The organism is Pseudomonas sp. ES3-33, from assembly GCF_000952175.1.
GTDB lineage: Bacteria > Pseudomonadota > Gammaproteobacteria > Pseudomonadales > Pseudomonadaceae > Aquipseudomonas > Aquipseudomonas gregormendelii.
Genome location: NZ_JZRI01000157.1, coordinates 1 through 57,671 on the forward strand (window position 1 = coordinate 1; position 57,671 = coordinate 57,671).

The following is a 57,671-nucleotide window of genomic DNA, read 5'->3' on the forward strand; positions in this document are numbered from 1 at the left end:
CAATACTTTTTAGTTCTATGGTCTCGGTATTGTAATCTTGAAATTCTATTATGTTTGGCTCGACTGCGAAGACCTGTCCCGGATGCATTTGTGCGATTTTCAAGCTGATCTCAAGAGCTGGACTTTTTCGTAAGTCATCAATATTGGGTTTGAAAGCAAGGCCGAAGCATGCAATCGTTAAGTCCGCTGCAGTCTTATTTGGTCTTTTAAGCAATAACTCGGCTATCGCGATTTTCACAGATTCGATCACCCATTCTGGCTTGGAATCATTAACTTCGCGAGCAGTACGAATTAGTTTAGCCTGTTCAGGTGTTTTACTTACAATGAACCAAGGATCTACTGCAATACAGTGACCTCCGACACCTGGGCCAGGTTGTAATATATTGACTCTGGGGTGGCGATTTGCTAGTCGAATCAACTCCCAGACGTTTATCTCTAATTTACCGCAGATCATCGATAGTTCGTTAGCGAAGGCGATGTTCACATCGCGGAAGCTATTTTCAGTGAGCTTGCACATTTCCGCAGTGCGTGCGTTGGTGACGATGCACTCACCTTGAACGAAGACTTTGTACAGGCTTATGGCCAATTCGGAGCATTTAGAAGTCATCCCTCCGATTACCCTGTCATTTTGTACTAATTCGCGCAGAACATGTCCAGGCAGCACTCGCTCTGGACAATGAGCGATGCGAATGTCTGAGTCTTGCCCATGAGTTTGTGGAAAACTTAAATCCGGCCTTGCATCGGCGAGCCACGTAGCCATCTGCTCTGTAGCGCCTACAGGTGAAGTAGACTCCAAGATGACTAAGTCGCCTTTCTTCAGGACAGGGGCGATGCTTTTACTCGCAGACTCGATATAGCTTAAATCCGGTTCGTGGTCTCCCCTGAACGGAGTAGGTACTGCGATCAGAAACGCATCAGCAGGTTCAGGTTTTGTGGTTGCACGTAGGTAGCCTTCGGTAACGGCCGCGTGCACAACCATGTCCAAGTCTGGCTCAACGATATGAATCTGGCCGCGATTTATGATATCTACCGCGTTTTGGTTCACGTCGACTCCTATCACTTTTTTCTTGCGTGAGGCGAAGACGGCCGCTGTGGGCAAACCGATGTAGCCGAGACCGATGACAGATATGGTTGCGAAAGGCATGAAACGTCCTTGATTAATGTATTTTGAACTTGTTATAGCTGGCGCTTACTAGTGGGGTCAAACGACATCGTGATTGCTAAGCAGCGATTCAAGAATACGCTGGCACGCTTTTCCATCGCCATATGGGTTGTGAGCAAAACTCATCGTGCGGTAAGCTAATGGGTCGGTTAGTAAGCGGCTCAACTCCCGAACGATGTTGACCGTTTCCGTGCCCACAAGTTTTACGGTGCCTGCAGCTACTGCTTCTGGTCGTTCAGTTGTATCACGCATGACCAATACTGGCTTGCCTAATGATGGTGCTTCTTCCTGAATCCCGCCAGAGTCTGTCAGGATGATGTGTGCTCGACTCATCATGTAGACGAATGGCAGGTAGTCTAATGGGGCGATAAGGTGAATATTTTTTATCCCAGTCAATAGGCGGTTAACTGGCTCGCGTCCATTAGGATTGAGATGTACTGGGTAAACTATGTCTATCTCTGGATTTTGCTGGGCAACTTCCATTAACGCCTGACAAATTCGCTCAAACCCATCACCAAAACTTTCCCGTCGATGTCCAGTTACCAGTATTAATTTCCGACTTGGATCAAGGAATGCGCATGGTGCAGCTGCTTTCGAGTTTAGTTCTTGATCCTGATCTAGGCGTGCCACAACATCCAGCAAAGCATCAATTACTGTGTTACCTGTTACGATTATAGCTGTAGGATTAACACCTTCCCGTAAAAGGTTGGACTGCGATGTTTCTGTTGGAGCAAAGTGCAAGTTGGCGAGAGCTCCAGCCAGCTTGCGATTACCTTCCTCAGGCCATGGCGAGTAGAGGTTGCCAGTTCGCAAGCCTGCTTCCACATGTGCTACCGGAATCTGATGGTAATAGGCGGCTAGGCTGGCAGCAAAAGTGGTTGCGGTGTCTCCATGAACTAAAACGATATCTGGTTTGAACTGCTTGAAAGTGTGCTTCAGCCCTTGCAATATCGCCGTACTCACGTCTGTCAGATCCTGGCCGGGTTTCATAACGTTGAGATCAAACTCAGGTTTGATGCCGAAAAGGTCAAGTACTTGGTCTAGCATTTCGCGATGCTGCCCCGTGACGCAGACTTTTGACTCGAAGCGGTCATCAGAGGCCAGTGCTAGAACCAGTGGAGCCATCTTGATTGCTTCGGGGCGGGTGCCGAAGACGCAAAGAGTTTTCATTGAGCGCAAACCATAATATTAGTAACCATTGATTTCGTAGTCGCGTTGAATACTGCGCGCTTCCAAAATTGCGACAAGTGCTAGTAGATGTTTTCAGACAGCAGGGTAAACGGCGTCTTAATAAGTATTTTTATGTCCAACCACAACGACCAATTATTTATATAAGCTAAGTCAAGCTCCACGCGCTTTTCCATCTTCTCGATAGTTGCTGTCTCTCCACGAAAACCGCTGATCTGTGCTAGTCCGGTTATTCCTGGTTTGATCCGGTGGCGTGCCATGTACGCATCAATTTTCCCGGTATAGTAGTCGTTGTGCGCAACCGCGTGAGGGCGTGGGCCTACTAGCGACATTCGGCCTTGGAGGGCGTTGAATAGCTGCGGTAGCTCATCAATAGAAGTGCGGCGGATGAATTGACCAACACGGGTGATTCTTGGGTCACCGCGACTGGCTTGCTTTACTTCCTGATCATCGTGAACTCTCATGGAGCGAAATTTCCATACCTTAATTATTTTGCCATTCCAGCCGTGGCGCTTCTGCTTGAACAACACAGGTCCGGGTGATGACCATTTAACCGCAATTGCAGTGGCTAAAAGTATCGGACTGAGTAAGATGATCGCTATCAACGCTACACTGCGATCCAGCACAGCCTTAGACAGTGCTGCTGTAGGATATGAAGTCAGTGGGCTTTCATTAAGGTGAATGGCTGGTAGGCCTTCGATCTCCGATACCGAGTGGTTCAACAATATCAAACTTTGCAGGTCGGGTATCCAAATCACGTCCACGCTCGAATCGAGCAAGTCAATGTAAAGGCTTTCGATTTGTTCGGCTTCGCTCAATGGTAGCGCTATGTAAAGACGGCGGATCCGATGTGTTGAGATCAGGTCCCTAAGATGGGCGAGGTTGCCCAGAATTGGATAAAGGCCTTGGGCAGATAACGGATGATCGTGCGCAGCTACGAGCCCAATCAAGGGTTCGTTTTTTTGCCTAGCAAGTTTATCTGCGAGGTCGAGGGCCAACTCGCCAGTTCCGACAATCAGAGACGTGCGAGCTGCTTGAAGTTTTTGTTGGTAGCGCTTGGCGAGATTGTGCAATGGCACATATAGGACTGCTTGCAGAGCGAAACCGCTTAGCGCGAGGGTGATTATCACTTCACGTGAAAAAAGTTCGCTAGTCTTTGTGATAAAAGCCATCACCATCAGACCCGAAAGAAGGGTCATCCAACCCGCCAGCAGGCGACCAAGCCCGACGAGATAACCATGCTGTTTGTGATAGACCTGCATCATGGAGTATGCGGGGACTGATCCGAGCAGCATGAGCACGCTAAGGATTCGATACTGAGTGTCGACTTCCCCGGTTTTCATCATCGCCAATGCACAGAGCAGAAGGATGAGAACCGAAATGGCAGCCACCCATTGGGCCCAGAAGGTGAGGCCGCGGCCAGCTGGAAGTGAGCTGTTGCGCTTGCGAATCAAAATAATGTCCCTTGCGTTGAAATGGACATAGCCATCCGGGCAATGTCCGCTGTATGAAGGAAGTGCCTCCATTCAGCTGCAGTTACTATTTGGTCTTAGGCTCAAACCGGTCTTTGTCGTGGCCTTCCCGTATCCGTAGCAGGAAATGCGCTTCGTCTTGGCCAATATCAAGGTTTTTGGCACGCTACCGCCCCAGGATTCACCGTTGATTTCCTGAGAACGTGCGCCGTGGGTGCGACGTGAGCCGTAGGCATAAGCGCTGGCAATTTTTGGGGATGAGGATCAATCAGGCAGGCCGAGTCTTGGCTCGGTTAATGGCAAGCAGAGGAGATGAGTCCGTCCTTGACTGCAGCACAACGCGAGGTCTGTGCAATGGCATCCTGCCGGAGTGAGTGGTTGCCCTCAGCCGACGGCGCATTCTACTGATTTGGCGGGAAAGGTAAAACAGTATTGTCAGAAAGATCCTACATACGGAGCTGTGTGTTTTGAGTGATGGATCACAGCGGTGGTATCTGGAGTAACCAGCGAGTCTTAGGATTAGGACGGTATCGTTTTGGGTACAGTGGATGCGGGGAGGGGGCATTGAAGCGAGGTTGGGTGGCGAATGTGGAGAATGTGGAGAATGTGGAGAATTGTATTACGGCTCACGTGAGTGGTGTTGCGAAGGGGTTTAGATCAAAAGATCGCAGCCTTCGGCAGCTCCTAAAGGGGACGGCAGTGGCTGGAAGGTGATGGATTGTTTTTGTTTTATAGGTGAACCGGTGTCAGGTTTTTTCTATTGCTGTGATCGGGACACTCAGGGTGTGTTCGCGGTGTAGCAGTTGCAGAAGGATTACGATGCGTTCAGCGCCGTCGCGGGAGAGGAAGATGGCCTCTAGTTCTCGGTAGCTGCCGCTGGTGATGCGCACTTGGTCACCGGGTAGAAGGGCTATGGAGTCCTCGGGATAGTTGGAGAGTTGATTTTGAGTTCGTTGTTGGAGTTGTTCGACGAGTTCATCAGCTACGGCGATCGGCTGTTTTCCGAATGTGACCAGTTGGTTGACTCCGCGGGTTGAGCGGATGGGGTGCCAGTTGTCGTTAAGCTGGTCGAGTTGGATGAAGAGGTATCCAGGGAATAATGATTCCTCCGAAGTGGTGCGGCGGCCGCGTTGGATGCGTTCTACGTGTTGGGTGGGGCGGTAGCACTTAAAAGCTTGGCGCGTCAGATTCTCTTCGGCGCGCGAGTCCTGTCGTGGCTTGCACTGGATCAGGTACCAGCGGGGTGGCGGGTGCTGAGGAGGCATGCGATGGGCTCTCATGGGCTCTCATGTGTAGATCAGGGCAGCGGCGCCGCCCTGATATCCGGCGCTACTTTTTGTCTGAAGCGTATTCGTACTGGTAGTAGCTGTAGTTGCCGTAGCCATAGGCTGAAGCTTTTCGCTCTACTGCGTTGAAAATTGCGCCTTTGACGACGATGCCGTTTTGCTCGAATCTGCGCTTCGTCACCTGAATTTCCTTGGCAGCATTAACACCAAAACGAGTCACGATCAGGCTAGTGCCGGCTTGCCGTCCAACCAAGGCTGCGTCGGTCACTGCCAGAATTGGTGGAGTGTCGATAATGACTAAGTCGTATTCGCTGCTTACCTTTTCAAGGAACTGAGTGAAATTGCTATGCATTAACAACTCTGAAGGATTAGGTGGGATCTGTCCGCGAGTGATGATGTACAGATTATCTACTTCGGTTGGATGCGTAGCGGTATTTAGATCAATTTTACCAGCTAGGAGGTCTGAAAGTCCGTTGCATACATCCATACGGAACAGCTTATTTAGATAACCTTTACGCATATCGGCGTCGACCAGCAAAACTTTTTGTCCTGTTTGGGCAACAATCGCTGCCAAATTGCATGAAACGAAGGATTTGCCTACGGCCGGACTGGGACCGGAGATCATCAGAATGTTGTTCTTCGCTTCCAGAGTGGCAAAATGCAAGCTGGTACGCAGGCTCCGCAATGACTCTACTGCAAGGTCCGCAGGATTGTTAACTGCCAGGAGAAGCGATCCAGTGGATTGGCGCGCACCAGCTTTCAGGCTAGCCTCAATCAGGGATTGCCCTTTGCTGAGTGGGATGGAAGCGTATACCGGAATACCAAGTTGTTCGATGATCTCTGGGTCTTCAACACCGCGATTCATGGCTTTGCGAATGAGTACGTAAGCAACGGCAAGCAGGCCACCCAGCAGAGTTGCAATTAAAACAATCAACGCCTTCTTGGGTTTGACTGGCTTCTCGATATTCGCGTCAGCCGAGTCGATGATACGGACGTTGCCGACCGTCCCTGCGCGGATAATATCCAATTCCTGCGTCTTGTTCAGAAGTTGGGTATATATCTCGGTGGTCACCTGCATGTCACGAGCCAAGCGTAGAAGTTCTTGCTGAGTTTCAGGGAGATTTTTTACTTTCTTTTCGAGCCCACGTTTTTGTTGATCGAGCTGACCCATTTGTGTCATCAAGGCTTGGTAAGCCGGGTGTTCGCGGGTGAAACGGTGCTCCATTTCCGCTTGCTTCAGCTTAAGTTCTGAAATGAGCGTCTCCAAGGCCACAATCTGATCGAGTACCGCTTTTGTCTCAATAGTGATATCCACTGAGCGTGCGCTTGTCTGATAAGCGTTAAGGTGACCTTCAGCTTTTTCCAGCTGCTTCCGTACATCAGGTAGCTGTGTGCGCAGGAATTCTAGGCTTTGCGCTGCCTCTGCAGAGTTGCGCTGAACGTTCTGTAAAACGTAGAGCCGGCTGATTTCATCCAAGACTCTATTTGCCATCGCTGGGTCTTCGTTTTCGAGCGACAGCGAGATTATCCCGGATTCTTTGCCACGCTCACCCGCTGCTACATCTTCTTGGTACTGCAGGATGGAGTTAAGACGGCGCTGCTTGGTTACACCAAATACGGCCCCTGCATTAGCCTCAATAGTAGAGACCTGCAGCTTGAAGCCATTTTGCTCAAGCTTCTCGCCAGCTTGGCCATTTAGAAGCACTTCGTCATCATCGTTGAGCAAGGTAAGTGCATTATTGCCTTCAGCGCGCAGCGTAAGCCCTTTGCCTAGGTATGAATCCGGTACTTCCAATTGGAAAATATCGAGTTTTTCGCCTCCCCATGTGTAGCTGTTCAAGCCAAACAATGGTGAAGCTAACTCGCTTTTGCTCTCTGGTTTGAAGTGTCGGCTCAGAAAATGGCCGATCAGTGGAAAGTAGTTTGGCTCAACAAGAATGTCGAGCTTAAGATTTTCCACAGCCTTACCCAATACAGCACGGGATTTAAGCAGCTCGATTTCTGTCACAGCCGGAGAGGTGCCACCGAACATTTCACTCATTTCACCCATGCCGCCAAGAGCAGCCATCCCGCCTTTTTTCTCTTCAACCTGTACAAGCGCATTAGCTTGGTAGATAGGAGTAGAAAGCAGGGCGTAAGCAACACCCACTGCGCAGAAAAATGCGGTAATGCCGATAATGATCCACTTGCTATCGATCAGAGTGCCGAATAGCGCGAGCAGGTCGATGTCATCATCGTCGTCGCTGTGATCCTGAATAGGTAGGCTGTTTTGGCTTGGCATGCGGGGTACTTTTACAAGAGGTGATTATAATTTTTGCGACCAGCTGTCGACGCCTTGCGTCATCAACTGGTAGACGTGTTCGAATGCGACTTTCTGCTGGCGGTACGGGTCGGGAATTTCCTGGTTGTTCTGCCACTTGCCTAGCAGGAACGTCTTTCCGCGTACTTCCGGGGCCATTCGCGCGATGCTGTCCACGTGGCGCTGTTCCATGGTCAGTATGACATCGGCCTGTTGCAGCATTTCTCGAGTCAATTGCCGACCTTTATGGTCTGGCAGGTCGGCGCCGTGCTCGCGCAGGACTTCCAGCGCGGTGGCGTCCATGGATTTGTCCACGAGTGCGCCGAGGCCGGCTGAGCTTACGTCGATGCCGCGATGGGCCAGCTTGCTTTTAAGCAGGGCTTCTACGGTGGGGCTGCGGCAGATGTTGCCGATGCATACAACCAGGATTTTATTGAACATAGGGCTGCGCAGGTTACGGAAACGAGTGTGGTGACCGCACGGGCAGCAGGAGGAGGGGGATGGAATTCCTTTCCAGCGCAACAGTACGGCCTTCTCCGGTGCATTAATGCTGCCGGGGCCATTTTAAAAGCGTGCACTCTAGTGGCGTAGGGGGGGAGGGTCAAGGCTCTGTAGGAACTTTCTGTCATACGGGTGTTCGGTTGACCGCCCTGCCTATCCCGCCAGCATTGGGTAGGTGAATAACCCAAAATGCAGAAGGTTTAAGCCGAAATGCGTGGCGATGGCGGCGGCCAGTCCGCCGAAGCGGTAGGCCAGGCCGTAGCCGATGCCGGCGAGGGTTGCCAGCAGCATCCACTGCCACCCGGCGCCCCAGTGCGCGAGCCCAAAAACTGTTGCAGCAAGTAACACGGCGAGGTTTTCGCCGTACGGGAGGTGTTTGAGTCGTTGGCTCAGGCCGCCCTGTATATAGCCGCGGAACAGGGCTTCTTCTACCAGGGTGACTAATAGCAGGTTGTTGAGGAGCCAGATGCGCGCGACGTCGGGCCATTTGGGGGCCCATTGGATGATGCCCAGCAGCCAGGCGCAGGTGAAGGTGGCGAGTGCGGTGAGGGTCAGGGCGATGGCGCCGGTTTTCAGGGTGGGGCTGAAGGCGCGGCGGGCGATGATCCAGGGGCAGGCGAGCAGGAGCCAGAAGCCGAGCAGGGGTTTGTCGAGGTTGAGGTACATCGAGAAGGGTACGGCGTTGTCGCTGAAGCGTTGCGGCTCGATGACCTGGGCGTTGTGGAAGCCGGGCAGGTAGTGGAGGGCCAGGGCGATTGCGATGAGCACGAACAGGCTGTGGCCTAGGTAGCGGGCGTAGCGGTGGTTTTGGGGTTGGACGGCGAAGCCGGTTAGCAGGAGCAGGGTGATGGGGATGCTGGCCTGGAGGGACAGTTGACCGTAGGTGAGCGCCAGGACGTAGCCGGCGGTGAGGAGTGTCAGGTATGGCCAGGGCATTACGAGCATGAACATTTCCTTGTTTCAGGTTAGCTCGCTTTAGTGTGGGGCATTTAGGCAGATAGGGTCGTGGATCCTGCATTTCAAAATTGAAGACGACACCGAGTACTAGCTGCGGTTTGACCCAAGCACCGGTGCTTTTAATAGCGCGAATACTGAGCACAGGGATATATCGTTAACCTCCATCGCGAGCAAGCTTGCACCTACAGTGGATTGGGTTTGGTCGTGGGAGATTGGTTGGCTGTGAGGGCGCCATCGCCAGCAGGCTGGCTCCCACAGTGGTTCGAGTGCATTCAAGTCATTGGTTGAAAGGGCTCCAGGCGCCGTTACCGAAGAAACAGGGCCTGAAGCACCAACATCGTCCGCAGTTACGAAGCAATCAACTGGCGCAGCACGTAATGCAAAATCCCTCCCGATTTAAAGTACTCAACCTCATTTAGCGTATCAATCCGGCACAGCACATCGACCTTCTCGCGGCTGCCGTTTTCCCGGGTGATGACCAGGGTCAGGTTCATGCGCGGTGTGAGTTCGACGCCGGTCAGGCCGAGGATGTCGAGGGTTTCCTTGCCGGTGAGGTTGAGGCTTTTGCGGTTCTGGTCGAGTTTGAATTGCAGGGGCAGTACGCCCATGCCGACCAGGTTGGAACGGTGTATGCGTTCGAAGCTTTCGGCGATGACGGCTTTGACGCCCAGCAGGTTGGTGCCTTTGGCGGCCCAGTCGCGGCTGGAGCCGGTGCCGTATTCCTGGCCGGCGATGACGACTAGCGGGGTGCCGGCGGCCTGGTAGCGCATGGCGGCGTCGTAGATCGCGACTTTTTCGCCGGTGGGGATGTAGATCGTGTTGCCGCCTTCTTCGCCGCCGAGCATTTCGTTGCGGATGCGAATGTTGGCGAAGGTGCCGCGCATCATCACTTCGTGGTTGCCGCGGCGCGAGCCGTAGGAGTTGAAGTCCCGGGGATCCACGCCTTTGCTGCGCAGGTATTGGCCGGCGGGGCTGTCGACCTTGATGTTGCCGGCGGGGGAGATGTGGTCGGTGGTGACGGAGTCGCCGAGCATGGCGAGGACCCGGGCGCCGGCGACATCCTTGACCACCGGCGGCGGGCCGCCGATGTCGTCGAAGAACGGTGGGTGCTGGATGTAGGTGGAGTCGTCCTGCCAGACGTAGGTGGCGGCTTGCGGCACTTCGATGGCTTGCCATTGTTCGTCGCCGGCGAACACTTCGGCGTATTCCTTGTGGAACATGGCGGTGTTGACCTGGCTCACGGCGTCGGCGATTTCCTGGGTGCTGGGCCAGATGTCGCGCAGGTAGACCGGGTTGCCGTCGTGGTCGTTGCCCAGGGGTTCGCTGCTGATGTCGGTGCGCACGGTGCCGGCCAGGGCGTAGGCGACCACCAGTGGCGGGGAGGCGAGCCAGTTGGTTTTCACCAGCGGGTGCACGCGGCCTTCGAAGTTGCGGTTGCCGGACAGCACGGAGGCGACGGTGAGGTCGGCTTTCTGGATGGCTTTTTCGATCGGTTCCGGCAGTGGGCCGGAGTTGCCGATGCAGGTGGTGCAGCCATAGCCGACCAGGGCGAAGCCGAGTTGATCGAGGTATTGGGTCAGGCCTGCGGCCTTGTAGTAGTCGGTGACGACTTTCGAGCCGGGGGCCAGGGAGGTTTTGACCCAGGGTTTGCGGGTCAGGCCTTTTTCCACGGCTTTTTTCGCCACCAGGCCGGCGGCCATCATCACGCTGGGGTTGGAGGTGTTGGTGCAGGAGGTGATGGCGGCGATGACCACGGCGCCGTTTTTCAGGCGATAGGTGTGGCCGTCGTATTCGTAATCGGTTTCGCCGACCAGGTCGGCGTTGCCCACGGCCACGCCACCGCCGCCTTCACTTTCCAGGCGACCTTCTTCCTTGCTGGTGGGTTTGAACTGCAGGTCGATGAAGTCGCTGAAGGCCTGGGCGACGTTGGGCAGCGAGACGCGGTCTTGCGGGCGTTTTGGCCCGGCGAGGCTGGCTTCGACGCTGGACATGTCCAGGGCCAGGCTGTCGGTGAACGCCGGTTCCTTGCCCGGCAGGCGCCACAGGCCCTGGGTTTTGCAGTAGGCCTCGACCAGCTTGACGGTTTCTGGCGGGCGGCCCGAGAGGCGCAGGTAGTCGAGGGTGACGTCGTCCACCGGGAAGAAGCCGCAGGTGGCGCCGTATTCCGGGGCCATGTTGGCGATGGTCGCGCGGTCGGCCAGGGGCAGTTCGGCGAGGCCGTCGCCGTAGAATTCGACGAATTTGCCGACCACGCCTTTCTTGCGCAGCATCTGGGTGACGGTGAGCACCAGGTCGGTGGCGGTGATGCCTTCCTTGAGCTTGCCGGTGAGTTTGAAGCCGATGACTTCCGGAATCAGCATGGATACCGGTTGGCCGAGCATCGCCGCTTCCGCTTCGATGCCGCCGACGCCCCAGCCGAGTACGCCGAGGCCGTTGATCATGGTGGTGTGGGAGTCGGTGCCGACCAGGGTGTCGGGGAAGGCGTAGATGCGGCCGTCTTCATCTTTGGTCCAGACGGTGCGCCCCAGGTACTCGAGGTTGACCTGGTGGCAGATGCCGGTGCCCGGTGGCACGACGCTGAAGTTGTCGAAGGCGCTCTGGCCCCAACGGAGGAAGGCGTAGCGTTCGCCGTTGCGCTGCATTTCGATGTCGACGTTCTGCTCGAAGGCGCCGGCGGTGCCGAATTTGTCGACCATCACCGAGTGGTCGATGACCAGGTCCACGGGGGACAGCGGGTTGATGCGTTGCGGGTCGCCGCCAGCCTTGGCCATGGCTGCGCGCATGGCGGCCAGGTCGACCACGGCGGGGACGCCGGTAAAGTCCTGCATCAGGACGCGGGCGGGGCGGTACTGGATTTCCCGATCGGAGCGGCGCTCTTTGAGCCAGGCGGCAATGGCCTTGAGGTCGGCGCCGGTGACGGTCTTTTCATCTTCCCAGCGCAGCAGGTTTTCCAGCAGTACTTTTAACGACATGGGCAGTTTGTCGAGGTCACCGAGGCTCTTGGCGGCGTCGGGCAGACTGAAATAATGGTAGGTCTTGTCGTCGACTTGCAGGGTTTTGAGGGTTTTCAGGCTATCGAGGGACGGCATTACGATCACTCCTTTTGATCCGCACGGCTACGGACTGAGGGGACGAACTGAGGTCTTAACCTAGTCCTGTTTGCGGCTTAACGCTAATAACTGGACTCTATGGACAGGTCCAAGGTTCCGAACTCGGCTATCATGCGCCGGTTTTCGTGACAGGCTTTGCTTCAACGCAAGCCTGGGCATCGCGCAGTGGCTGAATTCCTCGCCATCTGCCCAGGAGTAATAATGAACACCCTCTTTATGCATTGCCGGCCGGGCTTCGAAGGCGAAGTCTGCTCCGAGATTTCCGAGCATGCGGCCCGTTTGAACGTGGCCGGTTATGCCAAGGCCAAGACTGCCAGCGCCTTTGCCGAATTTATCTGCACCGAGGAAGACGGCGCCGAGCGCCTGATGCGCGGGCAGCGTTTTGCCGATTTGATTTTCCCGCGCCAGTGGGCTCGCGGGATGTTTATCGAGCTGCCGGAAACGGATCGCATCAGTGTGATCCTGGCGCACATGGCTGACTTTCCGCTGTGTGGCAGTTTGTGGCTGGAGATGGTCGATACCAACGATGGCAAGGAGCTGTCGAATTTCTGCAAAAAGTTCGAAGTGCATTTGCGCAAGGCGCTGATGGCGGCGGGCAAGCTGGTGGAAGACCCGCTCAAGCCGCGGTTGCTGCTGACGTTCAAGAGTGGGCGCGAAGTGTTCATGGGGCTGGCGGAGTCGAACAATTCGGCGATGTGGCCGATGGGTATTCCACGGTTGAAGTTTCCCCGCGAGGCGCCGAGTCGTTCGACGTTGAAGCTGGAGGAGGCGTGGCACCACTTTATCCCGCGTGATCAGTGGGATGAGCGGTTGCACAGTGACATGACCGGTGTGGACCTGGGTGCGGCGCCGGGCGGCTGGACCTGGCAGTTGGTGAACCGCGGCATGCTGGTGACGGCGATCGATAACGGGCCGATGGCGGAAAGCCTGATGGAAACCGGGTTGGTGCAGCATTTGATGGCGGATGGTTTCACCTTCAAGCCCAAGCAGCCGGTGGACTGGATGGTGTGCGACATCGTCGAGAAGCCGGCGCGCAATGCGGCGATGCTGGAGGAGTGGATCGGCGAGGGGCATTGCCGTGAGGCGGTGGTGAACCTGAAGTTGCCGATGAAGCAGCGCTATGCCGAGGTAAAGCGCTTGCTGGAGCGGATTGCCGAGGGCTTCAAGGCGCGGGGCATTCGGGTGGAGATTGGCTGCAAGCAGCTGTATCACGACCGGGAAGAGGTGACCTGTCATTTGCGCAGGATTGATGTAAAGAAGCCCAAGTCCCGCTAACCCCACCCCCCCGTAGGAGCTGCCGAAGGCTGCGATCTTTTGATCTTGATGCTCAGCAACCTTGAAAGCTCAAGATCACGATCAAAAGATCGCAGCCTTCGGCAGCTCCTACGGGGGAGCGTGTTATGCCACAGATGACCGAACACCCGACATTGCGCGACAATGTCGGCCAGTTTCAGGAGTGAATCATGAGTGAAATGCTTGATACGCCGGTCGACGGCACCCTCGACGCCACCGGCCTCAACTGCCCGGAACCGGTGATGATGTTGCACCAGCACATCCGTGACCTGGTGCCTGGCGGTCTGCTGAAGGTGATTGCCACCGACCCGTCGACCCGCCGTGACATTCCCAAGTTTTGTGTGTTCCTCGACCATGAACTGGTTGGGCAGCATGAAGAGGCAGGGACCTACCTCTACTGGATTCGCAAGAAACTCGCTTAAGCAGCTCGCTTGAGCATGGATGAGCACCTTGTGGGAGCTGGCTTGCCAGCGATAGCGATGGTGAATGTGACACCGTCATCGCTGGCTAGCCAGGCTCCTACAGGGTGATGCGGATGCGGCGGCGGGCGCTGCGGGTCAGGCGGATGGAGAGCATCAGTGCCGCGCAGCTCAGGCCGACGATCAGGCCTTGCCATAGCCCGCTCGGGCCGCTTGGTTCGCCGAACCAGTCGGTGAGGCCTAGCGCGTAGCCCACGGGCAAACCAATGCCCCAGTAGGCGAACAGGGTCAGGATCATCGTTACCCGGGTGTCCTGATAACCGCGCAGGGCGCCGGCTGCGGTGACCTGGATTGCGTCGGAGAACTGGAACAGCGCCGAATACACGATCAGCATCGCCGCGACATGAATCACCGTCGGATCCGAGGTGTAGATGGTCGCGATCTGTTCGCGCAGTAACAGCATCATGCTCGCCGAAATGCACGCATACGCCAGCGCGGTGCCCATGCCGACGCCGGCGGCGAACCTTGCTTCCCGCGGTTGCTCGCGCCCGAGGGCCTGGCCGACGCGTACGGTGACGGCCATGCCCAGGGAGTAGGGGATCATGAACACCAGGGAGCTGAAGTTGAGGGCGATCTGGTGCCCGGCCACTACGGTCGCGCCGAGGCTGCCGATCAGCAGGGCGATCACGGCGAAGATGCTCGACTCGGCAAACACCGCAATGCCGATTGGCAGGCCGATGGAGAGCAGGCGCTTGATCACCGACCACTGCGGCCAGTCGAAGCGGCTGAACAACTGGCTCGACTGATAGGCCGGCGCCCAGCGTTCCCAGCCGGCCATGCCCAGGGCCATCACCCACATCACGATCGCCGTGGCCCAGCCGCAGCCAACGCCGCCCATGGCCGGTACGCCGAAGTGGCCATAGATGAAGATGTAGTTGAGCGGGATGTTCAGCGCCAGGCCGCACAAGCCCAGGACCATGGCCGGGCGGGTGCGGCCAAGGCCGTCGCTGAAGCAGCGCAGCACGTGGTAGAGCGCCACCGCAGGCAGGCCGCTGGCAATGCCGTGCAGGTATTGCATGCAGGGGGCGATGAGTTCGGGGTCGACGTTCATCAGGTGCAGGATCGGCTCGGCGCTGAGCAGCATGCCGGTGGCCATCAAACCTACGACCAGTGCGAGCCACAGCGCCTGGCGCACGATCGGGCCGATTTCGCTGTGGGTGCCGGCGCCAAAGCGCTGGGCGACTTTCGGGGTGGTGGCGAGCAGGGTGCCGGTCATCAGCAGGAACACCGGGACCCAGATCGAGTTACCCAGGGCCACCGCCGCCAGATCCCGCGGCCCGACCCGGCCGGCCATCACGGCGTCGACGAAACCCATGGCAGTGGTGGCCAGCTGCGCGATCATGATCGGCAGGGCCAGGCCCAGCAGGTTTTTCAGCTCCAGACGCACCCGGGCCGGGCGGGTGAGGGGGGTGGTAGAGGCGTGGTCAGTGGCGGAATTCAAGGCGTAACGTCCAAAGGTATTGATGCGCGAGGCGGGGCATTCTACGCGTTGACGCAGTGGTCAGGAAAATAGCTATGTTGGGGATTTGTAATTGCACAAAAACCATTCCCTCATCCCGCCACAGTCCCCGTAGGAGCTGCCGAAGGCTGCGATCTTTTGATCTTGGCTTTGACGGGTTCGAATGCCCCGAAGATCAAGGTCAAAAGATCGCAGCCTTCGGCAGCTCCTACGGGGGTGGTTGGTTAGTTTGAATGTCCTGGGATCAACGTCAAAAGATCGCAGCCTTCGGCAGCTCCTGCGGGTGGTGAGGGATCGGTGCTAGGCGGTGGGTGGCATCTGCGCCTACACTGCCGATCCCCCAAAGGAGCCCACCATGCTGATCGTTGCCGACGAAAATATCCCGCTACTCGATGCCTTTTTCGAATCCTTCGGTGAGATCCGCCGGGTACCGGGGCGGTCGATTGATCGCGCCACCGTTGAGCAGGCCGACGTGTTGCTGGTGCGTTCCGTGACCAACGTCAACCGCGCTTTGCTTGAAGGCAGCAAGGTGCGGTTTGTCGGGACCTGCACCATCGGCACCGATCACCTTGACCTGGACTACTTCCAGCAAGCCGGCATCAGCTGGTCGAGCGCTCCGGGCTGCAACGCCCGGGGCGTGGTCGACTATGTGCTGGGCAGCCTGTTGACCCTGGCCGAGATCGAGGGCGCGGACCTCAAGCAGCGCACTTATGGCGTGGTGGGTGCCGGTGAAGTGGGCGGTCGCCTGGTTGAAGTGCTGAAGGGCCTGGGCTGGAACGTGCTGGTCTGCGACCCGCCGCGCCAGAGCGCTGAGGGCGGTGATTTTGTCAGCCTGGAGCAGGTCATCGAGCGCTGCGATGTCATCAGCCTGCACACCCCCCTGAAAAAACACGGCGCGCAGTCCACCTGGCACCTGTTCGACCGCGATCGCCTGAGCCAGCTCAAACCCGGCACCTGGCTGATCAACGCCAGCCGCGGCCCGGTGGTCGACAACGCCGCCTTGCGCAACGTGCTGCTGCAGCGCGAAGACCTGCAGGCGGTGCTGGATGTCTGGGAAGGTGAGCCTGAGGTGGATGTGGCGCTGGCGGACCTGTGCGTGTTGGCCACGCCGCACATTGCCGGTTACAGCCTCGATGGCAAGCAGCGCGGCACGGCGCAGATCTATCAGGCGTTTTGCGATTTCCTTGGGCAGCCGGCGACGGTCAGCCTGAGTGAGCTGCTGCCGGCGCCCTGGTTGGCGCAGGTCACCCTCAACGCCCAGACCGACCCGGCCTGGGCGCTGGCGATGTTGTGCCGCGGGGTGTACGACCCACGCCGTGATGATGCGGATTTCCGTCGCAGCCTTGTTGGAAGTGTGAGCGAGCAGCGTGCGGCGTTTGATGCACTGCGCAAGCATTACCCGTTGCGCCGGGAGATTGATGGGCTGCAGGTGCGGGTTGAGGGGGAGTCTGTGGAGTTGCAAAAGATCGTGGCGGCATTAGGGGCCACCTCAATCCCGGCGTAGCGCCTACCTTCCCGTAGGAGCTGCCGAAGGCTGCGATCTTTTGATCTGGTTCTTGATTGTAAAAAACCAGAAGCAAGATCAAAAGATCGCAGCCTGCGGCAGCTCCTACAGGGGTATGCCATAAACCGCCCATAAAAACCCGGCCATCAAGGCGGGGTTAAGAAACCGCCCATAAAAAACCCGGCCATAAGGGCCGGGTCAAGAAGACGGGCTATATCAATCTTGTTTGGCAGGCTCGACCAATCGCTTCTCCAGGTCGCGGCAAGCGTCCTGGATCATGTCTTCAGTGATTGGCACTTCGCGCCCTTGCTCGTCGATAATCGAGCAACCCAGAGACTGGCCGGGCTGTGTACGAATCACTTCAATCTTGTCTTCGCTGCTGTGTTGCAAGGACATGGCCTGTCTCCTCATCAGGTTGTGTGCTTACTATAAAACCGCCTGGTGACCGGGCTGTGACAGTCCCTGCGGTCTTTCCTGAACGGCATCGACAGTCCACCAGAAATAACGCAGGGTTGCCACCCGGACTTTAGACCAATAGCGTCTAGCGCCTAGGCCTTGCGGTCATAATTAACCTGACTCATTGTGATTTACACAAGTTCCCTTCAAACCACCGCGCCGTGGCGCACCTGGATGATTTTGATGCTTTCTGCCCGTCACCGCCGTGCCATTCGCCTGACCAGTCGTTTTCTCGCACCGTACCGCTGGCCAGCGCTCGGCGCGTTGTTGGCGTTGATTGCCACGGCGGGCATCACCCTGTCCATGGGGCAGGGCATTCGACTGCTGGTGGATCAGGGGTTCATGACCCAGTCACCGCATCTGCTCAACCAATCCATCGGCCTGTTCATGTTGCTGGTGGGGGGCTTGGCGGTCGGCACCTTTGCGCGTTTTTACCTGGTGTCGTGGATCGGCGAGCGGGTGGTCGCGGACATTCGCCGGCAGGTGTTCAACCACCTCGTCTACCTGCATCCCGGTTTTTATGAGGACAACCGCAGCTCCGAGATCCAGTCGCGCCTGACGGCCGACACCACTTTGCTGCAATCGGTGATCGGCTCTTCGCTGTCGTTGTTCCTGCGTAATTTGTTGATGGTGATCGGCGGGGTGATCCTGCTGTTCATCACCAACCCCAAGCTCACCAGCATCGTGGTGGTCGCCTTGCCGCTGGTGATTGCGCCGATCCTGATCTTCGGTCGCCGGGTGCGCAGCCTGTCGCGCCTGAGCCAGGACCGTATCGCCGACATCGGCAGCTACGTGTCCGAAACCCTGGGCCAGATCAAGACCGTGCAGGCCTATGACCATCAAGTGCAGGACGAGCAGCGGTTTGCCGTGACCGTGGAGCAGGCGTTCGAGACCGCGCGCAAGCGGATCTTCCAGCGCGCCTGGCTGATTACCCTGGTGATTGTGCTGGTGCTGGGGGCGGTGGGCGTGATGTTGTGGGTGGGCGGCATGGACGTGATTGCCGGGCGGATTTCCGCGGGCGAGCTGGCGGCTTTCGTTTTTTACAGCCTGATCGTCGGCAGCGCGTTCGGCACCTTGAGCGAAGTGATTGGTGAACTGCAACGTGCCGCTGGCGCCGCCGAGCGCATTGCCGAGTTACTGCGCTCGGAAAACATCATCCAGCCGCCGACCTCGGGGCTGGTGACCTTGCCCGAGCGGGTCGCCGGCGATCTGGTGCTGGAGGATGTACGTTTTTCCTACCCCTCGCGGCCGGACAGCTACGCGGTGGATGGCCTGAGCCTGACCATCCATGCCGGCGAAACCCTGGCCCTGGTCGGGCCTTCGGGGGCTGGCAAGTCGACGGTGTATGACCTGCTGCTGCGCTTCTACGACCCCATCGCCGGGCGCATCCTGCTCGATGGCGTGCCACTGACCCAGCTCGACCCCTTGGACCTGCGCCGCTGTTTCGCGCTGGTCTCGCAGAACCCGGCGCTGTTTTTCGGCAGCGTTGAAGAGAACATCCGCTATGGCCGACCGGACGCCACCCTGGCCCAGGTGCAGGAAGCGGCGAAAATCGCCTATGCCCACGACTTCATCGAACAGATGCCCGACGGCTACCAGACCCACCTCGGCGACGGCGGCCTGGGCTTGTCCGGCGGCCAGCGCCAACGCCTGGCCATCGCCCGTGCGCTGCTGGTGGACGCCCCCATCCTGCTGCTCGACGAAGCCACCAGCGCCCTCGATGCCCAGAGCGAACACCTTATCCAGCAAGCGCTGCCCAGCCTGATGAAAAACCGTACCACCCTGGTCATCGCCCACCGCCTGGCCACGGTGAAAAACGCCGACCGTATCGCGGTGATGGATCAGGGCAAATTGGTCGCCGTGGGGACGCATCAGGAACTGATCGCAGGGAATGCGCTGTATGCGCGGTTGGCGGCGTTGCAGTTCAGTGATGGGCATGAAGGGGCGTGAATGAGTGGCACTGGCTGTCCCAATACCGACCCAGTACCGACTAAGTAACCGACTAAGTAACCGACTAAGTAACCGACCAAGTAACCGACCAGGGATCGGCACTCGGAAATATGCAGAAATCGCGCAAATCAGCGGCTTTAAATCGCTGGGCTAACCTTGAGTAATCTGCATGTTTCAGGGAGGGCAACGGAATGCCCATCGCCGCAAACGGATGTCGCCTGCGTACGTCCAGATTTTCTGAGCAGGGTCGTATTTATCTGCTGACAGCAGTCACTCATCAGCGCCAGCCGGTGTTTGCTGACTGGCGCTTGGGCCGCCTGTTGGTGGATCAATTGCGCTGCGCCGATGAGGGGGCGGCGATCAGTTCCATGGCATGGGTTGTGATGCCGGATCATCTGCATTGGCTGATTGAGCTTAAGCACGGGACGCTCGCGGAATTGATGTGTCGCATCAAGTCCAGGAGCAGCCGTTCGATCAATCTGCTGCGTGGAGATCAGGGGCGAGTGTGGCAGAGGGGGTATTACGACCGCGCGTTGCGCCGCGATGAAGATATCAAGGGGGGGTGGCGAGGTACATCGTCATGAATCCGTTGCGGGCGGGGTTGGTTCGGCGGGTTGGTGATTATCCTTTGTGGGATGCGATTTGGGTTTGAAGATCAGAAGCAAAAGTCAAAAGATCGCAGCCTTCGGCAGCTCCTACGGGGGCACCGCTGCGATCTTTTGATCTTGCTTCACCGTATCTTACTGATCATCAAAATACCGCTCATGCCAATCCACCAGCGGCTGCGGCGAATTCAGCTTCTGCCCGTAGATCACCGAATACGACAACACGTTCTGCACGTACTGCCGGGTTTCATCGAACGGAATGCTCTCCACCCACACGTCGAAACTCAGGTGATCGGCACCGCGCAGCCACTGGCGTACGCGGCCCGGGCCGGCGTTGTAGGCGGCGGAGGCGAGGACGCGGTTGCCGTTGAACTGGGCGTGGACCTGGCTCAGGTAGGCGGCGCCGAGTTGGATGTTCGTGTCCGGGTTGAGCACTTGCTGAGGCGAAGCCAGGGGAATGCTGAACTTGCGTGCAGTTTCCTTGGCGGTGGCTGGCATCAGCTGCATCAGGCCGCTGGCGCCGACGCCGGAGCGGGCGTCGTCCATGAAGGCGCTTTCCTGGCGGGTAATGGCGAAGACCCAGCTCGAATGCAGGCCGCGGACCTTGGCTTCACGCACCAGGGTTTCGCGGTGGGCCATCGGGAAGCGGATATCGAGGTCGTCCCAGTACTGCGCCTGGCTGATGGTGCGGATCGCCGGGAAATACCATTTCAGGTCATAGGCCAGTTTGGCCTGGGCGACCATTTCATCGCGGTTGAAGTGGCGGCTGACGTGATACCACTCGCGGCGACCGTCGACGATCTGCCCGCGAGCATGAAACTCCAGCGCGCGGCGAATGCCCGGTGTATTGCGCACCTTGTTGATCAGCGCCTGGCTCAACACCAGCGGCTTGTTGTTCAGCGAGTAGGGCGATTGCGAACGATCGGCGGCCAGGAAGCCATAGAAGTCACGCTCGCGGGCCAGGCCCTTGTACAGCGTCTGCGCTTCCGGGTTCTGCGGTTGGGCCAGTTCCAGGCTGCGGGCCTGCCAGTAGCGCCAGCGGTTGGTGGTCGCCAGGTCCTGGGGCAGGCGGCGAGTCAGCTGATAGGCATCATCCCAACGCGCCAGGCGCAGCAACAGGCGCAGGCGCCATTCGGAAACGGTGTTGTCGCGCAGCTCAGGGTCGTACTTGGTCATCACCTCCAGCGCCCGGGCGTCGAACCGGCGGGCGAGGGTCAGGCCGATTTCCCGGGCAATGGCGACTTTTTCATCGCGGGAAAAATGCATGCTGCTGGCATAGCCGTCGAGCAGGGCCATGGCCTTGTCCGGGTCCTGGCGCGCCAGGCGGCGCAGGCCAAGGCTGACGACGTCGGACATCGGCTCATCGGCCGGGGTGAAACGTGACGGCTGGTTGAGCAGCTCGGGCTTCTGCGCTACATCCACCAGCAAGCGGCCGCGGGGGGCGAGGGTGGTGAGGCCGTTGACCAGGCTGTTGGCCAGCGGATAGTTGCGCGCCTGGGCCGCGAGCTTGGTGCGCTCCCAGCGTTTCTGTTCAGTCAGTTGACCATCGGCGGCCCACACCCCGAACAAGCCGTCGCAGGCGGCCGGCAGGGATTTACCGGTGAGCCACAGCTTGTTGGCGTTGGCGTAGCCTTCGGATTTCTGGTTGTGACCGATCTGGTATTGCGCGTTCAGGCAATCCAGCTCGGTGAAGTTGAGCTTGGGGTCGTAATACTTGACGAAGGGTGCCCAGTCGCCGCGTTCGGCCAGCCAGCGCAACCAGCGCAGTTTCATCCAGTTGGCCTGGGGCAGGTCACCGTGCTCGGCGAGGAATTTCTCGATTTCGGCATTGCTGGCGGTTTTCAGGCGCGCGGTCAGCTCGTCATACGCCAGGTAAGGTTCCAGCGGATAATCGGCCAGGGCCTGGCTGTAGCGCATATAAGGGCCGGTATCGCCCTTCGCCAGCGCGCGCTTGGCTTCGTCGTAGTATTGGCGCTGGGTGGACAGGTCCACCGCCTGGGCTGATTGGATGGCAGAGGCAGAAAGAAGCAAACATGAAAAAAGACTGAAAAGGCGACTGCGCATGAGACATCCGGGCAGAGAAATCATGACAAGTGCGGGCAGGACCCACACTGAATAATCTGTAGCTTAGCCTTTTGCCGGCGACCGGCGAAAGCTTTGCCGGCCTCTTGGCATCAGTTCGCAACATTTGTCATGCAGAGTGCCCCGACATTGAAATTGCCGGCCTTTTGCAGCCTCAAGTCAGGTAGAATGCGCGCCCGGTTTTTGGAGAAGCTCATGACCCTGCTCAAATTCAGCGATGTGTCCCTTGCTTTCGGCTCTACGCCGTTGTTGGACAAGGTGTCCTGGCAGATCGCCCGTGGAGAGCGGGTGTGCATCATCGGCCGCAACGGCACTGGCAAGTCCAGCATGATGAAGCTCGTCAAGGGCGACCAGAAGCCGGATGACGGCTCCGTTTGGCGTGCCCCCGGCCTCAAGATTGGCGAATTGCCGCAAGAATTGCCGGTAGCCGACGAGCGGACCGTGTTCGACGTGGTGGCTGAAGGCCTGGACGGCGTTGGTGAGCTGCTCGCGCAGTATCACCACCTGAGCCAGAACATCGTCACCGACGCCGACCTGGACAAGCTGATGCACGTCCAGCAAGACCTCGAAGCTCGTGACGGCTGGCGCTTGCAGCAATTGGTAGACAGCACCCTGAGCCGCCTGCAACTGCCGGCCGACAAGACCCTGTCCCAGTTGTCCGGTGGCTGGCGTCGTCGCGTGCTGCTGGCCCAGGCCCTGGTTTCCGAGCCGGACCTGCTGCTGCTCGACGAACCGACCAACCACCTGGACATCGGTGCCATCGCCTGGCTTGAAGAAGCGCTGAAGGATTTCCAGGGCGCCGTGCTGTTCATCACGCACGACCGTTCTTTCCTGCAGAACCTGGCGACCCGTATCCTGGAACTGGATCGCGGCGGCCTGATCGACTGGAACGGCGACTACGCCAGCTTCCTGGTGCACAAGGAAGCGTCGCTGGCCGCTGAAGAAACCGCCAACGCGCTGTTCGACAAGAAGCTGGCCCAGGAAGAAGTGTGGATCCGCCAGGGCATCAAGGCCCGTCGTACCCGTAACGAAGGCCGTGTTCGCGCATTGAAAGCATTGCGCGTCGAGCGTAGCGAGCGTCGTGAGCGCACCGGCAAGGCCAACATCCAGCTGGACACTGCCGACAAGTCCGGCAAGCAGGTGATGGTCCTCGAGAACGTGAGCTTCGCGCATCCGGGCGGCCCGTTCCTGATCAAGGATTTTTCGATGGTCCTGGCGCGCGGCGACCGTATCGGCCTGCTTGGCGCCAACGGTACCGGCAAGACCACGCTGCTCAAACTGATGCTCAACGGCCTGCAGCCTACCAGCGGCACCGTGGAGGAGGGCACGCGCATCGACGTGGCCTACTTCGATCAGTTGCGTCATCAGCTGGACCTGGAAAAGACCGTGATCGACAACGTGGCCGAAGGCCGCGACTTTATCGACATCGACGGCCAGAGCCGCCACGTGCTGAGCTACCTGGGCGACTTCCTGTTCAGCCCGCAGCGTGCCCGCACGCCGGTCAAGGCGCTGTCGGGTGGTGAGCGTGCGCGTCTGTTGCTGGCCAAATTGTTCAGCAAACCGGCCAACCTGCTGGTGCTCGACGAACCGACCAACGACCTCGACGTGGAAACCCTCGAGTTGCTGGAAGAGGTCCTGCTGACCTTCAACGGCACCGTGCTGATGGTCAGTCACGACCGGGCATTCCTCGACAACGTGGTGACCAGCACCCTGGTCTTCGAAGGTGAAGGCAAGGTTCGCGAATACGTCGGTGGTTATCAGGACTGGCTGCGCCAGGGTGGCTCGCCGCGCCTGCTGGGCGTGACCGAGAGCAAATCGGGTAAAGCCGACCTGACGTCGGCGGTGGTGACTGCCGAGGCGGCGCCTGTGGCTGCTGCGGTTGAAGCGCCAGTGGCGAAGAAGAAACTCAGCTACAAGCTGCAGCGCGAGCTGGAAGCCTTGCCGGGCCAGATCGAAGCCATGGAGCAGCAGATCGCCGCGGTTGAAGCACAAATGGCCGACAGCGCGTTCTACCAGCGTCCTGCGGCGGAAACCGCAGCGGTGATTGCTCAGCTGGAACAACTGCAGGCGGAACTGGAAGTGATGGTGGAGCGTTGGGCCGAGCTGGACGCCTGATTAACCCCGCAATAAAAAAGCCCGGCGTCCAGTGATGAGCGCCGGGCTTTTCGTATGTACCGCGATCCCGTAGGAGCTGCCGAAGGCTCGGGCCGCGTTCGGACGATCTTTTGATCTTGCTTTAAAAAACCAGGCCCAGAATCGCAACCCCGTAGGAGCTGCCGAAGGCTCGGGCCGCGTTCGGACGATCTTTTGATCTTGCTTTAAAAAACCAAGCCCAGGATCGCAGCTCCAACAGGGGATGGTGTTGTCAGTTCTTGTTGGCCAGGCGCACCGCCAGCACGTCACAGGGCGCGCCGTGCAGCACGTCATTGGCCGTCGAACCCAGCAGCAATGCCAGGCCATGGCGGCCATGACTGCCCACCACGATCATGTCGCAGCCTTGCTCCTTGGCCAGGTGATGGATTTCCTGGCGCGGTTGGCCGTAGGTCAGGTGGCTGAATTCCTTGGACAGCTCCGGGTACTTGATGATCAATCGGTCAAGTCGCTCGCGGGCCTGGTCAAACTGCTGCTGTTGCAGTTGCGACAGGTCCATGGGCACGTCGCCGCCAAAGGCCATGGCCATCGGTTCGACGATGTGCACCAGGGACAGCTTGGCACCGTTGCTCACCGACAGTTCGCGAGCACGGTGGATTACAGGGTCGCACTCTTCGGTTAGATCTACAGCGACCAGAATATGGTGGTAGGGCATGAGGTGCTCCTCCTGAGAATGGCAATAGTGATAAGTATGGCTGGTTTCAAGCGCAGCGGTTCCAAAGTGACCCGGACGCGCTCATTTAAAAAAACGATGCCTGTAAAAACGGAGTACTGATATGACGGTCTGGATAGTGGTGTCAATCCTGTTGGTGGTTTTGAGTCCGCTGGCATGGTTGCGGCCGTCCCGTGGCCAGAGCGGTCGCATGGCCCTGCGCATGGAGGCGCGACGCATCGGCCTGGCCATGCAACTGGCGCCCGTGGAGTGGCCGCACTGGCTCAGCCAGGAGCCGCCAAGCCCGTGCGCGCAGTACCATCGGCCACGACGCGGCAAGCAGCCGGCCTGCTGGAGTTACTGGCAAAAAGCCCCTGGGGTCTGGGTGAATCAGTGGCAGGAAGTCTGCGAGGATCAGGCGCTGCTGAATCATTTCGAAAAATTGCCAGACAACGTCTACAAGGTCGAGGCGGATCAGCAAATGATCACCTTGTATTGGGGTGAGAAGGGCGAGGCGAGTGTGTTGCAACAAATCGACGCCACCCTCAAAGCCCTGGCCTGAAACCGATCTGCCTGGCCTGCGGTGTTGCATCCACATTTCCCGAGACAATAAAAAGCCCGACATCAACATCGGGCCGGGTTGGCCAGGCAGGCCGGAAAACGGTGTGGGCTGATCTTACGCTTGGCATTCGTGCAAGCGTTGATAAATTTTCCTCCAGGTCCCCGCCAGCGTAGCCTCTTAAACGGAAGCTGCCGCGAATTAGGGCGACTTTTCTAACTATTGATTCTATGAATGGCCACACATGCACCCGCGTGTTGAAGATCTTCGCGTAACGGAAATGACCGCAAAGTCGCATTTGCGCCCCTATTTTGGGCGATTGACAATTGTCTGAAATTCCGTGAAGGTGACGTACCCAAATCAAACGGGCGTATGAATTGAGCGTTTGCATTGCGCATCGCTCCTACGAATCCCGACTATCGCGTTGGCGGGTGTGCCGGGTGGATTGGCGTAGCATCGACGAATAACGTCCTGCCAAGCCATTCGCCTGCGTCCGACGTGTACTGTTCAGCTTCCATATCGTGGAGATCAGTTGATGATTTACGAAGGTAAAGCCATCACGGTTACGGCTCTTGAAAGTGGCATCGTCGAATTGAAATTCGACCTCAAGGGTGAGTCCGTCAACAAGTTCAACCGTCTAACCCTGAACGAACTGCGTCAGGCCGTAGACACCATCAAGGCAGATGCTTCGATCAAGGGTGTGATCGTCAGCAGCGGCAAGGACGTTTTCATCGTCGGCGCCGACATCACCGAATTCGTCGAGAACTTCAAGCTGCCCGATGCAGAGCTTGTTGCAGGCAACCTCGAAGCCAACAAGATATTCAGCGATTTCGAAGACCTCAACGTCCCGACTGTCGCCGCGATCAACGGTATCGCCTTGGGTGGCGGTCTGGAAATGTGCCTGGCGGCGGACTACCGCGTCATGTCCACCTCGGCCAAGATCGGCCTGCCGGAAGTCAAGCTGGGCATCTACCCTGGCTTCGGCGGCACCGTGCGCCTGCCGCGCCTGATCGGTGCCGACAACGCCATCGAATGGATTGCCGCCGGCAAGGAAAACCGTGCTGAAGACGCGCTGAAAGTTGGCGCTGTAGACGCAGTGGTGGCTCCTGAGAAACTGCAGGAAGCGGCCCTTGAACTGATCAAGCGCGCCATTTCCGGTGAGTTTGACTATAAGGCCAAGCGCCAGCCGAAGCTGGAAAAGCTCAAGCTGAACGCGATCGAACAAATGATGGCTTTCGAAACCGCCAAAGGTTTCGTGGCCGGTCAGGCTGGCCCGAACTACCCGGCGCCGGTTGAAGCGATCAAGACCATCCAGAAAGCCGCGAACTTCGGTCGCGACAAGGCTCTGGAAGTCGAAGCGGCAGGTTTTGTGAAACTGGCCAAGACCTCTGCTGCGCAGAGCTTGATCGGTCTGTTCCTGAACGATCAGGAATTGAAGAAAAAGGCCAAGGCCTACGACGAAATCGCTCGCGACGTGAAGCAGGCTGCCGTATTGGGCGCTGGCATCATGGGCGGCGGCATCGCCTATCAGTCGGCTTCCAAAGGTACGCCGATCCTGATGAAGGACATCAACGAGCACGGTATCGAGCAGGGCCTGGCTGAAGCCGCCAAGCTGCTGGTCGGCCGCGTTGATAAAGGCCGCATGACGGCGGCGAAAATGGCCGAAGTGCTCAACGGCATTCGTCCAACCCTGTCCTACGGCGACTTCGGTCACGTGGACCTGGTGGTCGAAGCCGTGGTCGAGAACCCGAAAGTCAAGCAGGCCGTACTGGCCGAAGTGGAAGACAAGGTCAAAGAGGACACTATCCTCGCGTCCAACACCTCGACCATTTCCATCACCTTGCTGGCCAAGGCCCTCAAGCGTCCGGAAAACTTCGTCGGCATGCACTTCTTCAACCCGGTGCACATGATGCCGCTGGTTGAAGTGATCCGTGGCGAGAAGTCCAGCGAGCTGGCTGTTGCCACCACCGTTGCCTACGCCAAGAAAATGGGCAAGAACCCGATCGTGGTCAACGACTGCCCGGGCTTCCTGGTCAACCGCGTGCTGTTCCCGTACTTCGGCGGTTTCGCCAAGTTGGTCAGCGCTGGTGTGGACTTCGTGCGCATCGACAAGGTCATGGAAAAATTCGGCTGGCCGATGGGCCCGGCTTACCTGATGGACGTGGTCGGCATCGACACCGGTCACCACGGTCGTGACGTGATGGCTGAAGGCTTCCCGGATCGCATGAAAGACGACCGCCGTTCGGCGATCGACGTGCTCTACGAAGCCAAGCGCCTGGGCCAGAAAAACGGCAAGGGCTTCTACGCCTACGAGACCGACAAGAAGGGCAAGCAGAAGAAAGTGGCCGACCCGTCGGTGCTGGAAGTGCTCAAGCCGATCGTTTACGAGCAGCGCGAAGTCACTGACGAAGACATCATCAACTGGATGATGATCCCGCTGTGCCTGGAAACCGTGCGTTGCCTGGAAGACGGCATTGTCGAAACCGCCGCCGAAGCCGACATGGGTCTGGTCTACGGTATTGGTTTCCCTCCATTCCGTGGCGGCGCGCTGCGCTACATCGATTCGATCGGTGTTGCCGAGTTCGTTGCCCTGGCTGACCAGTACGCTGATTTGGGCGCGCTGTACCACCCGACCGCAAAACTGCGTGAAATGGCCAAGACTGGCCAGCGGTTCTTCGGTTAAGCGTCCCAACACTTGAGCGAGAGTGAAATTTTATGAGCTTGAATCCAAGAGACGTCGTGATTGTCGACTTCGGTCGTACGCCGATGGGCCGCTCCAAGGGCGGCATGCACCGCAACACCCGTGCCGAAGACATGTCGGCGCACCTGATCAGCAAACTGCTGGAACGCAACGTCAAGGTTGATCCTAACGAAGTCGAAGACGTGATCTGGGGCTGCGTCAACCAGACCCTGGAACAGGGCTGGAACATCGCCCGTATGGCGTCCCTGATGACGCAGATCCCGCACACCGCTGCCGGCCAGACCGTCAGCCGCCTGTGTGGCTCCTCGATGAGCGCGCTGCACACTGCTGCGCAAGCGATCATGACCGGCAACGGTGACGTATTCGTGGTTGGCGGCGTCGAGCATATGGGTCACGTGAGCATGATGCACGGTGTCGATCCGAACCCGCACATGTCGCTGTACGCGGCAAAAGCCTCGGGCATGATGGGCCTGACCGCGGAAATGCTCGGCAAGATGCACGGCATTACTCGCGAACAGCAGGACGCCTTTGGCGTGCGCTCCCACCAGCTCGCTCACAAGGCGACGGTGGAAGGCAAGTTCAAGGACGAGATCATCCCGATGCAGGGCTACGACGAGAACGGTTTCCTGAAACTGTTCGACTACGACGAAACCATTCGTCCGGAAACCACCCTGGAAAGCCTGGCGGCGTTGAAGCCAGCGTTTAACCCCAAGGGCGGCACCGTGACAGCCGGTACTTCGTCGCAGATCACCGATGGTGCCTCGTGCATGATCGTGATGTCGGCGCAACGTGCACAGGACCTGGGCATCCAGCCGCTGGCGGTGATCCGCTCGATGGCAGTGGCAGGTGTGGACCCGGCGATCATGGGCTATGGTCCAGTACCGGCCACCCAGAAAGCACTTAAACGTGCGGGCCTTGGTATCAACGATATCGACTTCTTCGAGCTCAACGAAGCTTTCGCCGCACAGGCCCTGCCAGTGCTGAAAGATCTGAAAGTGCTCGACAAGATGAACGAGAAGGTTAACCTGCACGGCGGCGCGATCGCCTTGGGTCACCCGTTCGGTTGCTCCGGAGCGCGTATCTCCGGCACTCTGCTGAACGTGATGAAGCAAAATGGCGGCAGCCTCGGGGTTGCCACCATGTGCATTGGTCTCGGCCAAGGCATCTCCACCGTCTTCGAACGCGTTTAAGCGTTACGTTGATGGAAGCCGGGGCCAAGTGCCCCGGTTTTTGTTTTTCTGAAATTTTTTTTATTTTTATTTTGAAAAGATTTGTGCGAGGGCCAAACCATGCTTTTACAACCTGGGCTCTACCAACATTACAAAGGTCCGCAGTACCGCGTATTCAGCATTGCGCGACATTCGGAAACAGAAGAAGAAGTGGTCTTCTACCAAGCCCTGTATGGTGATTACGGCTTTTGGGTGCGTCCCTTGAGCATGTTCCTCGAGTCGGTCGAGGTTGACGGCGAACAGGTGCCACGCTTTGCTTTGGTGCAGGCCGAACCGAGTGTTTTTTCGAAGGTATAAGCTGAGTGCGCGCCGAACCCTGCGCTTGACCTCATCTTGTAGCCACTATATATAGCGGTGCCGCGTCAGGCGCCAACCGCCTTTCACTTCTAGAATTCAGGAATTTTCTGATCCATGGGCAAATCGCTGGTCATTGTGGAATCCCCGGCTAAGGCCAAGACCATCAACAAGTATCTGGGTAACCAATACGTGGTGAAGTCGAGTATCGGCCATATCCGAGACCTGCCCACCAGCGGTTCGGCTAGCGCCAGCAAAGAGCCTGCCGCCAAGCGCGGCAAGGCCGCTGCGGGCGAAGGCCCGGTGCTCACGCCGAAAGAGAAGTCGCGCAAGCAACTGGTCTCCCGCATGGGCGTCGATCCCGATAACGGCTGGAAAGCCAAGTACGAGATCCTCCCGGGCAAGGAAAAGGTCATCGAAGAGCTGCGCCGGCTCGCCAAGGATGCTGACACCATCTATCTCGCAACCGACTTGGATAGAGAGGGGGAAGCCATTGCCTGGCACCTGCGCGAAGCCATCGGTGGCGACGACAGCCGCTACAAGCGCGTGGTGTTCAACGAAATCACCAAGAAGGCGATTCAGGAAGCCTTCTCCAAGCCCGGCGAGCTGGACATCGACCGCGTCAATGCCCAGCAGGCGCGTCGATTCCTCGACCGCGTGGTGGGTTACATGGTGTCGCCGCTGCTGTGGGCCAAGATCGCCCGTGGCCTGTCTGCCGGTCGCGTGCAATCGGTTGCCGTGAAGCTGGTGGTGGATCGCGAGCGCGAAATTCGTGCGTTCAACCCTGAAGAATACTGGGAAATCCACGCCGACCTCGGCACCGCCAAGGGCTCCACCGTGCGCTTTGACGTCGCTCGCGAGAAAGGCGAGGCCTTCAAGCCGCTTAACGAAACCCAGGCCATGGCCGCGCTGGAGAAGCTCAAGGCTTCCAGCTACAGCATCGTCAAGCGTGAAGACAAGCCGACCAGCAGCAAGCCGTCTGCGCCCTTCATCACGTCCACCCTGCAGCAGGCCGCGAGTAACCGCCTGGGCTTCGGCGTGAAGAAAACCATGATGATGGCCCAGCGTCTGTATGAAGCCGGCTACATCACGTATATGCGTACCGACTCCACCAACCTCTCGGCTGATGCCGTGGCCATGGCGCGCAGCTACATCGAGACCGAGTTCGGCAAGAAGTACCTGCCGGAAAACCCGAACGTCTACAGCAGCAAGGAAGGCGCACAGGAGGCTCACGAAGCGATTCGTCCTTCTGACGCCAATACCGAGCCAAGCAAGCTGGCGGGCATGGAGCGTGATGCAGAGCGCCTCTATGAGCTGATCTGGCGCCAGTTCCTGGCATGCCAGATGCTGCCGGCGCAATACCTGTCGACCACCGTTACCGTGGGCGCGGGTGATTTCGAGTTGCGCGCCAAGGGCCGTATCCTCAAGTTCGACGGTTACACCCGCGTCATGCCGCAGATCGCCAAGCCTGGCGATGACGATGTACTGCCGGACATGGCCCAGGGCGACTCGATGAAGCTGATCAAGCTTGATCCGACCCAGCACTTCACCAAGCCGCCTGCGCGTTACTCGGAAGCGAGCCTGGTCAAGGAAATGGAAAAACGCGGCATCGGTCGTCCTTCGACTTACGCCGCGATCATTTCGACCATCCAGGACCGCGGCTACGTTGCACTGCACAACCGCCGGTTCTATTCGGAAAAAATGGGCGACATCGTCACCGAGCGCCTGTCCGAGAGCTTCCCGAACCTGATGGATTACGGCTTCACTGCCGGCATGGAAGAGAACCTCGATGACGTGGCCAAGAGCGAGCGCGACTGGAAAAGCGTGCTGGACGAGTTCTACGGCGACTTCAAGAAGAAACTCGAAGTAGCTGAAAGCGCCGAAGGTGGCATGCGCGCCAACCAGCCGGTGATGACCAACATCCCGTGCGTGGTGTGCGGTCGTCCGATGCAGATTCGTACGGCATCGACCGGCGTGTTCCTCGGTTGCTCCGGCTACAGCCTGCCACCGAAAGAACGCTGCAAGGCCACCGTCAACCTGGTGCCGGGCGATGAAATTGCCGCAGACGACGAGGGCGAGTCCGAATCCCTGGTGCTGCGCGGCAAGCATCGCTGCCCGATCTGCAGCACGGCGATGGACGCCTACCTGCTGGACGAGAAGCGCAAGTTGCACATCTGCGGCAACAACCCGGACTGCGACGGCTACGAGATCGAAGAAGGCAGTTATCGCATCAAGGGCTACGAAGGTCCGAGCCTGGAATGCGACAAGTGCGGCAGCGAGATGCAACTCAAGACCGGCCGTTTCGGCAAGTTCTTCGGCTGCACCAACGCTACCTGCAAGAACACCCGCAAGTTGCTGAAAAGCGGTGATGCGGCGCCGCCGAAGATGGACCCGGTGAAGATGCCTGAGCTCAAATGCGAGAAGGTCAACGACACCTACATCCTGCGCGACGGTGCTTCCGGGTTGTTCCTGGCCGCCAGCCAGTTCCCGAAAAACCGCGAGACTCGTGCGCCCCTGGTGATGGAGATCATTCCGCACAAGGACGAGATCGATCCGAAGTATCACTTCCTGTGCGAAGCACCGAAGAAGGACCCGGATGGCTTGCCGGCAGTGATTCGTTACAGCCGCAAGACCAAGGAGCAGTACGTGCAGACAGAAGTCGACGGCAAGCCGACTGGCTGGAAGGCTTACTACGACGGCGGCAAGTGGACGGTTGAAGACAAGCGCCCGGCGAAAGCCAAGGCTTGATTCGGCGCTGATATAAAAAACCGCATGTGAACCCTCGGGTTTTCATGCGGTTTTTTTTGCAGGAAAGATCAAAAGATCGTCCGAACGCGGTCCGAGCCTTCGGACGATCTTTTGATCTTGATTTACTTGCCGCAGGCCAGGTGTATCCACGACACTGTCCGACCTGCATGAAGCAATTATTTCGTTGTGGAGGCTGCCGTCATGGCCCACGAACTCTATACCCGCACCAATCAGAAGATCTATTTCGCCGGCCTGTCGCTCGAAGCGCTGGGCAAAGCCGAAGAGGGGCGGGCGATGAACTCCCTCGCGTTGATCCAGGCGGGGCGTGAATCGGCGCTGTTTCATCTGTACGGCGCGCTGCTGGGCCTGTGCCATGAGATCGCCGGCTTCTACCGTCTGCCGCAGGCCAACGCCCCGCGCGCAGAGATGCTGCTGACGCGCGAAGTGCTCGAAGCCATCGCTATTCCGGAAATGGCCGAGATGGTCGAGCTGGCGCAAAACCCGGAAACATGGCTGGCCAGGTTGCTGGCCGCGTACTCGGCGCTGTTCCAGCCACCGCGTGCCCCGCACAAGCCCAAGGGTGACGTGACCCAGCCGCTGATCCAGGCGATCAACCTGGATGAAGAACAGGCGCCTCAGGAGCTCAGCCGCGAAGAGCTGGAGAGCTGGCGGCAGCACCTCAAAGGCCTGGCCATTCGTTTTCGTGAAGGCTTGAACGAGTGCTGATGGCTGGGGATTCAGCGGTGCTGTCAATGGCACTGCTGGTCAAGATCCCGAGCGAAGCATGGCCGATGCCTATATAATCCCCGCCTTTCGTGGAGAACAGACTTATATGCCAACGTCGTTTCTGGAAATTGTCGAGTTGCCTGACGGCCGTATCGAGCTGCGCAGGGCTGAGGACGAGGGTTCTCTGGTGACTTTGGATTTTTCCGAAGATGCCAAAGCGTTCCTGCAAGGCCAGCACGTGGAAGTCGCCAAGGCGATGTTGAGCGTCGGCGTGCAGATGGCCGGTCGCATGGTTGAAGGCGAATTAGAGCAGGAAGAGGGGTCGCGGGTTCTTCATTGATCCCCGCCCGTCGGTTTCTGCAGACACCGCTTCGGTTCGGCTTCTCTGTCCTTTGAGAAGCCCCGCGCATGATCCTTGCGCGCAGCAGGTTCGCTTATCCCAGTCGAATATTCAGACTTTGCGCGTCCCCGATCCGGGCTGCGCTGATCAACTGTTGCCGTTGGGTTGAACCCAGCGGATTGAGCCAGCTCACAACCGTGTGGCTGCGGCCCAGTCGAAGTGCTTCGCACGTCAGCTGCTGAGCGCTCTGGGTGCCCCGTGGTTGCAGCAGCAGGATGCGCTCGCGGTTAAGGCCGGCGTCCCGCAACCAGGCCTGTGTCAGGCTGGCAGGCGGGGCGATCAGGGTGAGCCAGCGGGCGTCCTGGTCCTGGCTCAGTTCCCTGAGAATCGGGGCGAGAAGGTTGAGGCAATTCCCGGCTGCACCACGCAGTGACAGTTCGCTGAAGACTTCCGGTTCGGCGCTCCACGGCGATTCGACCACGTCTTTGAGGATGGGCGCCAACGGCTGCACCATGAACGCCTCGAACAACGGCAGTTGGGCTTGCTGTGATGTGTGCGGGAATTGCATAAAGCCTCCTTTAGCGGCGAATGACGCCGACACTCAAGCCTTCGATCACCAGTTCCTGATCTTTCAGGTTGACTTCGATAGGGGCGAACTCGGGGTTTTCAGCCAGCAACCAGACTTTGCTGCCATCGCGCTTGAAGCGTTTGACGGTCACTTCATCGCCGATCCGCGCGACTACGATCTGGCCATTACGGGCTTCGCGAGTGGTATGAACCGCCAGCAGGTCGCCGTCGAAAATGCCGACGTCCTTCATGCTCATGCCGTGGACGCGCAGCAGGTAGTCGGCGCGTGGATGAAAGAAGGCCGGGTTGATGTTGCAGGATTCCTCGATGTGCTGCTGGGCCAGGATCGGCGCACCGGCAGCCACCCGGCCAATGATCGGCAGGGTGGAATCGTCGGCGGCCTTGGCTTCAAAGCCCGGAATGCGAATGCCACGGGACGCGCCCGGGGTCATTTCGATTGCACCCTTGCGGGCCAGGGCCTTGAGGTGTTCTTCCGCCGCATTAGGCGATTTGAAGCCCAGTTCCTGGGCGATTTCCGCACGGGTCGGCGGGTAGCCGTTGTCTTCGAGGCAGCGTTTGATGAAGGCCAGAATCTCTGCTTGGCGTGGCGTCAGCTTTAGCATATTGATCGCTCTGTCTTTTTATACAGTGACTGGGATTATATACAGTGGAACGGTCTTGGCAATGCCCGTTTTTTTACCCGCCGCTGGACGGTCGATCCGACCCCTGATTGAAGCTTTGCAGTTGTATGGTTAAATAGCTGACCGACCATTCCCAAAACGAACCGCCAGGCTTGACAAAACAGGGTCTGAAACGTATGTTTCAAACAAGTGTTTGTCAGGCGGAGTAGCCATGGCCCAGTCGGAAACCGTTGAACGCATTCTCGATGCTGCCGAGCAATTGTTCGCGGAAAAAGGTTTCGCCGAAACCTCGTTGCGCCTGATCACCAGCAAGGCCGGGGTCAACCTGGCGGCGGTGAACTATCACTTCGGCTCGAAGAAAGCCCTGATCCAGGCGGTGTTCTCGCGCTTCCTCGGGCCGTTCTGCCTGAGCCTCGATAAAGAGCTGGAACGTCGCCAGGCCAAGCCCGAAAACAAGCCGACGCTGGAAGAGCTGCTGGAGATCCTGGTCGAACAGGCCCTGGTCGTGCAGCCGCGCAGCGGTAATGACCTGTCCATTTTCATGCGCCTGCTGGGCTTGGCGTTCAGCCAGAGCCAGGGCCATTTGCGTCGTTATCTGGAAGACATGTACGGCAAGGTGTTTCGCCGCTACATGATGCTGGTCAACGAGGCTGCCCCGCGTATTCCGCCGATCGAGTTGTTCTGGCGCGTGCACTTCATGCTCGGTGCCGCTGCGTTCAGCATGTCGGGGATCAAGGCGCTGCGGGCGATTGCCGAGACCGATTTCGGCGTCAACACGTCGATCGAGCAGGTCATGCGCCTGATGGTGCCGTTCCTGGCCGCCGGCATGCGCGCCGAAACCGGCGTGACAGACTCCGCCATGGCCACCGCGCAGTTGCGTCCACGCAGCAAATCGACACAGGTTGCCGCCAAGGTTTAACCGCGTACGGGTGGGCGCGGCAGCTGACATCCGCTAAGCTAGCCGCCCATGCCGACTCTCGTTCTGAACCCGCTCCCCATTGCACTCGTCGACCTGCCTGGCCTCGCCCAGGTTGGCGATTTTGCACGCGCCGGGTTTTTCGTTATCAAGGAATCTCTATGACTGCTGGCCTGCAAGGCTCGTTGATGGTGGACGTCGCCGGTACCTGGCTGACGGCTGAAGATCGCCAGTTGCTGCGTCAACCGGAAGTGGGCGGGCTGATCATTTTCGCCCGCAACATCGAACATCCGCGCCAGGTGCGTGAATTGAGCGCGGCGATTCGCGCGGTGCGTCCCGACCTGTTGCTGGCAGTCGACCAGGAAGGCGGGCGGGTGCAACGGCTGCGCCAGGGCTTCGTGCGCCTGCCGGCCATGCGCGCCATTGCCGATAACCCGAATGCCGAATACCTGGCGGAACAATGTGGCTGGATCATGGCCACTGAAGTGCTGGCTGTGGGTCTGGACCTGAGTTTCGCCCCGGTGCTGGACCTCGATTACCAGCGCAGCGCCGTCGTCGGCACCCGTTCGTTCGAAGGTGATCCGCAACGCGCCGCCTTGCTGGCCGGCGCGTTCATTCGCGGCATGAACAGCGCCGGCATGGCCGCCACCGGCAAGCATTTCCCCGGGCATGGCTGGGCCGAAGCAGATTCCCATGTGGCCATCCCCAACGATGAGCGCAGCCTTGACGAGATCCGCGCCAACGACCTGGTGCCGTTTGCCCGTTTGAGCAAGCAGCTGGCGGCAGTGATGCCGGCCCACGTCATTTACCCGCAAGTCGACTCCCAACCGGCCGGCTTCTCCCGCCGCTGGTTGCAGGACATCTTGCGCGGCGAGCTGCAATTTGACGGTGTGATCTTCAGTGATGACCTGTCCATGGCCGGCGCCCATGTGGTCGGCGATGCGGCCAGCCGGATCGAGGCGGCGCTGACCGCCGGTTGCGACATGGGCCTGGTGTGCAACGACCGCGCAGCGGCAGAGCTTGCCCTGTCGGCGGCGCAGCGCCTGAAAGTCACCCCTTCGCAGCGCATTGCGCGGATGCGTGGGCAAGCATTCGTCGGTACCGAATACCGTCAGCAGCCACGCTGGCTGGCTGCCATCGGCGCGCTCAAAGAAGCTCAACTGATTGAATAAGGATTCAACGTTATGACGGTTTACGCGATCATCGGTGGCACCGGCCTGACCCAGCTCGAAGGCCTGAACATTCGTCAGTCCCTGGCTGTGGACACGCCTTACGGCGCGCCGTCGGCCGAGGTGCAGATTGGCGAATACGCCGGCAAGGAAGTGCTGTTCCTCGCCCGTCACGGCCATCCGCACCGGTTCCCGCCGCATCAGGTGAATTACCGCGCCAACCTCTGGGCCCTGAAGCAGGCTGGCGCCGAAGCGATCCTGGCGGTCAATGCCGTCGGCGGGATCCACAGCGCGATGGGCACCGGGCATTTCTGCGTGCCGCACCAGCTGATCGACTACACCAGCGGGCGTCAGCACACGTTCTTTGCCGATGACCTGGAGCAGGTGACCCACATTGATTTCAGCTACCCCTACAGCGAGCCGTTGCGCCAGCAATTGATCGCAGCGCTGGCGGCAGAGGGTGTCGATTACAGCAGCCAGGGCGTGTATGCCTGCACCCAGGGACCGCGCCTGGAAACGGTTGCCGAAATTACCCGGCTGGAGCGTGATGGCTGCGACATCGTCGGTATGACCGGCATGCCTGAAGCGGCCCTGGCGCGGGAACTGGAACTGGATTACGCCTGCCTGGCGCTGGTGGTAAACCCGGCGGCGGGCAAGTCGACGGCGATCATCACCATGGCCGAGATCGAGCAGGCTTTGCATGACGGGATGGGGAAGGTGAAATCGACTCTGGCGCGGGTGCTCAAGGGCTAATCACTTTTGGGACCAGGGTGAGCCCATCGCGGGCAAGCCCGCTCCCACAGGAAATGTGTGCAAGCCCCGCATTGCCGGGCCAACAACAATCTCTGTGGGAGCGGGCTTGCCCGCGATGACGGCCTGACAGGCGCCGACACTCTCAACGCTTCTCCAGCTTATCCGGCAACGGCGCAAACAGCGCCTCGATATCATCACTCTGCAACTTCCAGTCCCCGGCACTGCGTCCATCCAGCACGCCCGCCGCCAGGTCGGATTTTTCCTTTTGCAGGTGCTGGATTTTCTCCTCCACCGTGCCCCGGGCAATCATCTTGTAGACGAACACCGGTTTCTCCTGGCCGATGCGGTAGGCCCTGTCAGTCGCCTGGTTTTCCGTGGCCGGGTTCCACCACGGGTCATAGTGAATCACCGTGTCCGCTTCGGTCAGGTTCAGGCCCACGCCGCCGGCCTTCAAGCTGATCAGAAAGATCTGCCGCTTGCCGCTCTGGAAGTCTTTCACCGGCGCCCGGCGGTCGCGGGTCTGGCCCGTCAGCAAGGCATATTCCACGCCGCGCTTCTTCAGCTCGACCTCGATCAACGCCAGCATTGAAGTGAACTGCGAGAACAACAGGATCCGCCGGCCCTCCTCGAACAGTTCTTCCAGCATTTCCATCAGGCTGTCGAGTTTGCCCGAGGTGCTGCCGCGAGTCGGCGGGGGGGCATCGCTGACCAGGCGCAAGTCGCAACACACCTGGCGCAGCTTCAGCAGCGCTTCAAGAATGATGATCTGGCTGCGGGCCACGCCTTTGCGGGTGATCTCGTCGCGCACTTTCTTGTCCATGGCCAGGCGCATGGTTTCGTACACGTCGCGCTGGGCTTCGTTGAGTTCGACCCAGTGAATGATTTCGGTTTTCGGCGGTAATTCTGTCGCCACCTGCTCCTTGGTGCGGCGCAGCAGAAAGGGTTTGATCCGCCCGTTCAGGTGCTGCAGCCGGACTTCGCTGGCGCGCTTTTCAATGGGCACGCGGTAATCGCGATTGAAGCTCTTCACGTCGCCCAGCCAGCCGGGCAGCAGGAAGTGAAACAACGACCACAACTCCCCCAGGTGATTCTCCAATGGCGTGCCACTCAGGCACAGGCGCTGGCGCGCGTTCAGTTCGCGGGCAGCCTGGGCGGCTTTGCTGTTGGGGTTCTTGATGTACTGCGCCTCATCCAGCACCAGCACGTGCAAAGGTTGCGCCGCCAGGTGCTCGATGTCCTTGGGCAGCAGTGCATAGGTGGTCAGGATCAGGTCGTAGTCGCCAAGGTGGGCGAAATGTTTTTTGCGGCTGGCACCGTACAGCGCCAGCACCTTGAGCTGCGGGGTGAAGTGCGCCGCTTCGTCGAGCCAGTTGGGGATGAGGCTGGTGGGCATCACCACCATGCACGGGCGATCGAGGCGCCCGGCGTTCTTTTCGCTGAGCACATGCGCCAGGGTCTGCAGGGTTTTCCCCAGGCCCATGTCATCAGCGAGAATGCCGCCGACTTCCAGCTGGCGCAACGACTGCATCCAGCTCAAGCCTTCCAGCTGATACGGGCGCAGGGTGGCGTTGAGGCCGTCGGGCGCGGTCGCAGTAAAGTCCTTGATGTCGCGCAGGCGCTGGGCAAACGTGCGGATCTGCTCGCCGCCTTCCCAGAGCAGTGGCATGTCTTCCAGCGGGTTGAGACGTGTGGCATCGGCCTTGCTCAGGCGCAGCGTGGTTTCGCCCGGCTCCTGCAGGTAGAACTCGCCGAGGGTCGCCAGCACCGGTTTCAACCGACCCAGGGGCAGGGCGACTTGCAGCGGGCCGTACTCGGAGTTGGGCCGATTGGGAATGTTGACCAGGATCAGCTCGTCGTCCCGACGCCGTGCCAGGCGTTCCGGGTTGAGGATTTCGGTGTGCGAGCGCATCAGGTTCAACAGGATCGGCAGCAGGCTCAGGCGCTCTCCATTGACGATGATGCCCAGCTCGAGGTCGAACCAGTCGCGTTCTGGGGCCTGTTCGACGGTGGCGTACCAGTCGTCCACGGCCGTCAGGTCGAAGCCGAATTCCTCGTCGATCTGCAACTCCCAGCCCTGGGTGCGCAGCTTCGGCAGTTCATTGAGGGTGAAGGTCAGCCAGGCGCTGTCGTTGACCATTTCGAACAGCTCGCCCGCGCTTTCCGGCAGGGCCTTGCTTTGGCGGGTGGCGATCTTGAAGCCGAGGATTCGCAGGTGTTCCCGGTAGGACTGTTCCACTTCCGGTTGCCGCTTGATCCGCAGGGTCTGGGTCTCCTGGCGGATGAGAATGTCGGCGTTTTTTTGACCCGAGACGTATTCATCCAGATAGCTGAACGACAGCGCGGCGCGATGCTGGATGTAGCGCTGCATTTTGCCGTTGCGCGGCTCGAATGCACTGAATTCGATACTCGCCAGCCACAGGCGCGGCACCGGCTGGACATTCTCCACCAGCACTTGAGGCACGCTTTTGGGGTTGCGGTTTTCCAGTACGGCCGAGAGTTTTTCCAGCAGTTCGGCGTCTTTGGCGGCGGCTGGATAGTCGAGGGTTTCCTGCACCTGCAGCAGCACCGCAGCGCAATGCTTGCAGTTGTTGCGCACCGGGCAACTGCAGGTGGCATCGACCATCAGCAGGGTGGACTTGGCCGACTCGCGCAGGCGAATGGTCTGGCGGTAGACGTTGCCGCCAGAGCCTTCGCACGCGGCAACGATTGTGGCGTCGCCCACTTCGACGATCCTGACACGGTTCTCCAGGGCGTAGCGCCGGCCACGCTCCAGGCTCTGTTCCTTGAATCGGCTGACCCAGGACGGTGCCAGGGGTTTGCTCAGGGTCGTGGACATAAGGACTTCAATCAGTCCGGAATTTCATCGGGGACTGGCCGAGGTGCGGGGGCGGTCAATGAAGTGATTTTTATCAGCAGGCCGAGGTGGCCGTTATCGAGGAAATTCAGCTGGCCGTTCTTGGTGTGGCTTTCCTGCTTGAGGCGCTCGCTGGAGGTGACCATGCCATTGGCGTCGATCTGGTTTACCCAGAAGTCGGCGTCGACGTCGGTGAAGCGCCCCAGTTTCAGGCTCAGGGTGCCCTCGATCGGGAACTGGCCGAACTGTTCCGCGCCGTCGCTGATCGCGAACTTGCTGGCTTGTTCGCCCAGGGTCTGTTGCCAGGCCTTGTGCAGCAGCACTGTGTATTCATTGCTGGCCGTGAGTTTTTCCACCTCTCGAGTCAGGCTTGGCGTGCGCAGGCTTTGCGGGCTCACGCGTTGCGCGCCGGCTGCCCAGTCTTCCGGTGCGGCACGGCTGACGATGGCAGGCACGGCGTTCTGCCGCACCAGCACCATTTCCACTTGATACATGTCGTCGGCAAACACCGAGGGGGCGACCAGGGTCATCAGCAAGGTCAGTGAGCAAAACAGGCGCATGCGGCGTCCTTCAAGCAGTTTTCGGGATGAGGCGCTCAAGCAGCGCCTCTACAATATTAAAGCGCTCTTCTGCGCGCTCCATCGGCACCATGAATTTGAACACCGTGGCACCTTCGAATTTGTAGCGTTTGGGTTGTCCCTGGATCAGCTTGATCAGCGTCAGCGGGTCGACCGGTGTTTGCGCCGCGAATTCGATACGACCCCCTTGCGGCCCGCCGTCGACTTTCTTGATGCCGAGCAGTTCGGCCTGCAGTTTCAGGGCCGTGATGCGCATCAGGTTCTTGGTCGGTTCCGGCAGCAGGCCAAAGCGGTCGATCATCTCCACCTGCAGATCCTTGAGGCCGTCTTCGTCGGTGGCCGAGGCAATGCGCTTGTAGAGGATCAGTCGGGCGTGCACGTCCGGCAGGTAGTCTTCAGGGATCAGCGCCGGTACCCGCAGATTGACTTCAGGACCGCCACCCAGGGGTTGGTCGAGGTTCGGTTGTTCGCCCTTGCGGATCGACTTCACCGCGCGTTCGAGCATCTCCATGTACAGGGTGAAACCCACGGCCTGGATCTGCCCGCTCTGACCGTCACCCAGCAGCTCGCCGGCGCCGCGGATTTCCAGGTCGTTGGTGGCGAGCACAAAGCCCGCGCCAAGGTCCTGGGTATTGGCGATCGCTTCCAGGCGCTTTTCCGCATCGGCGGTAATCTGCTGGCGCGGTGGCGTGAGCAGGTAGGCGTAGGCCTGGTGGTGACTGCGTCCAACGCGGCCGCGCAGCTGGTGCAGCTGTGCCAGGCCGAACTTGTCGGCACGCTCGATGATGATGGTGTTGGCGCTCGGCACGTCGATGCCGGTCTCGATGATGGTCGAGGCGATCAGCACGTTGAAGCGCTTGTGGTAGAAGTCGCTCATCACCTGTTCGAGTTCGCGCTCGCGCATCTGCCCGTGGCCGATGCCGATGCGTGCTTCCGGCACCAGTTCGGCGAGGTCGGCGGCACATTTCTCGATGGTCTTCACGTCGTTGTGCAGGTAGTAGACCTGGCCGCCGCGCAGCAACTCACGCAGCAGGGCCTCTTTGACCGTGCTCTTGTTCTGCTCCATGACGAACGTGCGCACGGACAGGCGACGGGCCGGCGGCGTGGCGATGATCGACAGGTCGCGCATGCCCGACACCGCCATGTTCAGCGTGCGCGGAATCGGCGTGGCGGTCAGGGTCAGGATGTCGACTTCGCTGCGCAGCGCCTTGAGCTGTTCCTTCTGGCGGACGCCAAAGCGGTGTTCTTCGTCGATGATCACCAGCCCCAGGTTCTTGATCTTGACGTCGTCCGACAGCAGCTTGTGGGTGCCGATGACGATGTCGATCTTGCCTTCGGCGAGGTCGGCGATGGCCGCATTCACTTCCTTGGGCGACTTGAAGCGGCTCATCACTTCCACGCTCACCGGCCAGTCGGCGAAGCGGTCGCGGAAGCTGTTGTAGTGCTGCTGGGCGAGCAGGGTGGTCGGCACCAGGATGGCCACCTGACGCCCGCCATGCACCGCGATGAAGGCGGCGCGCATGGCCACTTCGGTCTTGCCGAAACCCACATCGCCGCACACCAGGCGGTCCATCGGCTTGGGCGCTAGCATGTCGGCGCGCACGGCGTCGATGGTGGTTTGCTGGTCCGGGGTTTCCTCGAACGGGAAGCCGGCGCTGAAGGTCGCGTAGTCGGCTTTCGGGTCTTCGAAGGCATAACCTTCCCGTGCAGCTCGACGGGCATAGATGTCGAGCAATTCGGCGGCCACATCGCGCACTTGCTCGGCGGCCTTGCGCTTGGCTTTCTGCCAGGTCTCGGAGCCAAGGCGGTGCAGCGGCGCCAGGGCGTCGTCGCTGCCGGTGTAACGGGCAATCAGGTGCAGGTTGGCCACGGGCACGTAGAGCTTGGCGCCTTCGGCGTATTGCAGGGTCAGGAATTCAGCGGCCTGATCGTCGATTTCCAGGGTCGCCAGCCCCAGATAACGCCCAACACCGTGATCGATATGCACCACCGGCGCGCCTTCGCGCAGCTCGGTGAGGTTCTTGATGACGGCGTCGTTGTTCGCGTCGGCGCGTTTCTCCCGACGGCGGCGCTGCATCACGCGCTGGCCGAACAGCGGGCTTTCCGCTACCAGTGCCAGGGCTGGGTCATCGAGCACCAGACCTTCGTCCAGCGGCGCGATGGTGATCGCCAGGCGCTCTTTGCCCGCAACAAAGTCTGGCCAGCTGTCGACGGTTTTCGGTCGCAGCTTCAGGCGTTCGAGCAGTTCCAGCAGCACTTCGCGACGGCCTGCGGACTCGGCGGTAAACAGCACGCGCCCGGGAAACTCGTCGAGGAAGCCGGCCAGCGCCGCCAGTGGCTGGGTGGCCTTGGCTTCGATGGCCAGGTTGGGCAGTTCGCGGGCCGGGAAGCGCTCGCGCCCAGCGCCGGTTTCGACATCCTGTTGGCTGGCCACCACGCGCGGCCAGTTTTTCAGGCGGGCGAAGCAGTCTTCCACCGGCAGGAACAGCTCCGCTGGTGGCAATAGAGGTCGGGCCGGATCGACGCGGCGTTCTTCATAGCGGTTGCGCACGTCGTTCCAGAAGTTTTCCGCCGCCTGTTCAATGCCTGGCAGGGAGAACACCTGGGTGTCCTGGGGCAGGTAGTCGAACAGGGTCGAGGTTTCATCGAAGAACAGCGGCAGGTAGTACTCGATGCCGGCGGGGGTAATCCCGCTGCTCAAGTCCTGGAAGATCGGGCAGCGCCGGAAGTCGACGTCGAAGCGTTCGCGAAAGCGTGCCTTGAAGCGCGTGACCGCATCTTTTTGCAGCGGGAATTCCCGCGCAGGCAGCAGGCGCACGGTGTCGACCTTGTCGATGGAGCGCTGGTTCTCCGGGTCGAAGGTGCGCAAGGTCTCGATTTCGTCATCGAACAGATCGATACGGAAAGGCAGCTTGCTGCCCATCGGGAACAGGTCGATCAGCGAGCCGCGCACGGTGAATTCGCCATGCTCGTACACGGTATCGACGTAGCGATAGCCACTGGCCTCGAGCCGGGTGCGCATCTGCTCGACGTCGAGCTTCTGGCCGACGTCCAGCACCAGGCTGCTGCCGAGCAGGAACTTGGTCGGCGCCAGGCGGTGCAGGGCGGTCGTGATCGGTACCACCAGCACGCCGTGGCTCAGCTCTGGCAGCCGGTACAAGGCAGCGATGCGCTGGGAGATGATGTCCTGGTGCGGCGAGAACAGGTCGTAAGGCAAGGTTTCCCAGTCCGGGAAATGCAGTACGGGCAAATCCGGGGCGAAGAAACCCAGCTCCTGTTCCAGCCGCTCGGCACTTTGGCTGTCGGCAGTGAGCAGCAGGGTAAAGCGCTTGGCAGCGCTGGCAGCCTCGGCAATGGCCAGGCTCAGGGCGGCACCGGGCAGGTTGCCCCAGTGCTGTTTACCTGCCGCGGCAGGGAGAAGCGGTAGACGCAGAACGGGCACGGAAGGTTGAGCTCCAAGCGTTGCGACAAAGTCGGTAATTGTAGCGGGCCCGGGTGCCGCCTGTCAGTGACAGACTGTGTCTATTACGCAGGTTTGGCGAAATGTAGTGGTAAAGACAAAATCGGCGGTTTTTTTAGGGAAAATGACCGGATATGTAGTGGCAAAACGGACCGGTGTTACGGATGGTTACGGACAAGGCAGCGCTGTCTGCAAAAAAATGACAGCGCTGGAAGCCGCGTGTTTACTGGGCTGCAGCGAGGCGTATTTTTTTCTGACGGGATTTTGTTACGGATGGTACGACAAGCGCGCATTGCTACAAGAGGCACTCGGCGGCATAATGTAGCCCCTTTTTTCTGCCCCTACATGTGGAAGGTTCCCGTGACTCAGAAGCCCGACCAGTGTCTTGGTGAATGGATCGACCGTGAAGCACTCGCAGAAGCGATGATTCCGCTTATCGGTCAGCTCTACCGCAATAACAACGTGGTGAGCTCGATCTATGGCCGCAGCCTGATCAATCGTTCAGTCATTGCGATTCTCAAAGCCCACCGCTTTGCTCGTCATCGCCAGTCCGATGACAGCGAATTGTCCGTCCACGAAACATTCCCTCTGCTCAAGGCGATGAGCGAGCTCAAGCTCGGCGCCGCTTCGGTAGACCTGGGCAAGCTTGCGGTCAAGTTCAAGACCGAAGGCAATGGCCGCACTGCCGAGCAGTTCGTCCGTGAAGAACTGGCTGACGTCGTTGGTCAGCAGAACGCCGCCGCTCGCAAGGGCACCGACGTTGTCCTGTACGGTTTCGGTCGTATCGGCCGCCTGCTGGCGCGCATCCTGATCGAGAAAACCGGTGGTGGCGACGGCCTGCGCCTGCGCGCCATCGTGGTCCGCAAGGGCGCCGAGAACGACCTGGTCAAGCGCGCAAGCCTGCTGCGTCGTGACTCGGTTCATGGTCCGTTCGATGGCACCATCACCATTGATGAAGCCAACAACACCATTACCGCCAACGGCAACCTGATCCAAGTTATCTACGCGAAAAACCCGACTGAGGTGGACTACACCCAGTACGGCATCAAAGACGCGCTGCTGGTGGACAACACCGGTGTATGGCGTGACGCCGATGGCCTTGGCCAACACCTGGCGTGCCCGGGTGTCGACCGCGTTGTTCTGACCGCGCCTGGCAAAGGCAAGCTGAAGAACATCGTGCACGGCATCAACCACGGCGATATCACTGCTGACGACAAGATCGTTTCTGCCGCTTCGTGCACCACCAACGCCATCGTGCCGGTGCTCAAGGCTGTGAACGACAAGTTCGGCATCGTTAATGGTCACGTTGAAACCGTTCACTCGTACACCAACGACCAGAACCTGATCGACAACTTCCACAAAGGCGATCGCCGTGGCCGTAGCGCCGCGCTGAACATGGTCATCACCGAGACCGGTGCCGCTACCGCTGCTGCCAAGGCCCTGCCTGAGCTGGCCGGCAAGCTGACCGGTAACGCGATCCGCGTTCCGACGCCTAACGTGTCGATGGCCATTCTCAACCTGAATCTTGAGAAAGCCACCACCCGCGAAGAGATCAACGAGTACCTGCGCCAGATGGCCATGCACTCGGATCTGCATAAGCAAATCGACTACGTCAACTCGCAGGAAGTGGTTTCCACCGACTTCGTTGGCTCGCGCCACGCCGGCGTAGTGGACGCTGAAGCGACCATCACCCAGGATAACCGCGTTGTACTGTACGTTTGGTACGACAACGAATTCGGTTACAGCTGCCAGGTGGTTCGCGTGATGGAAGACATGGCCGGTGTAAACCCGCCAGCATTCCCGCGCTAAGCTTCACAAGTAACTAAAAACGCCCCGGCCCTTGGTCGGGGCGTTTTTGTTTGTATCTTGCTTATAACTTTTTAGACTTTTTTCCCAGGAGTTAAGCGTTATCCAGTTTGTTGCCTCGAAAGTTGCAGGCATAAACTTCCAGCAAAAATAAGCAGTTGCCGATTGTTTGAGGTGCGGGTGGGTTTAGTGGATCCAACTTAAAATGCGTTGGCGAATTGGCGCCATTTAATTGTTCCGTCCAAATACTTGACACTGTCACTCACTGAAACTAGTGTCGCCTGTGACGGCCCGCTCTGCCTCGGGCTTCGTCGGTTTTGCTGCTTCAGCGTCGCGTTACAACTCTCCAAAAAGACAGGGATCTCATTCCTGCTCACATCACAATAAATCTAATGAAAACTGTTCCGGCTTAGTTGCCGTGCAGCGCCCTGTTTCGTATTGCTCACCCTGCCGAAAGTGTTTTGCGGTCACGGCATGTTATTGCCTGGCTTTTACGCGGTTGGTCTATCGGGAGAGTCGAACATGGCGGAAGAACGATCGAAGTTGTTGTCGCTGTTACCGCGCCTGGTGGGGTTGGGAGTCCTGGGGTTTGTCGTCTGGTTACTGATGTCGACACTGTTGATGCCTCTGGTGTCGGCCTCTGCCACCCGGGCGATTTTGAATGCGCCGGTGATCCTGCTCACCACGCCCATTGATGGCGTGGTCAGTGCGTTGGACGTCAAACCCGGTGCGACCTTTGCCCAGGGCCAGAAAATCGCCGTAGTGGAAAACCCCCGGGCGAATCAGGAAACCTTGCTGACCCTGCAAACGCGCCGCCTCACTCTGGAACAGCAGATATCTTCCTCGGCCAGCCAGGCCGAACATGATCAGCAGTATTACGAGGCACTGGAAAAAACCAGCCAGCAGTACCAGACCGCTTTTCATACCCGGCAACTCTTCACCCAAAGGGCGCTGCGGGCCGAAAACAGTGCCGCCAGTGCGCGGTTGATGGACGCCCAGGAAACGGTCGAGCGCAACCTGGAGTTGTTCGTGCAAGGGGCGGTGAGTGGCGCGGTGGTGGCCTCGTCGAAAGCGCAGCTGGCGTCCTTGCAAGGTGCGGCCGAGTCCGTTCGCTCGCAGTTGCGGATCAACGACGGCGACGTCAGTGCGGCCAACAAGCAGGTGTACCTCGACCCGGATCAACTGCGCATGTTCGACCTGACGGCGCAGATGACCACGCTCAAGCTCAGCCTGGAAAATCAGGCGCGCAATCGGGCGACCTATCAACAGGAGCTCGACAACCTCAACCGTTTGATCGATGCCGAGCAGAGCCGGGTCAAGCTGATGGCCGGGTACGATGTCGTGGCCTATTCGCCGGGTACTGTCCAGGAGCTCCTGGCGCCCCAAGGCACGCTGGTGCAGGCCGGTTCGACTTTGCTGCGCGCCACCGATTGCGGGCAGAGCTATGTGATTGCGGTGTTCCCGGAGCGCATGGCAAGCAAGATCGATCGTGACAGTGTGTTGACCGTGAAAATCCGCGGCCTTGCCGAGCCGCTCAAGGCCAGCGTGGTGCAGTTGTTATCCAGCGCTTCGGACATTCGCGCCAACTCCTACAGCGTGCCGTTCCCCTACGCCGAGCAGAACTCGGTGTATGTGGTCGGTACCTTTGCCGCCGACCTCACCGATAGCCAGCGCGCCATGACCTGCAACCCCGGGCTATGGGCCAGTGCCGAAGTGTCACGACCATGAACGGCCTCTTGCGCGGGGTGGTCAGTGTGATACTCATGGGCTCTGGCGCGTCCTCATTGGCGGCAGCCGCCAGGCCTCAACTGGCGACAATGACCTGCGCCGCACTCGATCGCGCGGTGGCGACGCAGCCGGCGGGTCCTGTGCTGGTGGCCAGTTACCCGGCGCTAAATGGTCAGCCGGCGCCGATCCTGGCGTTGCGCGGGGTGGCGTTCACTTACGATAACGCCCTGGCGAGCATTGCCTTGTTCGCCTGCGGCAAGGCCGGGTCGGCGCGACGCATCGCCGATGCTCTGGTCTTTGCAACGAACCACGATCCCGAATATCACGATGGCCGTTTGCGCAACGCCTACGCTGCTGGCCCGGTGGGTGCGCCGCCGATGAAGCTGCCCGGCTACTGGAGCACCGAACGCAACGCCTGGAACCAGGACGCCTATCAAGTCAGCAGTGCGACCGGGAACCAGGCCTGGGCGGCGCTGGCGTTGCTTGAGGCTTTTCGCCAAAGCGGCGAGGGCGCCTACCTGGAAGCGGCAAGAAAAGTCCTGCGCTGGTCGCAGGACAAAACCTACGACGCCCAGGCACCGGCCGGCTTCAGTGGGGGCTACTACGGGTACTTCAATCAGCAGATCCAGCAGAACTGGAAGTCCACCGAGCATAACGTCGACCTGGCGGCTGCGTGGTCGGCACTCAATGCGCTGGCTCCGGATCAGGGCACGGCGCGGCAGGCGCAGATCGCCCGGCAGTTTGTCGCCAGCCAGTGGGACGCCACGGAAGGGCGCTTCCTGATCGGCACCGGTGCGGATGGCCAGACGTCGGACCGGGTGCGCTCCGGGCTGGATGCGCAAATCTGGCCACTGATTGCCTTGCACGACCCGCCCGGGGATTGGCGTCGGGTGTTCGCTTTTGTCGATCGCGCGCACCGGGCCGGTGACGGCTACGGCTTCAATCGCGATCCCGATGGTTTGTGGACCGAAGGCACCGCGCAAGCCGCTGCGGTCGCGCAGTTAAACGGCCTGAGTGACAAGGCGCAGCCGCTTTGGAGTGTTTTGCTGGCCCAGGAAGCCGGCAATGGCTGGCTGTACGCGACCCCGGCACCGCGCATCAGTACCGGGCTGGCCATAGGCCCGGACTCGGTGACCAACGATTTTTTCTATTACCACCTGCCTCACCTGGGCGCCACGGCGTGGGCGGCGATTGCGGCCACCGGCGTCAATCCCTTTACCGGTTCGCTAGAGGCTGACTGACATGCAGGCACTGGACTCGTTGCAACTGATGCAAATCAACTTCTGGACCCTGGCGCTGGTGATTCTATTCACCTGCCTGACTCATCGGGACCAATGGGCTGCGCGCGCCGGATTCGGCGCCGTGACCGCGTTGCTGTTGCTCAACTACGCGGCCTGGCGGATTCGCGACACCTTGCCGGACGGCCATTCCGGGTTTGCCACGGTCTGGGCCTACACCTTTTTGTTCTTCGAAATGCTGGCGATCGGTTACACGCTGTTTTCCATCGTCGTCATGCTCTGTCGCTCGGATCACAGCAAGGACGCGGACGCGGGCGAGCGACGCTTGCGCGCCCAGGGCGTGAGTGCGCCAGCGGTCGATATCTTCATCGCCACGTACAACGAAGGCCTGGAAATCCTGGAAAAAACCATTATTGCCGCCCAGGCCATCGACTACCCGAATTTCACCATCTGGGTGCTCGACGATACGCGCCGGGACTGGTTGCGTGATTACTGTGCCGAGGTCGGCGTGCAGTACGCGCGCCGCCCTGATAACTCCCACGCCAAGGCCGGCAACCTGAACAATGGCTTGCGCCAGTCGGCGGCCGGCAGCAACGCGCCGTACATACTGGTGCTGGATGCTGATTTCGCGCCGCAGCAGCCGATCCTGTTGCGCACCCTGGGCTTGTTCGACGACCCGAAAGTCGGCCTGGTGCAGACGCCGCAGTTCTACTACAACCCCGACCCGATCCAGCACAACCTGGGCACTTCGGCGTGCTGGGTCGATGAGCAAAGGGTGTTCTTCGACGTGTTTCAGCCGGCGAAGGATGGCTGGGATGCGGCATTTTGCGTCGGTACGTCCTTCGTGGTGCGGCGCGATTTGATCAACGAGATGGGCGGTTTTCCTACAGGCTCGGTCTGCGAAGACATCTACACCACCTACCGGCTGCTGCAGAAAGGCTATGTCACCCGCTGGTTGAATGAGCGCCTGTCGATCGGCTTGTCGGCCGAAGGCCTGACCGAGTACATCAATCAACGCGGGCGCTGGTGCCTGGGCACCATCCAGGTGGCGCTGCTCAAGGATGGACCGTTGCGCGGCAGCGGCTATACGCTCAACGACCGCCTGCACTACATCCATGGGCTGATGCACTGGTTTTCCAAACCCTTCATCCTGATGATGCTGGTGTCGCCGGTGTTGTACTGGTACTTCGGCATCGCCGGTTTCTACGCCACGCCGATGGATTTCCTCGCGTTTGGCATGCCGGCGCTGATCGCGTTCTGGGGCTACGGCACCTGGGTCACGGACCGGCGCACCTTGCCGATTTTCACTGAGGTCACGCAGATCGTTGCTTCCCTGGCCGTCACCGCCACCATCGCCAGCGCGATGATCCGGCCTTTCGGACGCCCGTTCAAAGTGACCGCCAAAGGCCTGGATCGCACGAAAACCATGGTGCACTGGAAGCTGTTCGGGTTCTTTTTTGCCTTGACGCTGTTCTCGCAGATTGGCGCCTATATCGCGATCAGCACTGCCGCCTCGTTCGACGGCAACATGCTGTTCAACCTGTGTTGGACTGTGGTCGCGCTGGTCTACAACCTGGCAACGCTGGTCGCCTGTGTGGATCGTCCGCGCTTGCACGGTGAAGAGCGTTTTCCGTTCAACAAGCCCACGGGGTTTCGGTTTGGCGGCAAGGTGCTCGCCGGGCGCCTGGTGGATATCTCCCTCAGCGGCGCGTCGTTCGAGTGCGCGTTCGCCTCGTCGATCAAGCCGGGGCTGTGCGGGCAGATGTGGGTCGACAAACTGGGTTGGCTCGATGTCGAGGTCATGCGCAACCACGGAGACAATCAACTGGGCCTGAGGTTTGCCGAGCTTGATGAAGCGCTGCGGCGACGGTTGATCGCGCGGTTGTTCAGCGATGCAACGATCAATGTCGTCAGCAAGGCGGAGCCGGGGCTGGCGTTCGGCACCTTGTTACGGCGTGCATTGCTTGGCGAAAAATCAGCGGCGCCGCGTTTGCCTGCGCCGGCCAGGGCGTCGCCCTACACCCCGCTACGTCGCTGGCGGCCGGTCAGTGTGCGTTCGCGTAGACAGCCGTTGCCGCATGTCAGCGTCAGTCGGTCAGGCCTTTGGTCTTTGCTGCTTTCACCCTTGCGAGCTCTGCTCGGCCAACGATTTTAGGTGCGCGCCATGAACAGTTGCTTATCGACCTCATGTTTTATGTCATTGCTTCTGCTGGGTGGTTGTTCGCTGGAGCCGACCTACGAGAAACCCGATGCACCGATCGACCAGCAATGGCCGGCCAACACGGCCGGCGAATGCTGCGCGGGCAAGCAGGCGTTCGACAAGGACTGGCGCGGCTTTGTGGTCGATGACCGCCTGCGCCAGCTGATCGACCTGGCGCTGGCCAACAACCGCAGCCTGCGCCAGTTCGCGGCCAGTGTCGAAGAGGCGCGGGCGGGTTATGCCAGTGCGCAGTCCGGGCTGTTTCCTACCATCGGCATAGACACCTATGCCGGACGCAGCAAGTTGCCGCCGCTGGTGCGCACGCCCAATGGCGGCGACAGTGCCGGCAGTATTGCCAACACCTTCCAGGCCACCGGTGGTTTCACGTCCTACGAGCTGGACCTGTTCGGTCGCATTCGCAGCCAGCGCAATGCAGCCGGTGCCCGGTTCGAAGCGTCTGAGGGCGATTACCAGGCCGCACGCCTGGCGCTGATCGGCGAAGTGGCCAGCACCTGGTTGACGCTCAAGGCCAATCAGCATCTGCTTGACCTGGCGCAGAATACTTATCAGTCCCAGGACCGCTATGGGCAGTTGTTGCGCAAGAGTTTCAACCTGGGTTCCAGCGCCCGGATCGACGTGCACCAGGCCGATGCGCAGACCAACACGGCGGCCGTGCAGGTCAATACTTACCGGATGCAAGTGGCGCAGAACAGCAATGCGCTGCGGGTGCTGGTGGGGCAGCCGGTGCCGCCGGGTTTGCTGCCCACGGGCGTGCTCGGTGAGCAGTTGGCCACGCTGGACGTGCCGGCCGGTTTGCCGGCGTCATTGGTCGAGCGACGCCCCGATATCATGTCGGCCGAGGCCCAGCTGCGCGCTGCCAATGCCGACATTGGTGCCGCTCGGAGCGCTTACTTCCCGACCTTTTCCCTGACCTCGGCCCTGGGCAGCCTGACCGGGGACTTCTCGCGCCTGCTCACCGGCCCGGCGGAGTTCTGGACCGTGGCGCTGGCGGGGTCGTTGCCATTGATCGATGGGGGTGCCCGTCGTGCGCAAGTGGACGCCAGCCATGCACGGTTTGACGGGCAAACGGCGGCGTACGAGGCCACGGTGCAGAACGCTTTTCGGGAAGCGGCCGATGCCTTGAATGCGCGTCAGGAGATGCTGACCCAGGTGCAGTTCCAGAAGAAACTGGTGGGGGATTATCAGGAGGCTTACCGCCAGTCCCGCCTGCGCTTTGAGGCTGGGCTGGACAGCTATTTTTCAACCATGGATGCACAGCGTTCGCTGTTTGACGCGCAGCAGAAGTGGGCCCAGCTGGAGTTGGCCCGGGAGATTAACCAAGTGACCTTGTACAAGGCGTTGGGTGGGGGCTGGGGTGGCTCCTTGAAGGTGGCAGGGCGGTGATGATGGCGATCGATCAGGCGCCGCCGACCACAGATGCCTGCGCCGTGCGCAACTCATGGCGATTGCCGCGGAACAACACCAGGGTCGCAATCAACCCCAGTACCGCTGCGCCCGTCAGCCAGATCCCCGGTGCGGCCTTGTTATCCAGCACATGAATCAAATAGGTACAGGCTGCCGGAGTAAACCCGCCGAAGGTAGCGGTCGCCAGGCTGTAGGCCAGGGAAAAACCGGTGGTGCGCACTTCCACCGGCATGATCTCGGTCAGCGCCACGACCATGGCACCGTTGTACGAGCCGTACAGGAACGACAGCCACAACTCGACGATCAGCAAGTGACTGAAGCTCGGATTGGCCACCAGCCAGGACAGGGCAGGGTAGGCGGTGAGAATCGCCAGAAGCGTCGCCGCCAGCAGCAGGGGTTTGCGCCCGACCTTGTCGGAAAATGCGCCCATGACCGGTAACCAGAAGAAATTCGACAGGCCGATGCACACCGTCACCAGCAAGGCATCCAGGTCGGACAAGTGCAGTTCGGCCTTGCCGAAGGTCGGCGTGTAGGCGGTGATCAGGTAGAACGACACGGTGGTCATGACCACCAGGGCCATGCCGGCGATGACGATGCCGAAGTTCTGCCCGATCGAGCGGACCACCTCGCGCAAGGTCGGGCGATGTTTGCGTGCCTGGAACTCCGGTGTTTCTTCCAGTGAACGACGAATCACGAAGATTACCGGCACAATCAAACAGCCGACCAGGAACGGCACGCGCCAGCCCCATTCGCCCATTTCCTGCGGGCTGAGCCAGTGGTTCAAGGCCACGCCCAGCAAACCGGCGAAGACCACCGCCGCTTGCTGGCTGGCGGACTGCCAGCTGACAAAAAAGCCTTTGCGGCCCGCAGTGGAGATCTCGGCCAGGTACACCGACACTCCGCCAAGCTCGACGCCCGCCGAGAAACCTTGCAGCAGGCGGCCGAACAGCACGAGCAGCGGTGCCGCGACACCCAGGGTGGCGTATCCCGGGACGCAGGCTATCAATACGGTGCCGGCAGCCATCATCACCAGGGTAATGATCAGGCCTTTGCGGCGCCCGTGACGGTCGATGTAGGCGCCGAGAAAGATTGCCCCCAGCGGCCGCATCAGGAAGCCGGCGCCGAAGGTCGCCAGCGACAGCATCAGGGACGCGAACGCGCTGTCGGCGGGGAAGAAGGTTTTGGCAATGGCAGTGGCGTAGAAGCCGTAGACCATGAAGTCAAACATTTCGAGGAAGTTGCCGCTGACAACGCGAAAGATCGCTTTGCCTTTGCTCGTGGGGGTAGACATGTGTAGGTACTCACGCTGGTAAATCTTGTTTGAAAACACGGCACCTGTGGGCGCGGGCCTGCTCGCGATGGCGTGGGGTCAATCCGCATGGCTGTTGGCTGACGCACCCCTGTCGCGAGCAGCCTCGCTCCCGCAGGTTTTGCGTTTGCCTGACGGGCGCCGGCAGCCCTCGCTCCTCTGCGCTCTGAGGTCCATAATGGCCGGCGCGGTTTTGCGGGGAGATGAAGATTTGTTAACTGGACGGTGGGGTGGGCTTGTGGTGCTGGCCGTGGTTGTGTCCGGCTGCGGCAACGGTGACTCCATGGAAAGCTTCGGGGGGGCCACCATGGGCAGCTCCTATTCAATCAAGTATGTGCACCGCGCCGGCCTGCCCGCACCCGCTGAGGTGCAGGCGCAGGTGGAAACAATCCTCGACCGCATCGACCGGCAAATGTCGACCTACCGCAGCGACTCCGACATCGAGCGCTTCAACCATCTGCCTGCCGACCACTGTCAGGACATGCCCGCGCCTGTCCTCGAACTGGTCCGGGTCGGCCAGCAGCTGTCACAGCAGAGCGAAGGCGCCTACGACCTGACGGTCGAGCCGCTGCTCAACCTCTGGGGATTTGGTCCGCAATCGCGCCAGGAAGTCGTCCCGAGCGCCGAAGCACTGACCCAGGTGCGTCAGCGAGTGGGTTACCAGCATTTGCGCATCGAAGGCGAACAGCTGTGCAAGGACGCTGCAGTGGAAGTCGATTTCAACAGCATCGCCGCCGGTTACGCGGTCGACACCATCGCTGCCCGGCTCGAGGCCATGGGCATCCACGATTACCTCGCCGAAGCCACCGGTGAACTCAAGGCGGCCGGCCGCAAACTCGACGCCAGCCCGTGGCGCATCGCCCTGGAGGAGCCCCGGGATGACCGCCAGGTCGCGGAGAAAATCATCGCGGTCGATCACTACGCGGTGTCCACCTCGGGCGACTACCGTCATTACTTCCAGCAGGATGGCCGGCGCTATTCCCACACCTTCGATGCGCGCACCGGGGCGCCGGTTTCCCACGCCCTGGCGGCAGTCACGGTGATCCATCCTTCGGCGCTGATGGCCGATGGCTTATCGACGCTGTTGCTGATTCTCGGGCCGGAACGCGGCTGGGACTACGCGGAGAAATACGCTATTGGCGCTTTTTTTGTGATTCGAACCGATACCGGTTTCGTCACAAGAACCAATCAGGCTTTCGAGCGGCTCAGTGGCGCGGCTACCCAAAAAAAGCAATGAACGCTGGCGTTGTAGTGCAGGCAAAACTAGCCTACGACGCGACCAAGGGTTAATGTGCCCGGCGTTGACGCTTCTATAGACTGTGTCCGGGTTCTGCACTGGCCCCAAATTGTTCCTTCACGCCGCAGATGGCGTGATTTAGCCGCAGGTGCCGAGGGCGCCGCGGCCTGTTCTGAGGAGTACGCATGGCTGTCTACAACTACGACGTGGTGGTGCTGGGTTCCGGCCCGGCAGGAGAAGGCGCGGCAATGAACGCCGCCAAAGCAGGACGCAAGGTGGCGATGGTCGATAGCCGTCGCCAGGTCGGCGGTAACTGCACCCACCTGGGCACCATCCCGTCCAAGGCCTTGCGTCACTCGGTGCGGCAGATCATGCAGTTCAACACCAACCCGATGTTCCGGGCCATTGGTGAGCCGCGCTGGTTCTCGTTCCCGGACGTGCTCAAAAGCGCCGAGAAAGTCATCTCCAAGCAAGTCGCTTCGCGCACCGGCTACTACGCCCGTAACCGCGTCGACGTGTTCTTCGGCACCGGCAGCTTCGCCGACGAGCAAACCATCGAAGTCGTCTGCGCCAACGGCGTGGTCGAGAAACTGGTGGCCAAGCACATCATCATCGCCACCGGCTCGCGTCCTTATCGCCCGGCGGATATCGATTTCCACCACCCGCGTATCTACGATAGCGACACCATCCTGAGCCTCGGCCACACCCCGCGCAAACTCATCGTTTATGGCGCCGGCGTGATCGGTTGCGAGTACGCCTCGATCTTCAGTGGCCTGGGTGTACTGGTTGAACTGGTGGACAACCGCGGCCAGTTGCTGAGCTTCCTGGACTCGGAAATCTCCCAGGCCCTGAGCTACCACTTCAGCAACAACAACATCACCGTGCGCCACAACGAAGACTATGACCGCGTCGAAGGCGTGGACAATGGCGTGATCCTGCACCTCAAGTCCGGCAAGAAGATCAAGGCCGACGCCTTGCTCTGGTGTAATGGCCGTACCGGCAACACCGATCAGCTGGGTCTGGAAAACATTGGCGTGAAGGTCAACAGCCGTGGCCAGATCGAAGTGGACGAGGCTTACCGCACCTGCAAGCCGAACATCTACGGCGCCGGTGACGTGATTGGTTGGCCGAGCCTGGCCAGTGCCGCTCATGACCAGGGCCGTTCGGCCGCTGGCAGCATCGTCGACAACCACAGCTGGCGCTTCGTCAATGACGTGCCAACCGGCATCTACACGATTCCGGAGATCAGCTCGATCGGCAAGAACGAGCAGGAGTTGACCCAGGCCAAGGTGCCGTACGAAGTGGGCAAGGCGTTCTTCAAGAGCATGGCGCGCGCGCAGATTGCCGGCGAGCCGCAAGGCATGCTGAAGATCCTGTTCCACCGCGAGACCCTGGAAGTGCTGGGCGTTCACTGCTTCGGTTATCAGGCGTCGGAGATCGTGCACATCGGCCAGGCGATCATGAACCAGCCGGGCGATCTGAACACGCTGAAGTACTTCGTCAACACCACGTTCAACTACCCGACCATGGCCGAAGCCTATCGGGTAGCGGCCTACGATGGCCTCAACCGGCTTTTTTGAGCGGCTCCGGCCGGTGGCCTGAGCCGGCCGGGGAGACCGATTTCAGCAATTCTCGAGCGTGGCGCTGGCCAAACCGGGAAAGTCTGTAATCAGGCTGTCAACGCCGAAGTCGGCGAGCCTGCGCATTAGCGCGGGCTCGTTGACTGTCCATACCGACACATGCAGCCCCTGGCGCTGCGCCTTCTCCAGGCGTTCCGGCGTGCACAGGGTCCAGTTCAGCGCGAGAAACTCACAGCCATAGCTTTGCGCGACCTTCAACGGGTCGAGCCAGGCGTACTCGGCTACCAGCCCGCGGGACACGTCCGGCACCAGATCCAGTGCAGCCTTCAACACTTCACGTGAACTCGAGGTGATGGTGACTTTGTCGAGCATGCCGAAACGCTGGGCCATTTCGCGAATCGCCAGCACGGTGGTGGCGGCGCGGGTGCGCGAAGCGCTTTTGACTTCCAGCTGCCAATGCTCGAAATCGCATTTTTCGAACAGCTCTTCCAGGGTCGGGATCGGGCACGGTTTGATCCAGCCCGGGCCGCCTTTGCGCGCGTCGTAGGTCTTAAGCTCCGCCGCCGTATGTTCGACGACCTTGCCGCGCCGTTCGGTGGTGCGCTTGAGAGTCGGGTCATGAATGACCATCAGCTCGTTGTCCTTGGACAGGTGCAAGTCCAGTTCGCAACGGCGCACGCCGTGCTTGAGGCATTGCTGAAAGCTGATCAGGGTGTTTTCCGGTGCTTCGCCCTTGGCGCCGCGATGGCCGTAGATGAGGGTCACGGTTCTTCCTTAATTTAGAGGCCTGAGTCGTTTTGTTCGCGGGCCAGGCGACGTTCCTGGGCCTGCTTCTGCAAAATGTAGCGGGCGAGCAATTGGCGCTGGGCATCGGTGGGGTGTTCAAACTCGGTGCCGATGTCGTAGCCATCGCCCTTGGGATCGCAATGGGTGACCCGGGCGCGCAGCAACAGGCCAAGGGCTTGCGGCATCAACACCAGCTTGATCGACAGGCGCGCCCCGGCGGC

The 57,671-nt window shown here is 59.8% G+C and carries 42 protein-coding genes and 1 pseudogene (1 of these 43 running past the window's edge); 23 read left to right on the forward strand and 20 right to left on the reverse strand.

Going from position 1 to position 57,671, the window contains the following annotated elements; all coding sequences use genetic code 11:
- From wecC to acnA, 8 genes are all read right to left on the reverse strand, one after another.
- A partial coding sequence (wecC, locus tag UB23_RS26700; protein WP_045062378.1) for a UDP-N-acetyl-D-mannosamine dehydrogenase occupies nucleotides 1-1,144 on the reverse strand: 1,144 nt, incomplete at its 3' end.
- Nucleotides 1,145-1,201: 57 nt separating this feature from the next.
- On the reverse strand, nucleotides 1,202-2,332 hold the full coding sequence (gene wecB, locus UB23_RS26705; protein ID WP_082069255.1) for a non-hydrolyzing UDP-N-acetylglucosamine 2-epimerase: 1,131 nt from the start codon (nucleotides 2,330-2,332) through the stop codon (nucleotides 1,202-1,204).
- Between the two features lie 80 nt (nucleotides 2,333-2,412).
- Nucleotides 2,413-3,804 (reverse strand): undecaprenyl-phosphate glucose phosphotransferase, encoded by a 1,392-nt coding sequence (locus UB23_RS26710; protein WP_045062570.1) that lies wholly within the window; start codon nucleotides 3,802-3,804, stop codon nucleotides 2,413-2,415.
- Nucleotides 3,805-4,568: 764 nt separating this feature from the next.
- On the reverse strand, nucleotides 4,569-5,087 hold the full coding sequence (gene rfaH / locus UB23_RS26715) for a transcription/translation regulatory transformer protein RfaH (protein WP_045062571.1): 519 nt from the start codon (nucleotides 5,085-5,087) through the stop codon (nucleotides 4,569-4,571).
- 64 nt (nucleotides 5,088-5,151) lie between these two features.
- The gene (locus UB23_RS26720) at nucleotides 5,152-7,389 is read right to left on the reverse strand and encodes a polysaccharide biosynthesis tyrosine autokinase (protein ID WP_045062379.1); all 2,238 of its coding nucleotides are present in this window, start codon (nucleotides 7,387-7,389) and stop codon (nucleotides 5,152-5,154) included.
- 24 nt (nucleotides 7,390-7,413) lie between these two features.
- On the reverse strand, nucleotides 7,414-7,848 hold the full coding sequence (locus tag UB23_RS26725) for a low molecular weight protein-tyrosine-phosphatase (protein WP_045062381.1): 435 nt from the start codon (nucleotides 7,846-7,848) through the stop codon (nucleotides 7,414-7,416).
- Between the two features lie 213 nt (nucleotides 7,849-8,061).
- A complete protein-coding gene (locus UB23_RS26730) occupies nucleotides 8,062-8,853 on the reverse strand; it encodes a CPBP family intramembrane glutamic endopeptidase (protein ID WP_045062383.1) in 792 nt (263 codons plus the stop codon).
- Between the two features lie 359 nt (nucleotides 8,854-9,212).
- On the reverse strand, nucleotides 9,213-11,954 hold the full coding sequence (gene acnA / locus UB23_RS26735; RefSeq protein ID WP_045062385.1) for an aconitate hydratase AcnA: 2,742 nt from the start codon (nucleotides 11,952-11,954) through the stop codon (nucleotides 9,213-9,215).
- A 222-nt stretch (nucleotides 11,955-12,176) separates the two neighbouring features.
- On the opposite strand from acnA, the gene rlmM reads away from it, so the two are divergent.
- Nucleotides 12,177-13,250 (forward strand): 23S rRNA (cytidine(2498)-2'-O)-methyltransferase RlmM, encoded by a 1,074-nt coding sequence (gene rlmM, locus UB23_RS26740; protein ID WP_045062387.1) that lies wholly within the window; start codon nucleotides 12,177-12,179, stop codon nucleotides 13,248-13,250.
- A gap of 188 nt (nucleotides 13,251-13,438) precedes the next feature.
- A complete protein-coding gene (gene tusA / locus UB23_RS26745) occupies nucleotides 13,439-13,690 on the forward strand; it encodes a sulfurtransferase TusA (protein WP_045062389.1) in 252 nt (83 codons plus the stop codon).
- Nucleotides 13,691-13,787: 97 nt separating this feature from the next.
- On the opposite strand, the gene UB23_RS26750 is transcribed toward tusA, so the two are convergent.
- On the reverse strand, nucleotides 13,788-15,188 hold the full coding sequence (locus UB23_RS26750; protein WP_045062392.1) for an MATE family efflux transporter: 1,401 nt from the start codon (nucleotides 15,186-15,188) through the stop codon (nucleotides 13,788-13,790).
- Nucleotides 15,189-15,561: 373 nt separating this feature from the next.
- On the opposite strand from UB23_RS26750, the gene pdxB reads away from it, so the two are divergent.
- Nucleotides 15,562-16,710 (forward strand): 4-phosphoerythronate dehydrogenase PdxB, encoded by a 1,149-nt coding sequence (gene pdxB, locus UB23_RS26755; RefSeq protein WP_045062394.1) that lies wholly within the window; start codon nucleotides 15,562-15,564, stop codon nucleotides 16,708-16,710.
- 216 nt (nucleotides 16,711-16,926) lie between these two features.
- Here pdxB and UB23_RS26760 read toward each other — a convergent pair whose 3' ends face one another.
- Entirely contained in the window at nucleotides 16,927-17,106 is a 180-nt protein-coding gene (locus UB23_RS26760; RefSeq protein ID WP_045062396.1) for a PA1571 family protein, read from the reverse strand.
- 234 nt (nucleotides 17,107-17,340) lie between these two features.
- Between UB23_RS26760 and UB23_RS26765 the strand changes: the two genes are divergently transcribed.
- Together UB23_RS26765 and UB23_RS26770 are read left to right on the forward strand one after the other, a co-directional pair.
- Nucleotides 17,341-19,116 (forward strand): ABC transporter transmembrane domain-containing protein, encoded by a 1,776-nt coding sequence (locus tag UB23_RS26765; RefSeq protein WP_177328602.1) that lies wholly within the window; start codon nucleotides 17,341-17,343, stop codon nucleotides 19,114-19,116.
- Nucleotides 19,117-19,307: 191 nt separating this feature from the next.
- Nucleotides 19,308-19,768: pseudogene (locus UB23_RS26770) on the forward strand (REP-associated tyrosine transposase).
- Between the two features lie 88 nt (nucleotides 19,769-19,856).
- Here UB23_RS26770 and UB23_RS26775 read toward each other — a convergent pair.
- A complete protein-coding gene (locus tag UB23_RS26775) occupies nucleotides 19,857-21,785 on the reverse strand; it encodes a transglycosylase SLT domain-containing protein (protein ID WP_045062401.1) in 1,929 nt (642 codons plus the stop codon).
- 213 nt (nucleotides 21,786-21,998) lie between these two features.
- Between UB23_RS26775 and UB23_RS26780 the strand changes: the two genes are divergently transcribed.
- Nucleotides 21,999-23,918 carry an ATP-binding cassette domain-containing protein gene (locus UB23_RS26780; protein ID WP_045062403.1) on the forward strand — a complete coding sequence of 640 codons (1,920 nt, stop codon included), beginning with the start codon at nucleotides 21,999-22,001 and terminating at the stop codon, nucleotides 23,916-23,918.
- A gap of 250 nt (nucleotides 23,919-24,168) precedes the next feature.
- Here UB23_RS26780 and UB23_RS26785 read toward each other — a convergent pair whose 3' ends face one another.
- Complete coding sequence (locus UB23_RS26785) at nucleotides 24,169-24,609, reverse strand: universal stress protein (protein ID WP_045062405.1); 441 nt, start codon at nucleotides 24,607-24,609, stop codon at nucleotides 24,169-24,171.
- A gap of 121 nt (nucleotides 24,610-24,730) precedes the next feature.
- On the opposite strand from UB23_RS26785, the gene UB23_RS26790 reads away from it, so the two are divergent.
- The 7 genes from UB23_RS26790 (at nucleotide 24,731) to UB23_RS26820 (ending at nucleotide 33,203) form a co-directional block, all read left to right on the forward strand.
- Nucleotides 24,731-25,168 carry a hypothetical protein gene (locus UB23_RS26790; RefSeq protein ID WP_045062407.1) on the forward strand — a complete coding sequence of 146 codons (438 nt, stop codon included), beginning with the start codon at nucleotides 24,731-24,733 and terminating at the stop codon, nucleotides 25,166-25,168.
- A gap of 532 nt (nucleotides 25,169-25,700) precedes the next feature.
- Nucleotides 25,701-27,848, forward strand: coding sequence for a fatty acid oxidation complex subunit alpha FadB (gene fadB, locus UB23_RS26795; RefSeq protein WP_045062410.1), 2,148 nt, complete (start codon nucleotides 25,701-25,703; stop codon nucleotides 27,846-27,848).
- Between the two features lie 32 nt (nucleotides 27,849-27,880).
- On the forward strand, nucleotides 27,881-29,056 hold the full coding sequence (gene fadA, locus UB23_RS26800; protein WP_045062413.1) for an acetyl-CoA C-acyltransferase FadA: 1,176 nt from the start codon (nucleotides 27,881-27,883) through the stop codon (nucleotides 29,054-29,056).
- Between the two features lie 99 nt (nucleotides 29,057-29,155).
- Nucleotides 29,156-29,392 carry a DUF1653 domain-containing protein gene (locus UB23_RS26805; RefSeq protein ID WP_045062415.1) on the forward strand — a complete coding sequence of 79 codons (237 nt, stop codon included), beginning with the start codon at nucleotides 29,156-29,158 and terminating at the stop codon, nucleotides 29,390-29,392.
- Between the two features lie 114 nt (nucleotides 29,393-29,506).
- Complete coding sequence (gene topA / locus UB23_RS26810) at nucleotides 29,507-32,137, forward strand: type I DNA topoisomerase (RefSeq protein ID WP_045062417.1); 2,631 nt, start codon at nucleotides 29,507-29,509, stop codon at nucleotides 32,135-32,137.
- Nucleotides 32,138-32,338: 201 nt separating this feature from the next.
- Nucleotides 32,339-32,863 (forward strand): DUF6586 family protein, encoded by a 525-nt coding sequence (locus UB23_RS26815; RefSeq protein WP_045062420.1) that lies wholly within the window; start codon nucleotides 32,339-32,341, stop codon nucleotides 32,861-32,863.
- A gap of 106 nt (nucleotides 32,864-32,969) precedes the next feature.
- On the forward strand, nucleotides 32,970-33,203 hold the full coding sequence (locus UB23_RS26820; RefSeq protein WP_045062423.1) for a hypothetical protein: 234 nt from the start codon (nucleotides 32,970-32,972) through the stop codon (nucleotides 33,201-33,203).
- 94 nt (nucleotides 33,204-33,297) lie between these two features.
- On the opposite strand, the gene sulA is transcribed toward UB23_RS26820, so the two are convergent.
- Together sulA and lexA are read right to left on the reverse strand one after the other, a co-directional pair.
- Nucleotides 33,298-33,771 (reverse strand): SOS-induced cell division inhibitor SulA, encoded by a 474-nt coding sequence (sulA, locus tag UB23_RS26825; RefSeq protein WP_045062425.1) that lies wholly within the window; start codon nucleotides 33,769-33,771, stop codon nucleotides 33,298-33,300.
- Between the two features lie 10 nt (nucleotides 33,772-33,781).
- A complete protein-coding gene (gene lexA, locus UB23_RS26830) occupies nucleotides 33,782-34,393 on the reverse strand; it encodes a transcriptional repressor LexA (RefSeq protein WP_045062428.1) in 612 nt (203 codons plus the stop codon).
- 229 nt (nucleotides 34,394-34,622) lie between these two features.
- Here lexA and UB23_RS26835 point away from each other — a divergent pair, with 229 nt between their 5' ends.
- The 3 genes from UB23_RS26835 (at nucleotide 34,623) to UB23_RS26845 (ending at nucleotide 37,249) form a co-directional block, all read left to right on the forward strand.
- A complete protein-coding gene (locus UB23_RS26835; RefSeq protein WP_008037709.1) occupies nucleotides 34,623-35,330 on the forward strand; it encodes a TetR/AcrR family transcriptional regulator in 708 nt (235 codons plus the stop codon).
- A 158-nt stretch (nucleotides 35,331-35,488) separates the two neighbouring features.
- Nucleotides 35,489-36,499, forward strand: coding sequence for a beta-N-acetylhexosaminidase (nagZ, locus tag UB23_RS26840; RefSeq protein WP_045062434.1), 1,011 nt, complete (start codon nucleotides 35,489-35,491; stop codon nucleotides 36,497-36,499).
- Nucleotides 36,500-36,511: 12 nt separating this feature from the next.
- The gene (locus tag UB23_RS26845) at nucleotides 36,512-37,249 is read left to right on the forward strand and encodes an S-methyl-5'-thioinosine phosphorylase (protein WP_045062436.1); all 738 of its coding nucleotides are present in this window, start codon (nucleotides 36,512-36,514) and stop codon (nucleotides 37,247-37,249) included.
- 142 nt (nucleotides 37,250-37,391) lie between these two features.
- Here the strand turns inward: UB23_RS26845 and UB23_RS26850 are convergent, their stop codons facing one another.
- From UB23_RS26850 to mfd, 3 genes are read right to left on the reverse strand one after another with little or no spacing between them, the layout of a single operon-like run.
- Nucleotides 37,392-40,085, reverse strand: a complete 2,694-nt coding sequence (locus tag UB23_RS26850; protein WP_045062438.1) for a DEAD/DEAH box helicase — start codon at nucleotides 40,083-40,085, stop codon at nucleotides 37,392-37,394.
- A gap of 11 nt (nucleotides 40,086-40,096) precedes the next feature.
- Nucleotides 40,097-40,663: a CsiV family protein gene (locus UB23_RS26855; protein ID WP_045062439.1), complete on the reverse strand. Its 567-nt coding sequence runs from the start codon at nucleotides 40,661-40,663 to the stop codon at nucleotides 40,097-40,099.
- 10 nt (nucleotides 40,664-40,673) lie between these two features.
- Nucleotides 40,674-44,123: a transcription-repair coupling factor gene (gene mfd / locus UB23_RS26860; RefSeq protein WP_045062440.1), complete on the reverse strand. Its 3,450-nt coding sequence runs from the start codon at nucleotides 44,121-44,123 to the stop codon at nucleotides 40,674-40,676.
- A 363-nt stretch (nucleotides 44,124-44,486) separates the two neighbouring features.
- On the opposite strand from mfd, the gene UB23_RS26865 reads away from it, so the two are divergent.
- The 5 genes from UB23_RS26865 to UB23_RS26885 all read left to right on the forward strand — a co-directional run bounded on the left by UB23_RS26865 (nucleotide 44,487) and on the right by UB23_RS26885 (nucleotide 52,517).
- Nucleotides 44,487-45,950, forward strand: coding sequence for a glyceraldehyde-3-phosphate dehydrogenase (locus tag UB23_RS26865; protein WP_045062443.1), 1,464 nt, complete (start codon nucleotides 44,487-44,489; stop codon nucleotides 45,948-45,950).
- Between the two features lie 519 nt (nucleotides 45,951-46,469).
- Entirely contained in the window at nucleotides 46,470-47,675 is a 1,206-nt protein-coding gene (locus UB23_RS26870; protein ID WP_045062446.1) for a hypothetical protein, read from the forward strand.
- A complete protein-coding gene (locus UB23_RS26875; RefSeq protein WP_045062449.1) occupies nucleotides 47,672-48,916 on the forward strand; it encodes a hypothetical protein in 1,245 nt (414 codons plus the stop codon). The genes UB23_RS26870 and UB23_RS26875 overlap by 4 nt, the downstream gene beginning before the upstream one ends.
- A 1-nt stretch (nucleotide 48,917) precedes the next feature.
- Nucleotides 48,918-51,068 (forward strand): glycosyltransferase family 2 protein, encoded by a 2,151-nt coding sequence (locus UB23_RS26880; protein ID WP_045062452.1) that lies wholly within the window; start codon nucleotides 48,918-48,920, stop codon nucleotides 51,066-51,068.
- Between the two features lie 39 nt (nucleotides 51,069-51,107).
- Nucleotides 51,108-52,517 (forward strand): efflux transporter outer membrane subunit, encoded by a 1,410-nt coding sequence (locus tag UB23_RS26885; protein ID WP_225570612.1) that lies wholly within the window; start codon nucleotides 51,108-51,110, stop codon nucleotides 52,515-52,517.
- Between the two features lie 13 nt (nucleotides 52,518-52,530).
- Here the strand turns inward: UB23_RS26885 and UB23_RS26890 are convergent, their stop codons facing one another.
- Entirely contained in the window at nucleotides 52,531-53,829 is a 1,299-nt protein-coding gene (locus UB23_RS26890) for an MFS transporter (protein WP_045062457.1), read from the reverse strand.
- Nucleotides 53,830-54,025: 196 nt separating this feature from the next.
- Here UB23_RS26890 and UB23_RS26895 point away from each other — a divergent pair, with 196 nt between their 5' ends.
- Together UB23_RS26895 and sthA are read left to right on the forward strand one after the other, a co-directional pair.
- Entirely contained in the window at nucleotides 54,026-55,084 is a 1,059-nt protein-coding gene (locus tag UB23_RS26895; protein WP_082069257.1) for an FAD:protein FMN transferase, read from the forward strand.
- Between the two features lie 185 nt (nucleotides 55,085-55,269).
- Entirely contained in the window at nucleotides 55,270-56,664 is a 1,395-nt protein-coding gene (gene sthA, locus UB23_RS26900; protein ID WP_045062459.1) for a Si-specific NAD(P)(+) transhydrogenase, read from the forward strand.
- Nucleotides 56,665-56,706: 42 nt separating this feature from the next.
- On the opposite strand, the gene UB23_RS26905 is transcribed toward sthA, so the two are convergent.
- Nucleotides 56,707-57,429 (reverse strand): glycerophosphodiester phosphodiesterase, encoded by a 723-nt coding sequence (locus tag UB23_RS26905; protein ID WP_045062462.1) that lies wholly within the window; start codon nucleotides 57,427-57,429, stop codon nucleotides 56,707-56,709.
- Between the two features lie 14 nt (nucleotides 57,430-57,443).
- Nucleotides 57,444-57,671, reverse strand: the final stretch of a protein-coding gene (locus tag UB23_RS26910; RefSeq protein ID WP_045062464.1) for a PilZ domain-containing protein. 354 nt of this gene lie beyond the right edge of the window; only the last 228 of its 582 coding nucleotides appear in the window; the start codon falls outside the window, past its right edge — the gene reads right to left on this strand; the stop codon is at nucleotides 57,444-57,446.

Coding starts and splice junctions, on each gene's coding strand:
- UB23_RS26820 (WP_045062423.1), top strand. CDS start 32,970: ATGCCAACGTCGTTTCTGGAAATTGTCGAGTTGCCTGACGGCCGTATC.
- UB23_RS26850 (WP_045062438.1), bottom strand. CDS start 40,085: ATGTCCACGACCCTGAGCAAACCCCTGGCACCGTCCTGGGTCAGCCGA.
- UB23_RS26845 (WP_045062436.1), top strand. CDS start 36,512: ATGACGGTTTACGCGATCATCGGTGGCACCGGCCTGACCCAGCTCGAA.
- UB23_RS26865 (WP_045062443.1), top strand. CDS start 44,487: ATGTGGAAGGTTCCCGTGACTCAGAAGCCCGACCAGTGTCTTGGTGAA.
- UB23_RS26880 (WP_045062452.1), top strand. CDS start 48,918: ATGCAGGCACTGGACTCGTTGCAACTGATGCAAATCAACTTCTGGACC.
- wecB (WP_082069255.1), bottom strand. CDS start 2,332: ATGAAAACTCTTTGCGTCTTCGGCACCCGCCCCGAAGCAATCAAGATG.
- UB23_RS26870 (WP_045062446.1), top strand. CDS start 46,470: ATGGCGGAAGAACGATCGAAGTTGTTGTCGCTGTTACCGCGCCTGGTG.
- UB23_RS26780 (WP_045062403.1), top strand. CDS start 21,999: ATGACCCTGCTCAAATTCAGCGATGTGTCCCTTGCTTTCGGCTCTACG.
- sthA (WP_045062459.1), top strand. CDS start 55,270: ATGGCTGTCTACAACTACGACGTGGTGGTGCTGGGTTCCGGCCCGGCA.
- UB23_RS26855 (WP_045062439.1), bottom strand. CDS start 40,663: ATGCGCCTGTTTTGCTCACTGACCTTGCTGATGACCCTGGTCGCCCCC.
- UB23_RS26835 (WP_008037709.1), top strand. CDS start 34,623: ATGGCCCAGTCGGAAACCGTTGAACGCATTCTCGATGCTGCCGAGCAA.
- UB23_RS26815 (WP_045062420.1), top strand. CDS start 32,339: ATGGCCCACGAACTCTATACCCGCACCAATCAGAAGATCTATTTCGCC.
- UB23_RS26725 (WP_045062381.1), bottom strand. CDS start 7,848: ATGTTCAATAAAATCCTGGTTGTATGCATCGGCAACATCTGCCGCAGC.
- UB23_RS26765 (WP_177328602.1), top strand. CDS start 17,341: ATGATTTTGATGCTTTCTGCCCGTCACCGCCGTGCCATTCGCCTGACC.
- UB23_RS26895 (WP_082069257.1), top strand. CDS start 54,026: ATGGCCGGCGCGGTTTTGCGGGGAGATGAAGATTTGTTAACTGGACGG.
- tusA (WP_045062389.1), top strand. CDS start 13,439: ATGAGTGAAATGCTTGATACGCCGGTCGACGGCACCCTCGACGCCACC.
- acnA (WP_045062385.1), bottom strand. CDS start 11,954: ATGCCGTCCCTCGATAGCCTGAAAACCCTCAAAACCCTGCAAGTCGAC.
- rfaH (WP_045062571.1), bottom strand. CDS start 5,087: ATGCCTCCTCAGCACCCGCCACCCCGCTGGTACCTGATCCAGTGCAAG.
- sulA (WP_045062425.1), bottom strand. CDS start 33,771: ATGCAATTCCCGCACACATCACAGCAAGCCCAACTGCCGTTGTTCGAG.
- topA (WP_045062417.1), top strand. CDS start 29,507: ATGGGCAAATCGCTGGTCATTGTGGAATCCCCGGCTAAGGCCAAGACC.
- UB23_RS26790 (WP_045062407.1), top strand. CDS start 24,731: ATGACGGTCTGGATAGTGGTGTCAATCCTGTTGGTGGTTTTGAGTCCG.
- pdxB (WP_045062394.1), top strand. CDS start 15,562: ATGCTGATCGTTGCCGACGAAAATATCCCGCTACTCGATGCCTTTTTC.
- UB23_RS26875 (WP_045062449.1), top strand. CDS start 47,672: ATGAACGGCCTCTTGCGCGGGGTGGTCAGTGTGATACTCATGGGCTCT.
- fadA (WP_045062413.1), top strand. CDS start 27,881: ATGAGCTTGAATCCAAGAGACGTCGTGATTGTCGACTTCGGTCGTACG.
- UB23_RS26730 (WP_045062383.1), bottom strand. CDS start 8,853: ATGCTCGTAATGCCCTGGCCATACCTGACACTCCTCACCGCCGGCTAC.
- UB23_RS26785 (WP_045062405.1), bottom strand. CDS start 24,609: ATGCCCTACCACCATATTCTGGTCGCTGTAGATCTAACCGAAGAGTGC.
- UB23_RS26775 (WP_045062401.1), bottom strand. CDS start 21,785: ATGCGCAGTCGCCTTTTCAGTCTTTTTTCATGTTTGCTTCTTTCTGCC.
- UB23_RS26885 (WP_225570612.1), top strand. CDS start 51,108: ATGTCATTGCTTCTGCTGGGTGGTTGTTCGCTGGAGCCGACCTACGAG.
- UB23_RS26720 (WP_045062379.1), bottom strand. CDS start 7,389: ATGCCAAGCCAAAACAGCCTACCTATTCAGGATCACAGCGACGACGAT.
- UB23_RS26805 (WP_045062415.1), top strand. CDS start 29,156: ATGCTTTTACAACCTGGGCTCTACCAACATTACAAAGGTCCGCAGTAC.
- lexA (WP_045062428.1), bottom strand. CDS start 34,393: ATGCTAAAGCTGACGCCACGCCAAGCAGAGATTCTGGCCTTCATCAAA.
- UB23_RS26760 (WP_045062396.1), bottom strand. CDS start 17,106: ATGTCCTTGCAACACAGCAGCGAAGACAAGATTGAAGTGATTCGTACA.
- fadB (WP_045062410.1), top strand. CDS start 25,701: ATGATTTACGAAGGTAAAGCCATCACGGTTACGGCTCTTGAAAGTGGC.
- rlmM (WP_045062387.1), top strand. CDS start 12,177: ATGAACACCCTCTTTATGCATTGCCGGCCGGGCTTCGAAGGCGAAGTC.
- nagZ (WP_045062434.1), top strand. CDS start 35,489: ATGACTGCTGGCCTGCAAGGCTCGTTGATGGTGGACGTCGCCGGTACC.
- UB23_RS26890 (WP_045062457.1), bottom strand. CDS start 53,829: ATGTCTACCCCCACGAGCAAAGGCAAAGCGATCTTTCGCGTTGTCAGC.